Consider the following 57,671-nt stretch of genomic DNA (forward strand, 5'->3'; position numbering starts at 1 on the left):
AAGGGGAAGGTAGATTGCGGATACACCCAAAAAGTGTATCGAAGATGAAAGCCAAACTTAAAGAGCTGACATCCCGCAGCAATGGCTGGGGAAATGACCGCAGGAAGGAAGCACTCCGCCAGTACATCACTGGTTGGGTAAACTACTTCAAACTGGCAGACATGCATAATCTTTTGGTAAAGATAGACGAATGGTACAGGAGACGGATCAGAATGGTAATATGGAAACAATGGAAACGAATAAGAACCAGACTGGCAAATCTTATCAAGCTTGGAGTGAAGAAATCCAAAGCTTGGGAGTGGGCAAACACAAGAAAAGGCTACTGGCACATTGCCAATAGTTTTATACTTAGCACCACACTTACAACGGATAGACTTAGACAAGCAGGTTATGTATTCCTGACGGATTACTATCGAAAGGTTAGAGTTAAAACTTAAAGAACCGCCCTGTACCGAACGGTACGCAGGGTGGTGTGAGAGGACAGATAGGGAAATAATCCCTATCTTCCTACTCGATTGTTAACAGTTTAAGGAATAGGGATGTAAGTGGTTTGAGCCTGAACCTTTTTAATGAGCCTTGGGTTAGTATTGGTTGTTGTTCTTGCTAAATTTGTTTTATCACAAATAATGCGAGCTGATTGAATGAACAAAATTGTTTTGTAATAGATGCTTAAAAAAATGCCAGCATGAGTTTTTTTATTGAAATGCTTTTAAAGCTGTTCTTCATTTTATCTATCATACCATTTTTGGTTTCTGAAAAGCTTCAGAAAAAGTATGATATGAAAATCAATTCCCAGATAGAATACACCCTATTTACGGGACCAAAAAAAGTGGCACTAATTGGCGAAAAATTCATCGAAGAAACAAGTGGAATGGCTGTTTCCAGAAAAAATCCATCATGGATTTATGTTCACAACGACAGTGGGGGAGAACCTGAGGTTTATATTTTGGATACCTTAGGAACCTATCTGGGGTCGATCAAAATAGAGGGAGTTAAAAATCGAGATTGGGAAGATCTGGCCATGGGCCCCGGACCTAAAGCAGATCAAACCTATTTGTACATTGGAGATATCGGTGACAATTTCAGTAATGCTGAGGAGTTGGTTATTTATAGAATTCCTGAGCCAGACAGTCTTGGAAATGCAATGACAGCCACTCCAGAGATTATTAAGCTTAACTATCCGGATGGTCCTAAAGACGCAGAAACTTTATTGGTCGACCCAATTAGTGGCGATCTTTTTGTGATAACTAAAAGAGAAGCTAAAAACACGCTTTACAAAGCCTCAAGAGATTTATTGACAGATGGAAACAGCGTTTCCTTGGAGAAAGTTATGCAGCTGCCTATAACCCTATCTGTAGGTGGTGATATATCTGCCGATGGCGCGCAGGTTGTGATAAAAAATTATTGGGTGATATATTATTGGGCAAGAATTGAAGGTGAATCACTGGAGGAGACACTGTCTCGAAAAGCTGTTTTACTTCCCTATGAGCCAGAGCCACAAGGGGAAGCAATTGCCTTTGAACCGAAAGGTAATGCCTATTTCACCTTAAGTGAGAAAAAATTACGCGTTAATCCTGTATTGTACCGCTATGAAAAAGCTTCAAGCGATCTCTAATTAGTTTTTTTGGATTCCTTTAAATGTGCTTTTTGTTGAAAAATAGAGAAGGTGGCAGGGTTCTGATTTTCTCAATATTAAGCATTAAGTTTACGGCCTTTTTAAAACCTTTACCAATTTCGAGAAGGTTTTCTCCATGATTTTGTATAATTTTCACTTATAAAGCTAGCTAGTCATGAAATATACAAGAAGAGATTTTGTAAAAACCAATGCCATCATAGGTACAGGAGCAATGATGGGATTTAATTTCGTAGCATCCGATGTAAAACCAGCACTTATGGGAGGCAAGCCTGTTAGGACTTCCTCTTGGCCTTCATGGCCCAGGTGGAACCCGGATACAGATGAACCCAGGGTATTGGAAGTCTTGAGAAGCGGAGTTTGGTCCAGGTCAGGAGTAGTAAAAGAGTTTGAAAATAAATGGGCAGACACCATCGGATCTAAACGATGTTTAACTGTCGTTAACGGTACCAATGCATTAATTGCCGCATTAGTACAAGCAGATATAGGTGGAGGGGATGAGGTTTTGGTGTCTTCTTATACTTTTATTGCAAGTGTGGCAGCCATTTTACAGACTGGAGCAATGCCTGTATTTGTAGATTCTGATCCGGAAACTTTTCAGGTTGATCCAGAAGAAATAAAAAAGAAAATAACCAGTAGAACCAGAGCCATCCTTCCGGTTCATATTTTGGGTTTGCCCGCAGATATGGAAAGCATAATGGCCATTGCCAAAGCAAATAACCTTGTGGTAATCGAAGATGCTTGTCAGGGTTGGTTGGCTGAGATAAATCATAAGAAAGTAGGGACATTTGGACTTGCGGGATGCTTTAGTTTTCAAAACTCCAAAAACCTACCCATGGGTGAAGGCGGAGCCATAGTCAGTGACGATGATGATTTCATGGACAAATGCTATTCTTACCATAATTATGGCTATGCATATGGTTCGTTGGTTGGAGCTGTCAATCAGGGAGCTGTAATGGCAGGAACGAAGATTCGACTTACCGAATATCAGGCAGCCATAGGCTTAAGTCAATTGGAACGGCTGGACGCTGAGACACATTTGCGGGAAACCAATGCGACTTATCTTAAGGCGAAATTAGAAGGAATTCCAGGGCTTAGTACTTATGTTTTAACCCCAAACGTAACCCGGGCAGTCTTTCATCTATTCCCATTTAGATTCCATAGTGAGGGATTTAAAGGCTTGTCCAGGGAGGTTTTCCTAAAAGCCTTGAAGGCTGAAGGTATCCCTTGCTCAAGTGGATACATTCCATTAAATGATAAACTGTACCTTAAAGATGCTTTTACCTCTAAAAATTACCGGAGAATGTATCAGCCTGATGAATTGGATTTTGATAAATTTGTAGCCAGTAATCAATGTCCTATTACGGATAAGTTATGCAATGAAGAGGCCGTTTGGCTCTCACAGAGCATGCTATTGGGGAGTCAGTCGGACATGGACGATATAGCAAATGCCATCTATAAAATCCATGAAAATGCAGAAGAATTACTTAATTATAAAGGATAAATTAAACCAACAAAGAATTGAAATTGGATACTAAAAACAAAGGGTTTTTGGCCCAGCCATATTATTCTGGCTTTGAAATAGCTCATGATACGTATCAGGCTTTAAGCTGTGCATCTGACGGGAATATATATTATGTTTTGTCTTCTGAGTCGCTTACAAAAGCTGGTCAGCTATACTCTCTGGATCCGAAGACTGATAAAATTGAATGGTTAGCGGATCTTTCTGAGGCTTGCGGTGAAATTGATAGCAATACAATACCCCAAGGAAAAAGCCATGTACCCTTTTTTGAAAAGGATGGCAAATTGTATTTTGGGACACATATAGGTGTGTATGAAATGATAGATGACATGGAGAGACTTCCTGTCAATCCAATGGAGGGTGTGGAAAATTACCTAGGAGGTCACTTTTTGAGCTGGGATATGAAAAATAAGGTAATGGAAGATCTTGCCGTCGTGCCCGACGGAGAGGGAGTGTTGACCATGACCATGGATACCCACCGGAATCAAATTTATGCCCTCACTTGGCCTAGTGGTAACTTTTTGCACCTGGATTTGAATACCAGTGAATTGAAGGACTTTGGTCCTATCTCGGAAAAAGGCGAAGCAGGAGTAGTAGGGGAAGATTACAGGGTTTTGTGCAGGTCTATATTGGTTGATCCTGAAAATGGGAATGTTTATTATACAACTTCAGATGGGAATATCTTTTGTTACAATTCAAATGACGGGGAAGGGCCTGCTAAATTAGAAGATGTTCATATGAGAAGGGATTTCTTCGGAGATTATGACCCCAAAGTGCCTGGAAATATGGGGTATAACTGGCGAAGAATATTCTGGCATGCTGAAGAGAATGTAGCTTATGGCATCCATGGAAATTCCAATTACCTTTTTAAATTTGATCCCAAGAATGCAAAAATTGAGCTAATTGAAAGGCTATCATCCCTTCCTTCTAAACGAAGTGGTATGTATGACCAATTTAGCTATGGTTATCTAGGTTTTGATTTAGGGCCAGATAAAGAGACTTTATTTTACCTTACAGGGGGACCTTTGTCTGATAGGCCTTCAAATGATGAGACCAAGAAGATAGCCAAAGGAGCGGCCAAAGAACTGGAGAATCTGCATTTGGTAACTTATCACCTGCCAACTGGAACATATACAGACCATGGGGCGGCATTTTATGAAGATGGAAGTATTCCTACCTATGTGAATGCCATTGCCATAGACAAAGATGCAAATGTCTTTACCATGGCAAGGATGCAAAAACCTTGGGGAGAAATTCAGGATTTGGTGAAAATTAACTATCCAAAAAAATAAAAAAAAGGAGCCTTATTAAGGCTCCTTTTTTTTATTTAGCTTTTGAACTCATCTGGAGTTTTAATAAACCTCCTTTGGTCAAATCCCCATGGCGAATGCCAATGCCTTTTATAGGTGTGCCATTAAAAGTTTTTCGGGAGATATAATAATTTTCCGGGCCATTGTTTTGGGTCTTGATAGTAATGGATTTACCTGAATAGTAATCCGGGTTTAGGTGGATTGTGGCTTTATCGAAAATTGGGCTACCCAATTCGTAGATGGGATTTTCTTCAGTCCCTGCATTCATTTGAAAAAGCCCAAGTTTCATTAATACTGCCAATGATCCCATAAGCCCTTGGTCTTCATCACCATTGAACCCACTTTCCGGAGAAAGTCCGGAAAATGCAGCGGCCAAAACTTTTCTAGACCAATATTGGGTGAGATCAGGACGGTCCAGATAATTGAAGATATAAGCCGTTTGCATGGAAGGTTGATTGCCATAATTTATAGGAATCCTCCTGTACTCAGGATGTGTTTCAAGAGAATGAGAGGTGCCGGAAGTAAATCCCAGTTTCTCCGCTTGTTCAAATTGTTCGTTCAAGCGTGCTGCTGCTTTCTCTTTGCCACCCATAAGTGTGGCCAAGCCTGCAATATCATGTGGTACAAACCAGGTGAATTGAGCACCATTTGCTTCGACATAGCCTTTGGCATAGTCATAAGGGTCAAAAGGACTGAACCAATTTCCATTCACATCCTTAGGTCTTATCCAGCCAGTTTGCTCGTCATAGAGATTTTTGTAATTACTTGAACGGGCTAAAAAATTGGTGGCATCCTCTTTTTTACCCAAAGCGAGCGCAAGTTGTGCAAGTGTCCAGTCTTGATAGCTATACTCCAAAGTTTGTCCAGCACCTTGCTCATGTCCGCCGAAGCGACCTCTTGGGTTAGGGTAGGGGACATATCCCATGCTAATGTAATCTTCTACATTGCCACCTTTGGTAGACTTGTGCTCATAACCTGACCTGCTCATCATCCCGCCGGAAAGGTGGTTTTTTAGAAGCCCCTCATAGGCAAGCCCTATGTCAAATCCATGAATACCTTTTTGATATAATCCGACAAAAAAAGGCGTACTGGATGCTCCGGTCATTACATAGGTGTAATTTCCGCCGGAAGGACCCCGGGGGATCAAACCTCCATCTTTGTAATACTGAAGCATACTATTGGCAAATTCTTCGGCGATCTCAGGATAAACCAAAGCCCACAATACACTTATGGTCCATTGTGCTCCCCAGAAGGAATCTGAATTGTATTGTTTGAAAAGGGGTTTCCCCTTACTGTCAAGAGGTAACTGACCAATTTTGAAGGTGTTGCCGGTATTGTCAGGGTAGGCACCATTTACATCACTAATGGTCCTTCTACCTTGTAGTGATTTCCATAAATCGGTATAAAAACGCCTTTGCTGGCTTTCAGTATTGCCTTCTATCTCTATTCGACCCAAAAGTTCATTCCAGACATCTTCCGTTTCCTTCACTACGCTATCAAAGTCCCAGTGAGGGAGCTCCTCTGCCATATTTAAAGTAGCATTTTCAGGCTTTGTATAAGAAAGCGCCACCTTCATGTGCAAGGGTTTTCCACTGCTTTCAGCAAATGCCACTATTTTATGAGGTGATTGATTGCTCTCAATCCATTTTTCAATAGGTTGATCAAACTCGACCCGGAAATGGACTGTCAAAGTGTTGGGTCTTCTTGAGGTAGGGGAGTTGGTGACTTCTCCCTCCAAAATATAGGGAGAGACTTGTTTCAGACTACCGTCTTGCATTTTGCTGGGGCCCAAAACTCCACCAAGGTGGAAAAGGACTGCCTGCTTCTTTCCAGCCGGGAAGCTATACTTGTGCAATCCTACACGGTGAGTGGCGGTTAATTCGGCTGTTATGCTGTATCGATCCAGAAAAACCTTATGGTAGCCAGGTTTAATCGATTCTTTATCCCTGGCATAAGTGGAGTAATAGTCACTTAATAAAGCTTCAGGATCTTTGGTATAACTTACCGGCATTACCGAAACGCCCGACATTTGCCAGGCGTGGATATGACTAAAACCTTTTACAGTGTCCTCATTGTACCGATAACCACTATTCCAAGCACCATCAATGACATGGTCAGGACTTAGGTTGACCATGCCGAAGGGGCGTGTTGCGGCACTAAAATAAAACCACCTTGAGTTTGCTGCATCCAGAAGGGGATACACCTTGTCTACAGGTTTAGGATCTGGCTTTGTTTGAAATCCCAAGACTGGGAGTACCAACAGAAATGCGAATAGACTGAAAATATTCTTTAACATATAATTAGCTTTTGTTTTCGGAAAGGGCCAATTGCCAGTTCCAACTGTCCCTTAAGGCTTCCTCTAAGTTGAATCGTGCCTTCCAATTCAATTCTTGATTTATTTTAGAGGTGTCTGCCCACACTTTAACAACATCACCAGGTCTTCTCGGGCCAACTTTATAATTGAGGGGTTTTCCACTCACTTTTTCAAAACCCTTAATTACATCCATTACAGTATTGCCATTACCTGTTCCGACATTGAAGATGTCATAAAATGGCGCTTCTTTACCCTTAAGGTGAGAGATTGCCTTAACATGCGCTTCAGCCAAGTCCATTACATGAATGTAATCCCGAACACATGTACCATCAGGGGTGTCGTAATCGTCACCAAAAACAGTCAATTCTTTTCTAATGCCTACACCAGTCTGGGTGACAAAAGGAACGAGATTTGAAGGTACACCCAAGGGCAACTCACCGATTTCAGAGGAAGTATGTGCACCAATAGGATTGAAATAACGGAGGGCAATGGCGGACAAAGCCACTTTGCTATTAACCTGATCTACTAAGATGTCTTCGCAAATCTTTTTGGTGTTCCCATATGGGCTTTCAGCTTTTTTCCTGGGAGTAGATTCCTTTACCGGTAATTTATCTGGTTGACCATACACTGTACAAGAAGAAGAGAAAACCAAGTTCTCCACATTGTGTTTGTTCATGGTGGTCAAAAGTACCAACAGAGAGCTGATATTGTTGCTGTAATATTTTAATGGAAGCATTGAGCTTTCACCAACCGCCTTAAATGCTGCAAAATGAATAACTCCTGAAAGGTTGTTTTCCGTGAAAATACGGTCCATTAAGTCAGCATCATTACAATCACCTTCATAACAAGGAATGTCTTGACCAGTAATTTTCTTAAGACCTAACAATGCACTTTTTTCGGAATTTGAAAAATCATCGATGATGATGGGCTGGTAGCCGGCTTCCAAAAGAGCCACCGCCGTATGGGAACCGATATATCCGGCCCCACCAGTTATTAAAATTTTTTCCATTGTCAAATATAAAATTTTATCCTATCGTTAGAAAGAAATAAAACGTAATATATACTTGATTTTTTGAAACGCTGAATAGGAGCTATTTCAATGAGTTTTTTTAGCTAGAAATAGAAAATAGGTCAAAATCAGGGCTTAATGGTTTGGTTTAAGTCTCTTGATGTTTTTTGAACTCGGATCAGGTAGTAGTTATTCTTTATGTTTTTTTACAGAAAGTTCAGTGCCAAATAAATTGTTTATCCAGGTTAATCAAGCATTTGAGCTTGGTTATCCGGTTTCGATTCTAGATCAGTTCAATTGGAATAGCGTTTATTTTGGGGTTACCAATAAGATTCTTTACCTTTGCGCACTGAAAGGAGGTGTATATTATGATCGTAGTTAACGTAAAAGAGAACGAATCTATCGAGAAAGCGCTAAAGCGTTTCAAGAAGAAGTTTGATAAAACAGGAGTCATTCGTGAATTGAGAAGCAGACAGGCTTTCGAAAAACCTTCTATTTCTAGAAGAACCGAAGTGATTAAAGCAGCTTACAAGCAACGCATGCAAGAAGCGGAAGGTAAATAAGAAAACCTTTCATTTTTGGAAAATATTAAGCATATTGATGTTCTAAAACATCGATATGCTTTTTTCATTTATTAGCTACCTAGAACATGAGAAGAGGGTAAGTCCACATACGGTCTTGGCTTATAGGAAAGACCTTGACCAGTTTATCCTTTTCATAAATACTGCCTTTGGGATGAGCAACCCTGAAGAGGCGGGCCATGCCGAAATAAGGGCATGGATGGTAGCCCTTATTGAAGAGGGACTAGAAGTGACCACCGTCAATAGAAAAATGGCCACATTGCGGTCTTTCTATAAATTTTTGTTACGCTCCCAAATCATCACCAAAGACCCAACTTTTAAAATCAAGTCACTAAAAAAAGGGCGAAACCTTCCTGGGTTTATACAGGAAAAAGAAATTTACAATTTATTAACATCTACAAATTTTGATGCAGATTTTGAAGGACAGCGAGACCGAATGGTCATGCAAACGCTGTATCTTACAGGAATTAGATTGTCAGAATTGCTTGGGTTGAAATGGTCTGCGGTGGACCTTATTCAGTTACAAATAAAAGTGCTGGGAAAGGGTAAAAAATACAGGGTAATCCCCATTTCAAGTGAACTAAGATTAGGCATAGTTCATTACAAAAAAGTTTTCGAAGAATGTTTTTCTATTCAAAACGAAAATGATTTTTTCATCGTTAGACTAAATAGAGAGGCAGCTTATCCTATGATGATTTATCGAATTGTTAAGAAATATTTAAATCTTTTTGTCCGAAATACCAAAAGTAGTCCTCACCTTATGAGACACACCTTTGCCACCCATTTACTAAATAAAGGAGCAGATCTAAACGCTGTCAAAGACCTTCTGGGCCACGCAAGCCTTGCCGCAACCCAGGTATATACTCATAATTCTATTGAGAAACTCAAGGCTGTGTATGAACAGGCACATCCCAAGGCTTAAATTAAAGTTTAACTTTTAAACGTTTATTATTATGAAATTACAAATGCATTCAATTCATTTCGTAGCCGATCAAAAGTTGATCAATTTTATTCAAAAGAAATCGGATAAACTTGATACTTATTTTGATCAAATCATTGATGGGGAAGTTTTTATGCGGTTGGATAAAAATGATAAAAGTGAAAATAAAATCGTGGAAATCAAACTGAATGTACCTGGTAAACAATTTTTTGCTAAAAGTCAAAACGATTCTTTCGAAGCAGCAGCTGATGATGCTATAGAGGCTCTTCGTAGACAAATTAAAAAGCACAAAGAAAAATTAGTGCTGGCCAAACAATAGTTCTGGCCATTTTTTCAAAAAAAAAGGGTTGCTGATCATCGGCACCCCTTTTTTTTGCTCAGTTAGAAGACCGGTCAATCCAATAGTACTTTTTCCCCCATTTCATTTTTTCCTCAGAAGTATTTCCGTTGATGATAGCCATTATCATTTCATTGATAAACTTGGGGTCCCAATTTAAACTGACAACTTCCGTAATTGGAAGGATTCCTTCAAGTGCTTTTTTATTTGGCTCATCACAAATGATGTATGAATAACTTTGAGGTATTTCATCTATTGAGGGAAATGTTTTCATGAAATAATCTGGACCGAGCCCTATCCTTATTTTGCTGGCATAATGAAGGTTACCAAGAAAAGCGATTTTACTATTTTCAGGTATATTATGAGTGGAAACATAGGCTTGCACTTGCCTTCCCTGATTGGGGATGGACAAAGGGTGGGTGACCAGAGAAATAGAGAAAAACAATAAGAGTATAGAAAGTCCCATCACCTGCACTTGATAGTTGTTCGTGCTATTTTTTCTCCACAGCATTACACTTAAACCAAAACCAATAATCCATTGGACAAATATCCAAAATGAACTTCCTAAGCCTACATGGGCAAATAGAGCGACAGACAATACAACCCAATTGATACCAATAAATATTTTAGTCCATACCTTCATAGTCATGGATGGAGCAACATTCGTTTTTAAAAGTATTCCCGCTAGGAAAATGGCAGCAACAGGAGTAACAGGAAGAAGGTAGCGCTCATAAAAGGTAGATACCATTGCAGTCATCCCTATGATGGAAAGCACCCAAACAATTGCAAAGCCCATGAAAGCTCTATTTTGATTAAACGCCGCTTTTGTTCCTGAAACGAGAGATTTAACCTTTAGGCTAACCCAAGGGATAAATAGACCTCCCATTAATAGCACAGCAAAGATGAAATGTTTAGCAATCATCCATAACCTGCTCCCTACACGCATTCCTACTTGGTCTTCTATAAAAGAGTCCAGGTATACAGGTCCAAATTTCAGGTACATGGCCGCAAACCAGAACAAAGAAATAAACAAGGCGATAATAACCGCAGGCAAATACAAAAGTTTGATGAGGGGAATGCGTTTCCAAGGATTAAAGAGCATATAGGCGATGGCTACAAGTCCCAAGGCGGCAGCAGGAAGTCCTTTCGATTCGAAGGCAAGGGCCAATCCCAAATAAAAAAACCAGAGGTATTTTTTTGGACTATTTTTACCATGCTTTAATAAACCTGTAACGCCTACAGCTGCCAATGTCATAAAAAATGCGAGTAAAATATCAGGAATGGCACGTGTGCTACTAAAAATGATAATGGGATGTGTGGCGATAATCCATGCGGACCATAGCGGAAGTCTTTTACTTTTCCCAATCAGTTTTGCGATATGATAGACCATTGGAATTATTCCTGCGCCAAAGAGAAGAAATAAAATTCGAGAAGAATAGGCGGCTACTCCCAGGGTTTTGAAACCTGCTAGAACGAACCAATAGGTCAGAATGGGTTTTTTAAAACGCAATTCATCATTTCCGAGATAGGTGGTTAAGTAATCACCGTTCTGCATCATACGGATAGCAGCATCTGTATAGTACATCTCATCCGGGTAATGGAGGTGAAAATCTAGCGCAAATGGACCTACCAAAACCAAAAAGGCCATCATAGGAAAGCAGTAAGAATTAATCCACCCTGGAGTTTTGTTCATCGTTGAAAAGAATTAAGGGTAAAATTAAAAAAATAAAACGCTTGAGTGGTATTTTCTTTTTAAAAGTACGTTTTTAATATTTTATTATATGGCCTCCAAAGGTCAATTCTTTAATAGTATTGCCCCTTGGAGGCTAAGGGTCTAAAGTGGTTTATATCGTTTGTAGAGCTTGTTAAATTTTTACTCTTGTGCCTTTATCTGCAGATTCGAGAATGGCTTCTACTATTCTTATGTCGCGAAGCCCTTCTTCGCCAGGGACCATAGGGGCTTTGTTTCCTATAATGGCTAGTGCATCGTCATCCATTTGCTTGGCTTGCTGCCAAGGGACCTCATAGGAGTGGTTAATTTTGCCCAAAGGGCTTTCTCCTTTGGCTCCCCCATAGCTAGAGAAAGGCTTCAAGTTGATGTCTCCTTTCTCACATTCAATAGTCATAAAATTAGTGCTTTCAGCAAATGAAGTTCTGATGTCCGCAAATACGCCCCCAGGGAACTCCAGTTTTGCTGTCACATCATCGGCTAGCCCATTCTTATATATTTCTGGTCGGGTGGAAATGGCTTTGGCTGAATGGACAGCTAAAGGCTCCATGTTAGTTCCTAATCTCGCCCCTTGAATGGCATAAACACCCATGTCATAAATTACACCGCCACCCATTTCCTTTTTCTGCTTCCAATGATCGGTTCTATTTTCTCTGTAGCCTGCTGCGCAGTTTACATAGTTCACCTTACCCAATTTATTGCTTTGGACAATGGATCGATATTCTTGTGTGTTGGGTTCATGGTGTAACCTGTAGCCAATGGTAAGTTGGACTTTGTTCTTTTTACAGGCATTGATCATGTTCTTACATTCTTGGCTGGTAACAGCCATAGGTTTTTCACACCATACATGTTTGCCGGCATTGCTGGCCCTTATTACATATTCTTCATGCATTGATGGAGGCAATACTACATATACCACATCAATGTCAGGGTTGTCAGCTATGGAATCGAAATTGTCGTAATTGTAGATGTTCTTTTCAGGGATTTGATACTTTTCTTTCCAAGCTACTGCTTTGTCAGGAGTACCGGTAACTATGCCTGCCAAATAGCAATGTTCTGTCTGCTGCAAAGCTGGGGCCAATAAATCTGTGCTGTAATAGCCTAGACCAACAAGGGCCACGCCGATTTTTCGTTTCTTTGTTACAGCCAATATGTCATAAGGGCTGACCAAGGCCAAGCTACTGCCTAAGGCCAGTGATTTGAGCACATTTCTTCTGGATTGGGTATTCATTGTATTAGGTTTATGGTTAGATAAATTGCTTAAAAAAGGCATATTAATTAAGACTTGGTAGTAGACAAGAAGTAATAACGTTTTGTTTACTCATTCCCACGACCTTTACAGGTTTGGTCCAAGTAAAACTGAACACTTGGATTAAACGTTGGAAAATAATTTCAACAGGAAAGGTATATATTTGCCCCAGTTCTTAAATGCTCACTTATTGCCTGTTTTGGATTCAATATAAGTAAAATTGCTATCTGGTCAAAAAGACTAGGACGTAGTATTTTTCAAAATGCTGTTCTTTTAACAGCAGGTTTTATCCCATCAATTTGCCACAGCTTTTAAAAAGCATTAATTTTGTCCAAATTTTGAATCATGACCCAACCAGAAATTTCCGTTGTCATCACCATTTTTAATGAAGAAGGTAATATTGCACCTTTGCTTGAAGCAGTGTACAATGCCTTATCGGCAATAGATTATGAGCTAATATTGGTGGACGATGGTTCGACTGATCGCTCGGTGGAAAAAATGAAGCTTTTATCGAATGATAGAACCAGGGTGCTGGTGTTCAATAAAAATTATGGTCAAACTACAGCCTTGGCCGGAGGGATCGACCACTCCAATGGAAAGTATATCGTAACCATGGATGGTGACCTTCAAAATGACCCTAGTGATATACCAATGCTTCTGGATATGGTAAGAAACGAGGATTGGGATGTAGTGGCAGGACGAAGGGCCAATAGGCAAGATGGCTTTGTTCTTAGGAAACTTCCGAGTAAAATGGCCAATTGGCTGATAAGGCACACTACTAAGGTGTATTTATCAGATTATGGCTGTAGCCTGAGAATCTATAAGGCACATATCGCTCAGAATATGGGGCTATATGGTGAGTTACATAGGTTTATTCCAGTTTTAGCAAAACAGGAGGGTGCCCGGATGACAGAGGTAGATGTAAAGCATCATCCAAGGATTCATGGCGAATCCAAATACGGTCTTAGCAGAACATTTAAAGTTATTGCTGACCTGATTTTAATGCTTTTCTTTCAAAAATATTTTCAGCGACCTATTCATATTTTTGGCACTTTAGGACTTTTTTCCTTTACAGTAGGTGTTTTAATTAACTTTTACCTGCTTGTTCTGAAAATTATGGGCGAGGATATTTGGGGCCGACCAATACTTTTGGTGGGCTTTATTTTACTCCTTGGTGGAGTGCAATTGATCACGACGGGTATTGTGGCCGAAATAATCGTTAGAACTTACTACGAATCTCAAGATAAAAAAACTTATACAGTGAAAGCAATTTTCCAAGGTGATAAAAAAGAGGCTTAAACTTTTTCTGAAAATCCTCCTTACTGGTTTGGCACTGTATCTGGTTTTTAATAAGATAGATACCAAGACGACCTGGAAAGTAATTCAAGCCTCCAATCCCGGTTGGCTATTTCTGGCATGGATGCTTTTTGTTATTTCTAAATTCTTTAGCGCTATAAGGTTAAATATTTATTTCAAGGACATAGGCCTACAACTTCCTGAAATGAAAAATGTAAAATTGTATGCCATAGGCATGTTTTATAATTTATTTCTTCCCGGTGGGATAGGAGGAGATGGCTACAAGGTTTACTTGCTCAATAAAATTCATAAAATTCCTGTAAAACAATTGCTCAGTGCCGTATTGCTTGACAGAGGTAACGGCCTAGCAGTTTTACTATGGTTGATGTTTTGTCTGATGCTAATTCTGAACCTGCCATGGGATTTCCCAGTGTCCATGTTTTGGTTAGGTATTTTAGGATTAGTAGCTATTCCTCCAGGGTTTTACTTGGTGATGTTGCTGTTTTTCAAACAATTCATGGGAACCATTCCCTCGAGCACAGGATTCTCTTTTCTCAACCAAGGCCTTCAATTGTTCAGCGCCTATTTAATTTTAATGAGCTTAGGCGTGCAAGAACAGGTAATTCCCTATCTTTTTATATTTCTCGTTTCAAGTACCGTATCTGTTTTACCATTAACAATTGGTGGAGTAGGGGCAAGAGAACTGGTTTTTGTCCTTGCCCATGAGTATGTTGGCATCGACCAGAACGTGGCTGTGGCTTTTAGTCTTTTGTTTTTCCTTATATCTATGCTTACCTCTCTTTCGGGTGTATTTGTCAAATACAAAGGGTAAATTGTGAATTTAAACTTAAATAATTTATAATTCTAAGACCTATCAGTTTCCATCACGAATTGTTCCACAGTTTAGAAAGTGCCATTTAATCCTACGATCGCAATTGCAATCTGGAACATCTGCAAACTTGCTTTTTGAATGTTATAGTTAAATACAGCATCTTCTCCAGGATTTTTAGTGGTATTGACAGCACCTTTTGGAAGAAATCGGGTTGGGTTACTGTTATTGTAAATAGCTTTTAATTCCAAGTGGGTACCTTCGTTTTTGAAAGTGATAGGCAATTTATAACCTAAACCGAAACCAAATACCATGGTATAAGTTCCATGATCAAGTCCCTCTTCTATGGTTTCTGAGAACAGGTTCTCCCTGATCAAAAACCTGGTATACATATGACCTAAGCCTAACTGTGCATCAAAAAACAGTTTTTCATATTTCACCCATGGTAGGTAATGGCGATAATGCACTTTAATGTTTAGAATATTATTATTTCTGCGAATTCTATACACTTCAGTATCTCCATCGTATAAGTCGTTCCTTTTCTCAAGAACACTTCCATAGAGGCCGTACCCAACACTTAAGCCTGCAGCTATTGGCATGCCGGGGAATTCATAGTATCCAAATGCAGCTAATTCTGGAAAACTGTTGGCATGCAACTGTTGTTTAAAATCCTTAAGTGGGATGTTTGTTCTGGCTTCTAAGCCAAAAGACACATCCTGTCCCATGCTCATCAATGGGGCAAAAAACAATATCAATAAAAATGAACGAAGCAGAAAAGTGATCATATTGAATCTACGAAAATCCAAGATGAATGGTTTACTATGGGCTGAATAAAAGGATTTTTATATATCGGAAAGTAATTAGAGTCGAAAGCCTAATTCAAGCCCCGACCTTGAAGTTAGGTTTAGAATTGTGGAAATCTATTTCAGAAGGATTCCACCAAAATTCTAAAAAGGTAATGGTCAATTGTATGGATTTGGAAAAATGCTACAACTGATTGATCAGATAGTTATTTGTTCGTACCTGAATATGGAATGTAGGATTTTAACCTGGGGGTGACTTTTACCTATGGAGAAATAGTTGCCCAGGGCATTTATGGTAGATAGTGACCATGATAATGGTGTAGGAATTGACGCATGGTTGGCTTTTGAATATGCTAAGGTTAATCCGTTTGTACAACAAATTAGGGATTTTTGAAAATATGGCAATTGAATATTTTAATGATGTGCATGAAATCAATTCAAATGGCGTACTTTAATTCATTCAGCATCACTTTTATTTGGAAAACAACAGTTAATTTTTATACCTTGAACCATGAAAATATTAGTATTGATTTTGGAATACACAGAAGGGAAGCGACACATTTTTAGAAATTTATTTTTTTCATTCATATTTATATCGACAATTTGCTTACCTGTCATGGGTCAAATGAGAGCAGGAGTGGCCAAAATGGACATCACCGATCGGGAAGCAGGAGCCGTCAATGACCCTCTTTTTGCAAAAGCTATGGTTTTGGATGATGGAAACACCAAGCTTGTTATTATTACCCTGGATGTGGTAGCAGTAGAGGGAATTGGACCCATCCCTGAAGGGTTCATGCAGACCGTCCGCACTCAAATCCAAAAGAAACTAGGCATTCCTCCCTCTAATGTGTTAATTAATGCCAGCCATTGCCATGGGATCGTTCGGAAAGATGTGGATCAACTTACCCTTGAAGCCGTCTTTGCTGCAAATGGGAATATGGTAAAGGTGAAAGCAGGGACAGGGACTGGCTTTGAAAACAGGATCATGGAAAATAGGAGGGTGTATCTGAAAAATGGGAATCAGGCGGATATGCGAAGGGCTTATCCATTTCCTCCAGATGAGGAGATTGATAAAATCGGACCTATAGATCCGGAGATTGGAATTTTAAGGCTGGATAAACTAAATGGGGACAATTTGGCTGTGATCTATAACTTCGCTGTTCACCCCATTCAAGGCGTGCCTAACGGTGGTAATACAGCGGACATAATTGGTTTTGCTTCGAAGGTGATAGAGGATAACATGGAAGGAACGATGGCCTTTTTCTTACAAGGATGTGGTGGGGACATCAACCCAGTTTCCTATAAAGGGGTAGAAACACCCCCGGATGCAGAACCCTTGGGTAACCTGCTTGGTCTCAGCGTACTCAATGCCCTAAAAAATATTCCTAGTACAAAGGGTAATAAAATTCATCTCATCAATGAAAAAATGGAGCTTCCCATGGCTGATTTCCAAAGTCGTATAAAGGAATTGGAGGAAAGACAATCGAAATTGGTTAATGCCCTTCGAGGGACCAATGTTAACCTAAAAACGTATCTAGGCTTACTAAATGAACACAATTATTCTGTTGCTAATCCATCAGCTTATGCCTACAGGTACCTGCATGAAGAGAGGATTGGAGCAGATGGATTGCATACTTGGGATGAGGTCAATAAAAATGACATAGTAAACTATCAAAACAACATATATACCATGGAAGAACTCGTTCGGGTAAATACCAACTTGGCATTGGTGAAAATGCACAAGGAATTGGCTCAAGGCGAACTCATGCTTTCGGTTGAAATTTCAGCCTTAAATATTGGGGATTTTTACCTGGTAACTTTCCCTGGAGAATTGACCGTTGAGATAGGATTAAGCATTAAAGAAAGATCCAAATACGCTTCCACCTTTGTGGCTGGCTATACCAATGGGTACATTTATTATGCCCCCACAGCTGAACAATTAAAAAATAAGGGGGCTGCTCAGGAAGACAGCGATACGTTTTTAGCACCTGAGTGGCAAGCCATGTTCGAAAATAAAGTGATGGAAATGTTACAGCAGTTTAATTAGTAGGTGACCAAAAGAAAGTTCTTAGGCTATATAAAAGATTTCTTCCTTGTTCCGTTTACATACTCCACCATAAAAAAAGCCCGACCCAAGATAGGGGCAGGCTTTTCAATGTTTTGATTTCTGTTTGGCTTAGCCTATAGAAACTCTTTTGAAACTTGTTACGGTCAATCCTTTGCTTACGCTGTCAAGGTATTGAGCGATGGTTTTACTTGGATCTTTTACGAAAGCTTGGCTAAGCAAAGTGTTCTCTTTGTAGAACTTGTTTAGTTTACCCAATGCGATTTTTTCTAACATAGCTTCAGGCTTTCCATCTTGTCTTGCCTGATCTTTTCCAACTTCTATTTCTCTTTCTACTATAGATGAATCAACGCCATCTTTGTCCAGTGCTACAGGATTCATCGCAGCAATTTGCATGGCCACATCTTTCCCAGCTTCAGAAGCATCGGCACCAGCAGTGTTAAGTGCTACCAATACGCCTAATTTACCGTTAGAATGAATATAAGGCTCTACATTTTCGCCAGTTACTTTTTCGAAGTGAGACACCTCGATTTTTTCACCGATTTTACCTGTCATTTCAGTGATTTTTTCACCGATTGTGATGCCTTCAAATGGCAATGCCATAACAGCGTCGATGCTGTCAGCATTTGCTTTAACGGCTTCAGTAAGTATTGCATTTGCAAATGTGGAAAATTCCTCATTTTTAGCAACAAAGTCAGTTTCGCATGTAAGCGACATCAAGATACCCGTTTTTCCGTCTTCACTTAGGCTAGTAACAACTACTCCTTCTTTGGTTTCACGGTCGGCTCTTGAAGCGGAAACTTTTTGTCCTTTTTTCCTAAGGATATCAATAGCTTTTTCAAAATCTCCTTCAGCTTCGGTAAGGGCTTTTTTACAATCCATCATACCGGCCCCGGTTTTTTGTCTCAATTTGTTTACCTCTTGTGCAGTAATAGCCATTGGTTTATATTTTTTTGTTTAATTAAATATAGGTGATGACAATAAAACAAAAATTGAACAGCAGGCTAGTGCCAGTGTCCAATTTTTGTAAATAAAATGTCAAAGTGGATTATTCTTTAGTTTCAGCGTCTGCTGCTTTTTTTGCTTCTTCCTCTTCAGAAAGTTTAGCATCGTCCTTGTCTTTCTTTCGTTCAGACAAACCTTCTTCAATAGCAGCACCGAAAGCTTTTACTAATAGTGAAATGGATTTAAAAGCATCATCATTTGCAGGTATTGGGAAATCCACCAAATTAGGGTTGGAGTTCGTATCTACCAATGCAAAAACAGGAATACCAAGCTTTTTAGCTTCTGCAAGGGCAATGTGCTCCCGCTTAATATCTACAATAAAGAGTGCTGCAGGAAGTCGTGTAAGGTCAGAAATACCACCCAATACGTTTTCCAGTTTTTCTCTTTGACGGCTGATCATCAGCCTTTCTTTTTTCGCCAGGTTGGTATAAGCGTCATCTTTAGACATTTTGTCTATAGTGGACATCTTCTTCAAAGATTTACGTATGGTGGCAAAATTTGTCATCATACCACCAAGCCATCTTTCAGTGATGAATGGCATCTTAAGCCTTCTGGCTTCTTCTGCTACTAAATCTTTGGCTTGTTTCTTTGTCGCTACAAACATAATTTTTTTGCCTGAGCGTACGATCTGCTTGATTGCGTTGGATGCTTCTTCAAGGCAAACGAGCGTTTTGTTTAGATCTATAATATGGATCCCATTCTTCTCCATGAAGATATAGGGTGCCATTTTAGGATCCCACTTTCTTGTTAAGTGTCCGAAGTGAACACCAGCATCCAGTAAGTCTTTATATTCGATATTGGCCATTTATAAATATGTTGTTTTATAGTATTTAGGAAATAATATTCCCAATTATCTTTTAGAGAACTGGAATCTTCTCCTTGCTTTTCTACGTCCAGGTTTTTTACGTTCTACCATTCTAGAATCACGCGTCAAGAATCCTTCCTTCTTCAACGGACTTCTATGGTCTTCGTTGATTTCACAAAGTGCTCTTGATATCGCCATTCTAATGGCTTCAGCTTGACCACTTATTCCACCACCATCAACATTAATATTAATGTCAAAGGCACCGTCTTCGTTGACCAATACCAAAGGTTGCTTCACCACAATCTGGTGCAGCTCAAAAGGGAAATACTTATCAAGTGCCCTTTTGTTTACCACGATAGTCCCGTTTCCAGGTTTAACGTAAATCCTGGCTACGGATTCTTTTCTTCTTCCAATTTTGTTAATTACTTCCATTGACGGGTAGCATTAAAGTTTTACTTCTTTAGGTTTCTGTGCGCTGTGTGGATGCTCTGATCCAGCATATACGTACAGGTTTGTGTACATTTTTCTGCCAAGTCTGTTTTTTGGAAGCATACCTTTTACCGCTTTCTCTACCAGAGTTCGAGGAGATTTTTCCAAAAGGATCTTAGGAGTAGCTATACGTTGACCTCCGGGAAATCCCGTGTGACGAACATATACCTTCTCAGTCCACTTCCTTCCGGTAAGTCTAACTTTCTCGGCATTGATAACAATAACATTGTCTCCGCAATCTACGTGAGGGGTAAAGTTTGGCTTGTGCTTCCCTCTCAACATTTTTGCCACTTCACTTGAAAATCTACCAAGTATCTGGGATTGGGCATCCACTACTACCCACTCCTTGTCCACCGTGGCGTCATTCGCTGATATGGTCTTATAGCTTAAAGTATTCACTGTGTAAATGTTTAATAATTAGCTTGTTAAATACATTTCACCCTCAAAAAGGGACACAAAGATAGAAGTTAATTCCTTCAATTCCAATAGAAACCAAAGTTTACTGCCTTATTTTCACAAGAATAGCTTCTGCCTAATGACAATTGCTGCCTATAATTCCCTCTTCAGAGATTATAACCATCAAAAGCCCTTCTGAAAAATTTAGAATAACTAAACGAATGTAGTCAATCCTATGGTTTTTAATAGCTTTCAAGAATTAAATAACAGAAGGTGTATAAGATTCAAGGATCTTCTCTTTGTGATTTATTGAATAGTCATTGAGGAATTATTTGACTGCAACTTCCTTTTTGACTTGATTTTCTACTTTCAAAATCTTTAATTTTCTTAAGCCTCCGGGTAAAACCCAATCTACCGAAGCACCTTCTTTGAAGCCAATCAAGGCAACAGATAGCGGAGAGAAAAGAGACATCTTATTTTGGGCCAGGTCTGCATTTTTAGGAATGACCATGGTCATTTTAATGATTTGGGCAGGTTGCCCCACTTCTACTTCAAAATAGGAGTTTAATTGAATGATACCTTTTGGCATTTTATTGTCAGGTACTTTTTTTGCCAACTCGAGTTCATTCATCAATTGCCCCACTTCTTTCGTTTTTTGAGCAGGAGTAAGGTTATTGATAATATTCTTTATAGTACTATAATCGGATTCTTTAACTATAGGTTTCATAGTTTTTTATATTTTAAAATAGCTAGAGCCCCATATAGGAATTACCCATAGCGGACTCTTGGTGTTCATAATAAATAGAAATAATAAGTGCCTAAACGAATAAGGTAAGTCCCCCTACCTTAAAAATCTATAGGGTAGAGGGTGATTTGATAAAGGCTTTATTGTGAGTGAGTACAATCAAAATCACCTTCAATTTCACTTGAAGTGTATTGCTTAAAAAGGCGATATGGTTGTAAGGTTGAATCATGAGATTATTCTTAATCAAGATATAAAAAAATATTCGAATTGTATAATTATAAGCTTTTAGTAAATAAAATGAAATTTTCTCTGACGATTACACTCAATTGCTAATACGGATGTGAATGAAATAAGGTTATTCATTATTGAATATTAGGCTAAATATTAGCTATTTAAAATTTCACGCTCTTGATATGGCCATTTTCTTCTGGCGTTTGCCCTTCCATTAAAGGTTTCCCAAGTAATGAATTTATACTGTATTGCTACCCCTCACTTTTCTTAAGTGGTGGTTAGCTGCTTGAAATGCCATTTATAATTTGCAAATTCGAGAACGTTTCCGTAATTATTTTCTCAGAGTTGCTTTTATTTAAAATTTAGATTGGATAAATAGTCTTTAGATTGATTTTAAGACATCGCCTTCTTGCAGTTTAACTTGATTAATTAACCCAGTTAATGACATTCATCAGGTAAAGGTAACATGCAAGGAGTTTGCCTTATAGTCATCTTGGTGTTCTGAAAAGTTCTCTATAGCCAATCCCATTTTTTTATGGATACATGGTGCAATTGGAGCAGAAACATAATTGGAATATTAAAACCTATTCTCTTAATAACTAGGCAAAAAATGAAAAATACCAGAAGGTTATTTTTAAAATTAACAGGGATACTCAGTTTGGGATGGGTGAATCGATTCCAGGCAATTGGACATACGAGGAGTAGTAATGGTCTGGAAGCATTGGGTGCCAAGTGCGCTGCGCAGGCTACGGGCTCTGAGGAAAATGGAAAGAGCATTATTGGTATATATGGGAAATGGGCCCAAGGTTTATTGGAAGGTAAATTACCAAGTCATTCCTACAGAAGAGACCATTGGAAAGGCATTGAAGATTGGAAGAATAAAGCATTAAAGCTCACTAATGAGAAGTTAGCTGCGCCTGATCTAGGGGGCCCTCCAAAGGTTACAATAAACAAGCAATATGTTTATGACGGGTTATTAATTGAGGAAATAAGCTGGAAGCTTCCAACAGGAGGTAGTTCCGAAGGAATTGTATTAAAGCCTGCCGATGCTAAGGGTAAGTTGCCTGGTATCATTGCTTTTCATGACCATGGAGGATGGAAGTATTTTGGGAAGAGAAAAATTACCAGAACAAGTGATGAGAGACATCCTATGATGGTAGATCACCAAAAGATGTACTATGAAGGCTTGGCTTGGGCCAATGAGGTTGCTAAAAGAGGTTATGTAGTACTTGTTCCCGACGCATTTTCTTTTGCCAGTAGGAGGGTGTTGCTCAAAGACGTTCCTGAAAACCTAAGGCAGGGACTGAACGATGAAAATCCCGAATTACCAGAAAATGCTAAAGCATATAACAAATGGGCGGCCTATAATGAGGACACAATGGCCAAGTCCCTTTTTAGTGCCGGCACAAGTTGGCCGGGGGTTTTTCTTGCTGAGGACCAAAAGGCATTGGATATTTTATGTGACAGGGATGACGTACAGGCTGATAAAATTGGCTGCGGAGGGCTTTCAGGTGGAGGGATGCGAACGGTATTTGCAGGAGGTCTTGACCCCCGGATAAAATGTGCCGTATGTGTTGGCTTTATGACCACATGGAAAGATTTAGTCCTGCATAAATCTTATACCCATACCTGGATGACTTTTGCCCCAGGCTTGCCTGCAGCGCTTGATTTCCCTGAAATTCTGGGCCTGAGGGTTCCTCTACCTACCATGGTCCTCAACGCTATTGAAGATGGATTGTACTCTCTGGATGAGATGCATGAAGCAGATAAAATACTTTCGGCCGTTTTCGACAAAGCTGGAGCTAGTGACAAATACAGCTGTAGCTTCTACCCTGGAGGGCATCAATTCAATAATAAAATGCAAGGAGATGCTTTCGATTGGTTTGATAAGTGGCTAAAGTAGCAATGCTTTTTTTATTATCTTAAGGTTTTTAAAATATAATTAACAATACACCCTACTATTAATTCATTTATGAAAGACAACATTTTCTATAAGAAGATTATTTTTGCCATCAGCCTGATAGGTCCTGGGTTGTTCCTGATTGGATATAATATTGGAACAGGTAGTATTACAACGATGGCTAAAGTAGGTGCCGAATACGGTATGATGCTCACTTGGGCATTGGTGCTGTCATGCGTATTTACCTACGTATTGATGGTGGCTTATGGTAAGACTACCCTTGTTACCGGCAACACCGCATTGTTTAATATTAAAAACAAGTTGAAATACGGTAGCGCGTTGGCCATCTATATTATTATTGCCCTTGTAATTGGGGAGATCATGGCTTTGATGGGGATTTTTGGAATCATCGCTGACCTTATCCAAGAAGGATCCAGATTACTATTTGGAGGGGAAGGCTTTAGTACTTTATGGATCACTTCAGTGTTGGTTGTCGCTTTGTATTTGCTTTTTTGGTTTGGTAATTACTTGATATTTGAGAAAGTTTTAGTCTTTTTTGTGGCCTTAATGGTGATCTCATTTGTGGTGGTCTTTATCATGTTAAAACCTGATTTTTCGACTATTGTTTCCGGGATGGCTCCTTCCATTCCAAATGAACCTGGCGTATTGCGATTGATTGCTGCCATAGCGGGTACTACTTGTTCGGCAGCAGTGTTTATTATTAGGAGTACGGTAGTAGCCGAAAAGGGATGGGGGATAAATGACCTTAAACATGAAAAAAAGGATTCCATGGTGTCCGCTACAATGATGTTTGTGCTAAGCGTTATCATTATGGCTGTGGCTGCTGGAACTTTGCATGTGATGGGGTTAAAGCTAGAAAACACTGTTGAAATGATAAAATTATTTGAGCCAATTGGTGGTGAGTTAGCGGCCTTTATTCTAATTCTGGGAATTGTTGGTGCAGGTATATCTACTGTTTTTCCTATTATATTGATTGCGCCATGGTTAATAAGTGATTTTACAGGGAAGCCTAGAAACATCAAGTCTCCTATGTACAGGTGGTTGGCATTTGTTGGTATTTTGTTTGGGTTTGGGATGCAGTTTCTGGACGCCAGACCGCCCATGATCATGGTTTTTTCCCAGGCATTTCAGGCCTTCATTCTCCCAGCAGTAGCTATCCCTGTTTTTCTATTAATCAATAATAAAACAGTAATGAAAACGCATGTAGCTGGTTTGAAAGAAAATATTGGATTAATCGCAGTTATTCTATTTAGTTTGCTGACCGCCTATTTTGCAGTTGCCGAATTCCTTTAAATTGAACATTGTCAAGTCCCTTGAAAGACTTGTCACAGATAAAGTTTTTAATTGGATTTAAAGTTTATAGTTTCCTTTTTACCCGTATTTTAATTAAAATAAAAGGGTAAGTCGCAGGTATTAAAGATGTATTCTAAAAGATTAATGAAATGAAAAATAACAGAAGAGGGTTTTTAAAAAAGGCAAGTTTATTAGGTCTTGGCGCATCTGGGATGACTTATGTTCAAGGTTGTGGGCCAAAGAAACAAGAAATTATAGAAACACCTCTGTCTAAAGAATGGACCTCTGATCCTGAATGGCTAAAAGTGAAATATGGCGCTTGGAGTGGGCCAGGAGTACCCGTAGGTCCAGGTCCTATGGATGGGGTTTTGGTAAAGGATTATGCGCCTAAATCAACAATAATCGCAGAAGAAACCTTTATACCTAAAGCTAAATTTTTGGCGATTGACGCACATGTTCACCATTATACGGAGATCGAAGCAGGAGGAAACCCTAAGCAGGTAATAAAGGATTGGGTGAAGACAATGGATGAAGTAGGAATAGAAAAGTCAGTTGTACTTACTGTGGCTACCGGAAAAGAATTTGACAAGATGGTTGAATACTATTTGACTGATTATTCTGATCGGTTTCAGCTTTTTTGTGGCATAGAGATGGAAGACATAGACAAGCCAGACTACCCTGAAAGGGCCGTAAAAGAGTTGGAACGTTGCTATAAATTAGGCGCTAGAGGTGTTGGGGAAGTGACAGACAAAGGTTTTGGCGTTTCTCGTGACCAAACCTTGGCACCCAGCGAAAGAATGCACATCGATGATGATAGATTGGATCCTTTCTGGGCGAAATGTGGAGAGTTGAATATACCTGTAAACGTACACCAGTCAGATCATCCTTCCGCCTGGACGCCACCTGATGTCTACCAGGAAAGGACACCGATATTTCAACAGTTCAATAAATTTGATACGGATGGCCTGACTTATGACGAATTGGTGACTTATTTGCCAAAGTTATTGGTGAAGCATCCGGAAACTACTTTTATCGCTTGTCACCTGGCCAATTTGGGCAATGACTTGAAGCGCTTAGGAGCCATGTTAGATGATTTTGACAATTTTTACCTGGATATTTCGGCTAGAGATTATGAAGTAGGCAGACAACCAAGAGCATCCGCTAAGTTTTTAACCAAATACAGCGACAGGGTATTGTTCGGAACGGACATGGGCTTAGACAAGGAGATGTACCAGGCTTGGTGGCGCTTGTTGGAAAGTGGAGACGAACACATGCCAGGCAGGGTTTGGTGGAGATACTATGGTCTAGAGCTTCCAGACGATGTTTTGGAAAAACTGTACCGCACCAATGCCGAGAAGGTCCTTAACTGGGATTGAAAACGATAATGGTTGGCTTGTAGTAAATGAGACTTACCTGAAATAGCCAGTAGATAAGACCAAAAAGGAGCGACAACCAGGTTATTTATAATCTGGTTATCGCTCCTTTTTTTATGAATGGGTTGGTGTTGTTTAATCGAGATTCAATGTGATTTGATCCGTTGTTTGAAAGTCTATTTGAAACTTAAAAGAAAATTCATTAAACCGAATCAAAAGGAGCTGAAATGATAGCTGGTCTGACCGTCTTTTAATCATGTGTTCTCTACTTAAAAATCAACTTTTTCAGACATTCCCATTTCAAGTATTGGCCTATTTTAATTTACACATTAGTGGTATTTATTTTTTGATAAGAGGAGGATTTGGTTTTTCGATAACGTTATCGCTATTAAATTTCACTATTTCAATTTGAGTAGTTTGTTTATTGGTTAAATTGATCTTAAAGTTTATGTAAAATAAGGTTTAACTCAATGCTACCGCTCTATGAAAAAATCTACTCGTTATTTAATTCTCCTCCTTGTTCTAATTGGAGGGATGAATTTTGGAAATACTTTTGCCCAAGGGGCAAAGGTCTTAAACGGCACAGTTTCCGGTCAGAACGGCCAGTCTATCCCAGGAGCTACCATTTTGGTGAAGGGGACTACAAATGGTACTGTCACGGATATGGATGGGAAATATAGCCTCAGTGTAGGTACAGATGCACAGGTGTTAATTGTTTCCTTCGTAGGAATGCTAACTAGCGAAGTAACCATTGGAAACAGAAGCCAGATAAATATCACTTTGGAAGAAGAAACGGCAGACCTAGATGAATTTGTTGTCATTGGATATGGAACTCAAAAGAAAGCCACACTCACAGGCTCTGTAACTAGTGTAGAAAGTGAACAAGTAATCAGTAACCCTTCGGTAAATTTAACCAATTCCTTGTCAGGACTTTTGCCTGGACTGGTTGCTTTAAACCGTTCTGGTGAACCTGGTGCTGATAACTCGACCATATTGATTCGGGGCAGCAATACCACGGGAGACAACAGTCCCTTTGTAGTGGTTGATGGGGTTCAAAATCCTCCAGGTTGGCAAAGAATCAATCCCAATGACATAGCGTCTATTTCTGTTTTAAAGGATGCTTCGGCAGCCATATATGGTGCCAGAGCAGCCAACGGTGTCATCCTTATTACCACCAAAAGAGGCCAAGCGGGTAAACCAACTTTGAGCTATACCTTTAATCAGGGCATTAGCCAACCCACCCGACTTCCTGAATTGGCAGGTTCACCATTATTTGCAGGATATGTCAATGAGATGATGGTCAAAGACGGTCAGGATCCACGGTACTCAGATGCTGAGATTGAATTGTTCCGAAATGGTACCGATCCCAATTATCCGAATACCAATTGGTATGATGAAGTTTTAAAGGATTACTCACTTCAGAGCATGCACAATTTAAGTTTAAGAGGGGGTTCAGAATCGGTGCGTTATTCAATGTCAGGGTCTTATTCTCACCAAAACAGTATATTTAAAAAAGGCATACATGATTTTAAAGGCTATACGATCAGGTCAAACATTGATGCCGACGTAAATGAGTACATCACTGTAAACCTTGATTTAAACCTAGGATTAGATGACCGCTCCCAGCCAGGGACAGAAAATCCTTGGGGTTGGCTAAATGCCATTCCTGTCATGCCCGTTTACTATGAAAACGGATACCCGTCGGCAGGTATAGAGCAAGGCCTAAACCCTGCTGTAATGACAACATCAGCATCTGGAGACCATAATACAAAAACCAAAAGAGCCATTTCTAAAGTTGGTTTTAATATCAAGGCTCCTTGGGTAGAAGGCTTGGGTATGGATGGTTTTTTCGTCTATAGCAATGAAGACATATTGGACAAAAATTGGAGAACACCATGGACCGTTTATAACTATGATAAGGTCAATGATACTTACATACCTCTTCGAGGTGGAAGAATCACTGCGCCAGAATTAACGCAATCCACGAATAGTGCTAGTAGTACTTTTATAAATTTAAGAATAAAATACGAAAGGCAATTTGGAGATCATTATATCAATTCATTTGTCGGTGCCGAGCAAACAAAAGGTGGCAATGGTTATTATGAAGCCTTTAGGAGAAATTACCTTTCTCCAACCTTATCAGAGCTATTTGCAGGTGACCCTGCTACCCAACAAAACGATGGTGTTTCTTCAGAATCCTCCCGTCAAAGTATTTTAGGTAGAGTAAGTTATAACTACCAGGAAAAATACATCATTGATTTTAATGCCAGGTACGATGGCTCTTATGTCTTCCCTGAAGGAAAGCGATTTGGTTTTTTTCCAGGTGTATCCGCAGCTTGGGTATTGTCTGAAGAATTCTTGAAAGATGTGTCTGGCATCAATGATTTGAAATTACGTACCTCAGTAGGTAAAATGGGGAATGACAGAATTAGCCCTTTTCAATTTATGCCCGCTTATAGTCTAGGATTGAATGGGTACCACTTTGGATTGCCAACCAACTCTCAACTCGGAGTGGTTCCAGGTGTCACACCAAATCCAAATGTAACCTGGGAAGTAGCGACTACTTATAATATTGGATTGGATGGTATGTTTTGGAATGGTGGACTTAGCTTTACTTTGGAGGCATTTAAACAAAGGCGTACCAATATTTTGACTAAAAGAGACCTGGAGGTACCTTTTTACACAGGTTTACAATTGCCTGATGAGAACATAGGAATCGTAGAAAACAAAGGTCTTGAGTTGGCTTTGAGTCATCGTGGCAAGGCTACTTCTCCTGCAGGATTTTCTTATACTGTGGGTGGAAACATCGCTTTTAACAAAAACAAAATAATTGACATCTCGGAAGCGCAGGATGTACCTGACTACCAAAAGGCGGAAGGTAGTATTTTAGGAGCAGGGCTTTATTACGAAGCATTAGGTATTTTTAGAACGCAGGAAGCCGTAGATTCTAATCCCGTTTACCCAGGTACCCTGGTAGGACATCTTCAGTACAGAGATGTTAATGAAGATGGGATTATCAGTTCTCAGGACATGGTAAGAATGGGTAAATCCAACATTCCACAAATCACTTTCGGTATTAACGGAACTTTAAATTATGGCAGGTTTTCTTTGTTTGCCAATTTTGCTGGTCAAGGAGGGGCGTGGCAATACTATCATCAAAATGCGAGAATAGCGGTAAACGGTTTGGCTGAGCTAATTGAAAACAGGTATACTGCTGGAAGCATGGACTCCAAATACCCTATTTTACCAGATTTGGGAACAAGAACACAGCCAAGTGGCCTACAGAGTACATTCTGGTTGCAAAATGCAAGTTTCCTGAGGTTCAAAACACTTCAGGTAGGCTATAATCTTCCGGAGGCAATCCTTAAGAAGCTTGGGGTGTCCACAGCAAGGGTATACCTCAATGGCAATAACCTTTTGACCATTTCTGAAATCAAGTGGTTTGACCCTGAAGGCGATAATGAAAGGGGTTCATTCTATCCTCAAAGTAGAATCTTTAATTTGGGCGTTGACTTGTCCTTTTAATTAATTGGTGAAAATTTAATATTCCATGTTATGAAAACGATCTATAAATACTTGTACATAAATAAAATAGTTGGCATTTTTTCCCTGCTATTGGTTGTGGTTTCACTGAATACAGGATGTGATGATGAGGTTTTGAATGTGACGCCAGCAGATAGATTTACTGATGAAGCAGTGTGGGCAGATCAATCCCTTATTGAGGCTTTTATAGGAAATGCCTACCGTACCATTCCAAGTGGTTTGCGCTATAGTTTATATGGACTCTCTGTAGTGACGGATGAAATCAACGCAAGAAGTAATTCCTGGGCCTGGAGTGTATGGGAAGGGAACCTTAATCCCGATGACCTGCGAGAAGTGGATTATTGGACTGGGGCAAATGACAGAAATGTGAATTATTGGCAGCCCATCAATCGTACCAATATATTCTTTGAGAACATTGATAGGGAGCGAGCAGTGCCGATAGATGAGGCAACCAAAAATAGGATGATAGGTGAAATGAAAGCCATCAGGGCCTACAGTTATTTTAAATTGGCCAGTTTATTTGGTGGGGTTCCTTTGTTTACCAAAACCTTTACTTTAGATGATGATTTTAAAGTAACTCGAAATACGTATGAAGAAGTAATGGAGTTTGTTTTTGCAGAATTAGACGAAGCCATTGCTCTACTTCCTGAAACATACAACAATGCCAATCAGGGAAGAGTTACCAAGGGAGCGGCCATGGCCATCAAATCACGTGCAGCATTGTACTATGCCAGCGAGTTGAATAATCCATCAATGGATCCTACCAAATGGCAAGAAGCTTCCGATGCAGCCAAAGCCATCATTGACATGGGACAATATTCCCTGTTTGATGATTACAGAACCATGTTTTTGGAAGAAAATATTTATAATCCTGAAATGATCTGGCAACGTCCTTACAACCAGTTTGTCAGTAGCGAAAGGGTGTTTGTTGAGCTAAGTCTTTACCCAAATGGTTACAATGGTTTTGGACAAGTGCACCCACTTCATAATCTGGTAGATGATTTCGAAACCGTTAATGGACTTCAGCCAGAAGATGATCCTGATTACAATCCCGCTGACCCATATGCCAACAGGGATCCAAGATTTTATGCTACTATTTTACATGATGGAGCGCCTTTTCAAGGCAGAGAAGTTGAAACCTTTTTTCCAGGTGGATTGGATTCAAATGAAGGTCCCGTATCGGCATGGAATGCCACACAAACAGGCTATTATCAATTGAAATTCGCCAATGAAAGGATTGTTAACCCAAGTGGTAACAATATGTCTCAAACACCATGGGCATTTGCCAGGTATGGAGAAATCTTGCTGAATTATGCGGAGGCCAATTATTTTCTTGGCAATGAAGACATCGCTAGAGAGTACCTGAATAGGGTTAGGAAAAGGCCTAGTGTAGACATGCCAGATGTAACGGATAGCGGTGAAGCGCTTTTTGAAAGAATTGTAAATGAAAGGCGCATTGAGTTGGTATTTGAAGAACATCGCTGGTTTGATATTCGTCGTTGGAAAATACTTCCAGAGGTGGCCGACAAAGACCGCACAAGAATGATCATTAGAAAGCAAGCCGATGGGACAAAAGAATATGAAGTCGCATTTTGGAAAACAGGTAATTTCAACCCTGCGAATTATTTGCTTCCTATTCCACAGTCAGAAATCAATAAGAACAGCCTGCTTGAACAAAACCCTGGCTACAATGTAGCCCCATAATCATGTTAATTAGAAAAATAAATGATGTACGTGTTTATTTCTAGGGTACGTACATCATTTTTTTATATATTGAGTGCTAAATATTTCGTCGTATGAAAAATAATCGTAGAGATTTTCTAAAATTATCCGGGATTTCAGGTTTAGGAATGGCTGGCTCAGCCTTATTTCCAGGGGCATCTTACGGTGCTGAGGAGACATTGGGCTACGAAAAAATAAAATTGCTGGCGGATAAAAAGCACAAGCAGGTCTTTAATATGTCTGGATATGCTGCGCCTAAAATCGATACGGTTAGAATAGGTGTTGTAGGATTAGGAAGCAGAGGATCGGCTGCAGTCCGCAGGTTAAGCAAAATTGAGGGGGTAGACATAAAGGCCCTTTGTGATTTAAGGCCAGAGAAAGCTGTGCAAGCCAGGGAAAAACTTGCCAAAACCTCCCACACTCCAGAATTGTATTCTGGAGATGCCCAAATATGGAAAAAATTGGTAGAGCGTAAGGATCTTGATTTAATTTATGTCACCACCCCTTGGGAGCTTCATACGCCTATAGCACTTCATGCGATGGAAAGTGATAAACATGCAGCAGTAGAAGTTCCAGCAGCCATTTCTATGGAAGAATGTTGGGCGCTGGTAGAGACGTCAGAGAGAACAAAGAAGCATTGTATGATGCTTGAAAATACCTGTTATGATTTCTTTGAATTGATGACTTTAAACATGGTCCGCCAAGGATTTTTTGGGGACATTATTCATTGTGAAGGGGCTTATATTCATGATTTTATCCCCAGTATATTTAGCAAAGAAAAATGGAACATGTGGCGTTTCCGTCACAATGCCAGCAGAAATGGAAACCTGTACCCCACACATGGATTGGGACCTATTTGCCAAGCCATGAATGTCAATAGGGGAGATCAAATTGATTTTCTCGTTTCAGTTTCTAGTAAGGACTTTGTGCTAGGGGACATGACGGAGAAACTGGCCAAAGAGGATGATGTATACAAAGAATTTGTGGGAAAGCCATTCAGAGGTAACATGAATGTGACCACCATGAAAACTAAGAATGGAAGTACCATTATGCTTCAGCATGATGTCTCTTCTCCCAGGGTTTATTCAAGGATACACCTTGTAAGTGGCACTAAAGGGGTGGCAATGAAATACCCATTGCCGGGTCGAATAGCCACAAGTCATGAGGGTTGGCTTCCTGAAGAGGAGATGCAAGCCTTGGAGCAAAAATACCAACCAGAAATTGTAAAGAGAATTGGCGAATTGGCCAAGCAGGTAGGAGGACATGGAGGGATGGATTTCTTGATGGATTGGCGATTAATCGATTGCTTAAGAAATGGCTTGCCACTGGAGCAGGACGTGTATGATGCCGCCCTTTGGAGTTCGGTATTCCCACTAAGTGAATGGTCAGTTGCAAATAGATCTAGTGCCATTGATGTACCTGATTTTACAGGAGGTTCATGGAAAAACAATGCCCCAGTCGATATTAACTTGACACACGGTGGAAACACAGGGATTAATTTATAATTCGTAAACACAGCAGATGACATGTAATTTAACCCGTCTATGAAAAATTTTCTATTACTAAGTCTTTTTATTGTAGTTCAGTTTTTAAGCCCTCATTCTGCCGTGGCTAATGAAGGAAGGTTTTTAAATTCCAGCCTTCAGGATAGTTTACCTTCTGTTTTATCTGATCAGGGAGCTGATATTTTAGGGGTAAGCATGAAGCAACGAGCCCAAATTAAATATTCAACACACCTCTTGCCCGAAAATTTGAAGGATTGGGAAAAGAGAAAAACTGAAATAACACGAGAAGTAATTCTCAATAGCGGCATCAAAGTGGATCATGAACTGGCCTTGGACATGAAAGTAACGGGCACTGTCCAAATGGATGGTTATTCAATAAAAAATATCTACTTCCAAACACAACCGGGTGTTTATGCAACTGCCAACCTATTTGTCCCTGAGGGCAAAGGCCCGTTCCCAGCAGTGATTAACATGCATGGGCATTGGAGTGAAGGCAAAGCAGCGGAAAACATACAATCAGTAGGGCATAGCTTGGCAAAAAGTGGGTATGTATGCCTGAGTATGGATGCTTTTGGTGCTGGTGAAAGAGCGACTGAACACATGGATTTTGAATACCATGGGTCCAATTTAGGCGCTTCCTTGATGAACATAGGTGAAACGCTTTTGGGAGTTCAGGTAATTGATAATATGCGGGCAGTGGACCTTTTATTAACATTACCTTATGTGGATGGAGAGAATATTGGCGCTACAGGAGCAAGTGGAGGAGGAAATCAGACCATGTGGTTTGCGGCCATAGATGAAAGGGTAAAAGCAGCGATGCCAGTAGTGAGTGTAGGTACTTTTGAATCAGCAGTAATGGGATCCAATTGCGTTTGTGAATTGATGCCAAATGGTCTTTCTTTTACTGAGTCTTCAGGTATTCTGGCACTGTATGCTCCTAGGGCCTTGAAAATGTGTAACCACAACAAGGACAGCAACGCTACTTTTTTTCCAGCAGAAATGTTGAGAAGCTTTCACAATGCGAAACCCATTTTTGAGCAATATGGAGCAGAAGAAAACATAGATTATGAATTGTTTGACCTAGTTCATGGCTATTGGCCAGAAGATAGGGAGGCGATGTTGGGATGGTTTGACCTGCACTTGAGAGGGATAGGAGATGGCAGTTCTCGAAAGGAAATTCCTTTTGAAGTGCTTCCTGTCGAAAAGCTGATGGTCTTCCCTAAAGGCCAACGGGACACGAAAGTAATTGGCGTAGCAGAATATTGCCGGAGGAAAGGGCAGGAGTTGAGAAAAGACTATTTGAGCCAAACTTCTTTTAGCAAACAACAAGCGACTGAGGACCTACAGGAGCTGCTGAAAATCAAAAGTTTTCCGGAAATTAATCAGGTGAATAACTTTTCTCCAGTTGGCGGTTGGGAAAGGTTGGCCTTAGAAACATCAGATAATTTGCTGACTCCATTGCTAATTAGAAAACCTTCTAATGAAGCTTTAGGGTATGTTATTCTGGCCACCGCAAATGGGAAAAAGGAGATTCCTCTAGCAAGAATAGCTGAATTAATTAAGAAGGGGCATGGTGTAGTAATTGTAGAACTGAGTGGTACAGGCGAAGCTGCCTCTAAGGAGGATCAATTGGTAGCCTACCTGACGCCATTTCATACTTTGGCAAGAGCAAGGATATGGCTGGGTGAAACCATGCTTGGTCAGTGGGTAGGGGAATTAAACATGGTTTCTGATTTCATTAAAGAAAATTATGCTCCGAAAATGCTGGCTTTTGATGGGGACAAAGAAGCTGGTTTGGCAGGATTGTATTTAGCAGCTCTCGAGGAGGACACATTTAGCTCGCTTACCCTAAGGAATGCCCCTGTAAGTTATCTTTTCGATAACCGAGAAGGGGTGGATTATTTTAGTCTGGCCATTCACCTCCCGAAATTTCTACAGTGGGGAGATGTTTCATTGGCAGCGGGATTGTCAGGCGGGCAAATCACATTTGATCATCCGGTAACCATGTCTGGAGAATCAATTTTGCCTGGACAGGCAAAAGAATTGCAAAGAGAATTTGCTGCCATTAGCACCTCAGTCAAAGGGAAAGGAAGCGTAAAATTTCAATTTTAATACCCACTAAAAAATATAGAAGCTTAATACAATGTAATTATGGGAACGATAAACAGAAGAAAATTTATCCAAAATACAGGTTTGCTTGCTGCAACTGGCCTTTTGGCACCTTCAATTGGTTATGGCTTTAAGCGGCAAAAAAGCCGTGTGGTGTTAGTAGGAACCGGAGGAAGAGGTATAGGAATGTGGGGAGCCCCAGTACAGGAAGAATACAATGATATTTTAGAATTTGTAGGACTTTGTGATATCAATCCTGGGAGGGTGGCTTATGCCAAAGAAAAAATGAAAGTAAACTGTCCAGTTTACACGGATTTTGACAAGATGATGAAAGAAACCAAACCTGATACGTTGATTGTGACTACCACTGATGCAACCCATCATGAGTACATCATCAAAGGCTTGGAAGCTGGTTTGAGAGTGATATCAGAAAAACCAATGACTACTGATGAGTTTAAATGTCAGGAAATCTTTGATGCTGAAAAAAGAACAGGAAATAAGGTCATTGTTACCTTTAACATGCGCTACTCGGCTTATGTACAACAAATTTGGGAATTGCTAAGGAACAATGAAATAGGCGATATTAAATCAGTAGACCTGAACTGGTACCTGGATACCAGTCATGGAGCAAGTTATTTCAGACGTTGGCATGGTGAGAAAGAACATGGAGGAACCTTGCTTGTTCATAAAGCTACCCATCATTTTGATGCCTTGAATTATTGGATGGATTCTGAACCTGAGGAAGTATTTGCATATGGTTCATTGGATTATTACGGACAGAAAAACAGTAAAATCCATAGCACTAATTGCAGGCCCTGTCCGCACAAGTCCAATTGTAATTTCTATTGGGACATTACTGAAAGTCAAAGTGCAATGGACCTTTACGTTGCCAATGAAAAGCATGATGGCTACCTACGGGATGGGTGTATCTACCGGAAGGAAGTGGATATATATGATACCATGGCAGTGCAGTATAAATATGCAAACGGCGTGAAAGTTAGTTATTCTTTGACTGCTAGTTCTCCTTACGAGGGTTATAGATTGGCAATTAATGGTTCTAAAGGTAGATTGGATGCATGGATAAAATCTTCTATGCCTACAGGTGTGCCTCCCTATCAGGAAATCACCATTAGGAACCTATTCGGTAATGTGAAGAACATTAAGGTGATGCCAGAGTCTGGTGGCCACGGAGGATCAGATCCTAGGTTAAAAGACAAGATATTTAGGTATCCTGATACGCCGGATTTATACAAACAATCAGCAGGCTCAAGAGATGGAGCCATGTCAGCCTTGATTGGGATAGCTGCGCGTAACAGTATTGAAACCGGTAAAATAGTAAAGATTTCAGACCTTACTTCTCTTGTTCCTGTAGCAAAAAAGGCTTGATCTAAAACAATAAATTTTCGGTGAACTAAGCCTTCACCTTTTAATTATCGATTTAAGCCTAACTGTAATCAAATGAATCATCAAAGAAGGAAATTCCTGAAGGTTTCCGGAATGGCAGCAACCAGTTTAGGGATTTTAGAAGGGTTTGCTGTTGGACAAGCGGGAAACTTTCCTAATAGCGCCAAGCAAGATCCTACCCATTTTCAAATTACTCCGGCAATGAAAGAGGCCTATCAGGTAGCTCTGAAGGTTTTAAATCCCACCAAAAGTCAATTGGAACGTGGACTTGAACTGCATCGCAACGCTGTAGTTATAGACTGTTATGGTTTCATGCCAAGGGCAGCTGTAGATGGGGAAAGAATGAAAGCAGCTGTGGAGGACAGTGCTTCTCCTCTGGAACTTCAGGACATGCAGGAAGACATGACCATGACTGGATTTGTAGAAGTTCAACGCGAAACGGAAGAATTTATCAATGCTTGGAAGGCTTCAGGAGTTACTTGTGTCATACAGAATTCAGGAGAAGAAGGGAGTGCTATAGAGAGATTACTCAAACGATTGTCTAGGTTTACCTATGCTACCGACTGGATGAAGGATACTTTGATAAAAGCCGTGACTCCTGAGGATATTTTGCTTGCCAAGAAGCAAAATAAACATTCCCTTTATTTTACAGGAAATGGAGTTCCCCTTCCTCAGGATTGGATTTCGACTGCAGATGAGCTTCGTTATATCAGGGTGTTTTACCAACTAGGGATTCGCATGATGCACCTCACTTATAATCGACGAAATATGATTGGTGATGGCTGTGGAGAGCCAATAGATGCAGGTTTGAGTGATTTTGGAAGGTCAGTAGTAGAGGAGATGAATCGAGTAGGGGTGATCGTAGACATTTCCCATTCTGGATGGCAAACAAGTCTGGACGCTGCCAAGCATTCAGCAAAACCAATGGTGGCAAGTCACAGTACCGTGAATTCACTTTATGAACATTTTCGGGCGAAGCCAGACAATGTGATTAAAGCGATAGCCGATACAGATGGATATATGGGTATTTGCTGTATACCCTGGTACTTAGGTGGTTCAGGCGATATAAGTTCCATGATGAAGCATATAGATTATATGGTCAAAAAATTTGGCAGTGATCGGGTGGCTATTGGCACAGATGTGGCACATAATTCGCAGTATGCTTCCGAAGAAAATAAAAAGGTGCCTTCCTATAGAAAACGAAGGAACAGATGGGAAGCATTGTGGCCAGAGCCTAAAGAGGTTTTTACCACTACCAAGGAGATGACCCAGAGCATGGCCTGGACCAATTGGCCTTTATTTACTGTGGGCATGGTTCAAATGGGCTACAGCGATGAAGATATCCAGAAAATATTGAGTGGAAATGTACTGCGCGTAGCAAGAGCCGCTTTTTAGCTATGAATGGGTCTTTTGCCATTGAGATTGTGTGGTTCTCTTAGCGTTTTATTGAATATTTTAACGAAAACATTATAGGTCTATTTGCGAGAAAGGTTCAAAAGTTTTTCATTATTAACAGGCGTTTAGTGTAGACCACACCTAAAGCGTTTAGGTCCAAGTGAATATTTAGATGTGGTAATAATCTCTTTAACAATTGCCAATTTGATTTCGAGAAACTTATAGGAGTGGCGAAAAGTGAAAGCATAAATCAGCTCTTGTGAATAGGCTACTAATTATAAACCTAACTTAATGATTGGTAGGATCCCAGGTTATCAGGGTACGATACCGTATTGACACACACTTTATAAACCATTGCTAAGGCAGTAATTTTTTAGCAATTATTTAGATGTCTTTTATTTAACCTTAATATAATTATTATGAAAATATTTCAATCAGCCACTCCAAAGGGGCTTGGTAAATTAGCAGGAGAGGCCGCAGCACCACTTATTCGTGAGGCAATTAAGAGCAAAGGGAAAGCCAATTTAATTTTAGCAACTGGCACCAGTCAATTTGAAACTATTTCCCAGCTTTTAAACGAAGCAATCGATTGGAGTAAAGTGACTGTTTTTCATTTGGATGAATACATTGGAATTCCAATAACGCATCCTGCCAGCTTTCGAAAATACCTTAAAGAAAGGTTTGTAGATAAAGTAGAAAAATTGGGAGCAATACATTACATCAACGGAGAAAATGATCCGGAAAAAGAATGCGAGAGGCTAAAGACTTTGATTTCTGATCAGGACATTGATGTGGCCTTCGTAGGGATTGGAGAAAATGGTCACCTTGCCTTCAATGACCCTCCTGCTGATTTTGATACCAAAGAACCCTATTTGGTGGTGGATTTGGATGTGCCATGTAGAGAACAGCAAATGAACGAAGGTTGGTTTGCTAGCCTTGAAGATGTTCCCCGTCAGGCCATCAGCATGTCAATTCAACAAATCATGAAGTCTGAACATATCATATGTTCTGTTCCGGATGATCGAAAAGCCCATGCGGTAAAAAATTGCTTAGAAGGGGAAGTAAGTAATAGAAATCCTTCAAGCATATTGCAAGAACATGCTTCATGTAGTATTTACTTGGATGATGCATCTGCTTCTTTGCTAACCAAGGCATTAGAGAAATAAACCACTAAGCCCAAAGCCTGTGTCCCAAGATGGTATAGCTGTTCTGGGATACGGCTTTATTTATTTCCTTGCCCCTTTCCAAGTTGTTTCTCTAGAAACCCTTACACTTTGCTTATTTTTTTTTCTCTTAATAATGGACTATTGCTAATCACTAGTGGAGCGCATGCTGGATTCTCTTATGATTAATTCGCCGGGAAGGATCTCTTCCGTAGAGGCAAGGTTTTCTTTTTGAATGTGTTTCAGTAATAACTCACAAGCGATTCTTCCAATATCAAAAGCCGATTCGGATACGGTGGTAAGTGTGGGGGTAATTAGGGTACAAATAGGATCATTTGTAAATCCTACCACTCCAAAATCCCTACCTATCTGAATGTTTTGTCTTTTGAGTTGAACCATAGCGCCAATGGCTTTTCTGTCATTTACCGCGAAAATAGCGTCGGGTTTGCTTGTTTCCGCCATTAATTTTTTGAGGTCATCAGCTCCACACTCCTGTGAAAATCCGTTGTGAATTATCCATTTTTCCCTTATAGGAATTCCGTGATGTTCCAATGCATCAAGGTATCCATTTAGGCGATTTTGGGTAAACCTCTGGTCTTTTGGTCCAGTAATGTGGGCAATATCTATAAAGCCTTGTGAGATTAAGTGGGCAGTAGCTTCAAAAGCACCATTGTAATCGTCCTGTACTACTTTAGAAGCGTCTAAATTATTGGTTCTATCAAAGAAGACTACAGGGATTCCCTTGTCAATCACCTCATGAATATGGTCATAATTACTGGCACAGGTAGAAATAAGAATTCCATCAAGTCCAGATAGGGTGAGATTCCTCATGATAAGACTTTCTCTTTCCTCTGAATCGTTGGTCAGGTAAAGAATGATATTGTAATTGAATTCATAGGCTATTTTTTGAATTCCGGTAATGACGGTTGAAAAATAGTAATTGGTAATAAAAGGTAAAATTATGCCAATATTATTTGTCCTTCCTTGAGAAAGTCCCCGCGCATTAAAATTTGGTTTATATTTTAATTCTTTGGCTTTTTCCAGTACCAGGTGTTTTGTCTCCGGACTCACATCAAATGTGTCCCGCAAAGCTCTTGAAACAGTAGAAACTGATATATTCAATTCTCTGGCAATATCTTTTATGGTTATCGTCTGACGTAACATTTAAATGTTTATAAAACTGTCCCATAAGATGCTTTTTTTTTGATAAATATGAAATACGAAATGTACAGAACGGTAGAAGAAATTTAAGGTGATGGTTAGATTTGGAAAGATTTTGGATGAGAATTTGATAAAACTAATGGGAATGGCATATGGAGAATAAATTAAACAAAGCATATGATATTTTCCTGTTGCTAGAGATATTGGATGAACCTGCATGTTGAAGAAGCAAATTAAAATTGTATTAAATCAACCAAGTAGTGCTAAGGTTTATTTGAGAAAACCACTAGATTTGCCATGTCTTTAGTGTTGTACTTTAGGAATAATTGAAAAACTTGATTAAAAAAAAAAGTTTGTCTGTATGCGTTCTGGTTATTATTTAAAGTGGAAGAATTTGTATAAGAAGTTTCAAATAAGCAAGTCTCCACAAATGAATTTGGTTTGGGGCTTCTTTTTATACACCATTCTCGGTTGGTGGTTATTATCCATACCGCTTTTCCATAAACAAGATATTTCTTTCATTGACAATTTGTTTATTTCTACCTCCGCTATTTCTACCACTGGCTTGGTGACCATTAGCGTTTATGATTCCTACACATTTTTTGGACAATTCATTGTGCTTGTTCTTATTCAGCTCGGAGGTATTGGTTATATGACATTAACCACCTACTATATTTTGTTTACCACCAAAAAGCTCACTCATTGGCACAGTAAAATTATGGTTGCAGAGTTCACTTTGCCATCTAGCATAAGAATCAATGATTTTATTAAAAGTGTAGTAGTTTTCACCATTGTCATGGAATTATTGGGAGCTGTAGGATTTTATTTTGCTTATGTTCAAGAGGGTATGGGAAATACACAGGCCATTTGGTTCGCTGTTTTTCATAGTGTGTCTTCTTTTTGTACTGCGGGATTTGCTTTATTTAATACCGGGTTTGAAGGGTTCCAGGGAAATATTTGGATCAATGTAATCGTTAGTATTTTAGCAATTTCTGGTTCCTTAGGTTTTATCGTTATTACAGATTTATGGTACCGATTTGCAGGTAAGTCTAAGGAAATTTCTTTCACTACCAGAATAATTGTTTTGGGTTTTATTATTTTACTTTCCTTTGGAACTTTGATCGTGTATTCGACAGAAACGTTGGTTCACAATAATCCTGATGTGGCTTTAATGACATCATTCTTTCAGGCAATGACAGCAATGACAACAGTTGGATTTAATACGATTTCCACAGGAGAGTTGTCCCTACCCATCTTGCTATTCGTTATTTTTCTCATGTATATAGGTGCTTCACCTTCTGGAACGGCAGGAGGAATGAAAATCACTACCCTGACAGCCATGTTTGCCGTATTGAAAAGTCGGCTATTTGGGCAAAAGAAAATTACTTTTATGAACCGACTTATACCTTTTGAAAGGATTTATGTATCCACATCTACTTTCATGCTTTACACAAGTTTGATTTTTTTAACTACCTTTTTGCTTACCTATAGTGAACATTTTCCCTTTGAGCATATATTGTTTGAAGTCGCATCTGCGCTAGGAACTGTAGGCTTGAGTACAGGGATTACTGGCGAATTAACCCTGGTAGGCAAATTACTAATTATTATGCTTATGTTTATTGGACGTGTAGGCGTATTGACTTTTGGCTTTGCTTTGTTGAAAAGGAGGTTTAATAGCGAAATGCCATTAATGCAAGATGACCTGGCCGTTTAAATGAAATTAGCAGGCATTTATAGCCAATTGGTATTGCCTACATTTTGATTCCAAAAATTTCGTTAGGAGACAGGATCGCAAGATCAAACACTTAATATTTTCAATTGACCACCCAGCCCCTAAATCAGTCCTATTATCCCTAGAATACGAAAATATCAGTCACAAAATTTTTATTTAACAGAATAAGATACTAAATTTTAATATGCTTGTAGGTAGGGTTTAATTATGCTGAATTAGAAAGCCCTTTCTGATGCGCATGGGCTGGATAATGCTTTAGGTTGCCTAATGTTTTCTTGCTAAAAAAGTAGATGGAAAGTGGAAGGTGAAATAATGGAGCTTCGGTATGTTAAACAAGTCTATTTGAATTTTCCTATTAGAAATTGATTAGCGATCACCACGTTCTAGTTTAATTTCCAAAGCCCAAATTCAATCAGCCTAAAAATTATTTAACCCGGAAATAGCAATAATATTTTCATCAGGTTAAGAAATTACGCAATAAATATAGAGTCATTTTTAATCAAAGTGGTGCTGCTATTGAAATGTTCGAAATTAATAAAGGTTAACAGATATTGGAGTGGGTTTAGAATAAATTGGAATGAACCGTTCAAATTCGATTTAAAACTATAAATACTATTCTATTGCTGAAGGGTGATTGAGTTATAATTATTATGGGGCTATCCAGTGAAAAAAAAAGAGACCTTCGATTTACACTTAGCCGTGGAGGAAAAACCGTGGAAGCAGAAAAGAATTCTTTTAATAATGTTCAAAATGGCTATGACGATACAGGGCTCTGGAAGCAATTCAAGACTGGGAATGAAGTGGCTTTTTCAGCTATTTATAAACGCTACATTGTAGCCTTATATAATTATGGAGAAATAATTACTCCTGATAAGGAGTTGATCGAAGACAGTATTCATGATCTATTTGTTGAACTATGGAAAAAAAGACAATCAATAGCACAAGTAGAATCTGTTAAATATTATTTGTTCAAAGGTCTTAAAAGGAAAATTGTCAAAAATCTTGAAAAAAAGAGAAAACTACCCCTTAAAGAGGCATTCGAGGACCATGATTTTGAAATAGTATTGTCTCATGAATTTGGTTTAATAGCAGGAGAAATAACTGCAATGCAAAAAGAAAGTATTCTTAAGGCAATTAACCAACTTTCCCGAAGACAAAAAGAAGTAATTGTGCTCCGTTTTTATGAGGGAATGGCCTTTAGCGAGATAGCAAAATTGCTCGAAATAAGCCAAAAATCCACTTATACCCTGGTTTATAGGGCTCTTGCATCCATGAAAGGTAGCCTAGAAAACATACTATTGGTATTGATTGTAATAGAAGCGTTTTGTGTTAGTGATTGAGCTTTATTTATAGTTTAATAGGCTGAAAAAATATTTTTTTTAAAATTTTGTGAATTTTTTGAGGTAATTCTCCTCTTACCTGCCCCTTTATAAATGTACACCGGAAAAATGAAGGTATTTCCCCATCCTTTGTTCCATAAATTAATGTAAATGAAATCGGATATTCATTCTGTTTATAAGTTATTATCAAGCGTTGCTTTCCAAGATTGGATAAAAAACCCTACCGAAGATACGGATAGGTTTTGGGAAGAATGGCAAGATGAGGATCCAAAAAGAAAGCAACAGGTAAAGCAAGCAAAAGCTTTAGCCTCTTCAATAGATTTTAAAAAAACCAGTTCCGAAGATATACGAAAAGAATTGATTTTTAAGCGTATTCAGCATTCAATCAATGAAGATAAGGAAGAACCTGCCCCGGATGGTTTCAAGGTACATAATACTCAAGTAAAGTCTGATTCCTCAAGAATCTTGATGAAATGGGCAGCTGTGTTCATTGGGCTTTTGATAATGAGTGGTATTTACTATTTCGCATTTAATAACAATAACATTACCCATACCACTGCCTTTGGAGAAACCAGAAATATCACCCTTCCTGATGGTTCTGAGGTCAAGCTTAATGGCAATTCTTCGCTAAGTCATTCGGAGGCTTGGGATAGCGGCGAAGAACGGAGCGTATGGTTAGAAGGGGAAGCTTACTTTACAGTTAAACATTTGGGCGCTCAGCAGAAATTCATAGTTCACGCGACTTCGGATTTTAATGTAGAAGTATTAGGAACCGAATTCAATGTCCTTAACCGTGAAGGTAAAACCAAAGTGGTGCTTTCCTCAGGGAAAGTGATGCTTAACCTTCAGAATGAAACCAAAGCAGAACGCTTGCAGATGGCTCCGGGTGAAATGGCAGAGTACATTCATAATGATCAGGTTTTGACTAAGAAGGAAGTAGATCCGATGGTCTATACTTCCTGGAGAAATAACCGCCTAATCTTTGACGATACATCGCTACTTGAAATTAAGTCCATTTTGGAATCGACCTATGGTCTTACAGTAAGGATTGAAGATAAAAGCTTACTGGAAAAGCAAGTGTACGGGTCTGCCCCTAGTAATGATATCTCATTATTACTTAAAGGGCTGGAAAGAAGTCTCGGAAATCAAATTTTAATTGAAGGAAAAATAGTTACCATAAAATAGGGAGTGTATTCAGTGAATGGCTGATACACTAGAGTAGGATTGTGAAGGACAGTAATTGGTCGATATATTATTGAAATTATCTAACCACTAAATAGGCGTAAAATCACGTGACCTCTTCCACCACCACTAAAGGTACTAATCAGAAAAGTGCTGATGGAATTGTAAAATAGCTTTAACCAAAAAGGATCATACTCAGGAAATTATAAAAACTAATTTCTTGAGTATGGTCCAAATCTATAACTAACAACCTAACAATTCCTAGTATGAAAAAACTTAACAAAATTAAATTTTCATTACTCCTCTTTATGATTGGAATAATGAATATTCAAGCCCAGGAACTTGCGCTGGGCGATGACCGACAGACCGGGTATGTGAAGAAAAAAGTCGAGATGAACAATTTAAAGGCTTTGATAAAAAAGCTGGAACCTATGTATGAGGTTTCTATAGTTTGCAACAGTGATTTGGTCCATACAAAAATCCCCTATGAGGTTTCTGATAGGACTAAATCCGTAGAAGAACACCTTACCATGTTGACTTCAAAAAGTAACTTGAGTTATCACAAACTGGACAAAGGATTTTACGTGATTACCAATAAGGAGGAGAAAAGGGCAGCCAATAGTGATGCTGTTCCTATAACGATTCCCTACTCCAAATCAAATCAAGTGAATAAGAGTGAAGCCTCTAAAGTAACGAAAGTCGAAGAGGAAAGAATCACTGGAACTGTGTCATCGAAAAATGGAGAAACACTGCCAGGCGTAAACGTGCTGCTCAAAGGGACCAATATCGGGACAGTTACAGACATGGATGGAAAATTTGTGATTACTGCTCCAAATACAAACGGAACATTGATTTTCTCATTCATAGGGTTTACCTCTCAGGAAATACCAGTAGGAGGCAGGAACATCATAAATGTGACAATGGTAGATGAGTCACAAGCACTTGGTGAAGTAGTGGTTACAGCATTTGGATTGGAAAGGAAAAAAGAATCCCTGGTTTATTCAGTAACGGAGGTAAAAGGGGAAGAGTTTACAAAATCAAGAGAAACGAATTTAGCGAACTCTTTAACAGGAAAGATTGCTGGAGTGAATGCTACAAGTATGGCTAGTGGGCCGGGTAGTTCCAGTCGTGTTGTCATAAGGGGTAATGGTTCTTTGAATGGTAATAACCAGCCGTTATACGTAATCAATGGTATGCCTATTTCAAACAGGCCTTCTACTGTACTTGATCAGGCCAATGGTGCTACTACGGATTTGGGTGATGGGATTTCAAGTATCAATCCTGATGATATCGAGTCTATAAGTGTACTAAAGGGTGGTGCTGCCGCTGCATTGTACGGAAGTCAGGCTGCAAACGGAGTAATCCTGATAACAACCAAAAAAGGGTCTAGACAACAAAAGGGGATTGGTATAGAGCTTAATTCTAATTTTACTTTAGGAACCATCAATATTTTTCCAGAATACCAATACGAATATGGTCAGGGTAGTCAGGGAGTTCGCCCTCAAAGTCAAGGGGAAGCGATCAGTACAGGACGTCTTTCTTATGGTGAACCTATGGATGGCCAACCTTCTATCCAATTTGATGGCGTGGAACGTCCTTATTCAGGCGTTTCAATCAAAGACAATATCAAAGCCTTTTACAGAAATAGTACCAATATAGTCAATACTGTATCTTTTTCAGGTGGAAATGAGTCTATACTTTATAGGGTTTCCGCTTCAGATTTACAGTCTGGTGCCATCGTAGAAGGATCTACTTATGACAGGCAAACAGCAAATGTAAACTTGAAAGCTTTCATGAGTGATAAATTGAGTTTTGACACGCAAATTCAATACAACTATGAAGTAGGTACCAACCGTCCTGGCGTAGGATATGTAGGAACAAATTCTGCATGGGGTGTGTATTTGTTGGCCAATACGGTAGACGTTACGGATTTAGCTCCAGGGTATAATCCTGAAACTGGTCAGGAAGTAGAATGGCAACATGTTAATCAGGCCACCAATCCTTATTTTGCCAGAGACAGAATGGGTAATCAGGATGTGAAAGACAGGGTAATTGCACAAGGTAGTTTAACCTACGACCTATTGCCTAATTTATTTATCAAGGCGGATTTTATGCGAGATTTCAGTAGCTGGAGAGAGGAAGATTACTACCCTGTAGGGACAGCATTTAGACCGCTAGGTACTTATCGTTCTCAAGAAGAACTCCGCACAAGATCCAACGGACGTCTTATTGCCAATTACAATACTACCTTTGGTAACGGTATTAACCTAACAGCCATGGTCGGAGGGAATCTGGAAAGAGATATTCTAGATGTTTCTAACCTTATAGGATCTGAATACATAATTCCAGAGTGGATTAGCCCTGTGAACTTAAATATTTTGGCTCCTTCAAAAGGTTTTTATAGAACAGGTACCAATTCAGTTTTTAGTTCCCTGGATTTTAACTTTAAGGAAACCTACTACTTGAGCATTACTGCTCGACAAGATCAGTTTTCTACCTTGAATCCTGGAAATAATAAAATATTTTATCCATCAATCGGTGGTAGTGTGATTTTATCCAATGCCTTTGACCTTCCAGATGCAATTAGCTTTGCGAAGTTAAGGGGGTCTTGGGCTCAGGTAGGATCTGCCACTGTGGATGCTTACGCTATTAATCAATTGTATGGTTTCCGTCTTGGAGGACATCTGGGCGTGCCGGTACAGACGTCCAGTTCTGCTATTTCTAATCCTGAGTTGAGACCTTTGACGTCTACAACTTCAGAAATAGGTTTTGATGCGCAATTCTTTGACAATAGGTTTGGAATTGATTTTACCCTTTACAGTAAAATCAACCAAGATGACATCGTTTCTACTTCAATAGCCCCTTCTTCAGGTGCTACCTCTACCTTGTTAAATGTAGGAGAAATTAGTAATAAAGGGATAGAGTTGCTTTTAACAGCTAACCCTATAAGAACAGCTGATTTCTCTTGGAATGTAAGTTATAATTTTGCCTACAATAAAAACAGGGTGCTTACGCTAGCACCAGGCCAAGCTACAGGAAACAGTAGTTTGTTGGGCAAAGACTCCAGTACACGTTTTGGAAGAAGCTACGAATACACTGAGGATGGAATAAGAGTGTACAACAGTTTAAGTGGTTATGCAATGCTAGGACCAACCATGCCACTTGGAATAGGTGTTCCCCCTTACACAATGGGATTTGAAAACACCTTTAATTATAAGAACTTTTCTTTAAATGCACTTATTGATGCCAAATTTGGTAACCAATTCTTCTCTCAAGCCAAGCAATACATGTGGAGATTTGGTTTACTAAAGGAAACTTTGCCAGGAAGAGACAATGGTTTGACTGTTGAAGGTGTAGATCAAAATGGGGATGCATTTAGCAAAGATTGGCCTTCAAGCTTTATGTCTACTTATTATAACAATGATGGACAATATGCTGAAAACTTCATGATCGATGGTAGTTTTGTGAAATTAAGAAGTGTGGTGCTGAATTATAATATTCCTGTAGAGAAGTTGAATTTTGTAAATTTAACTACAGCACAAATATCGTTGGTTGCTAGAAACCTTGCCATACTTTACAGAAACTCTGATCATTTCGATCCAGAGCAAGCATCTGATCCTAATAGCAATTCCCAGAATTTTTCAGGAGTTATGCTTCCTAGGACTAGAGAGATAGGTTTTAATTTAAGGATAGGGTTTTAATGAGAAAAATCCTGAATCTTACCAATTTATTTCTTAACCAATATGATATTATGAAAAAGTATTCAAATATATATAAAATAGGTCTAGCCATGGCAGTGGTGGTCATGACCTCCTGTAATGACTTTACGGATAGTCTCAGTGACTTGAATAAAAACCCAAACGCCTATGAAGAAGTGATTCCAGAATTCCTCTTCTCCAATTCAATGCTGGATGGTGTGGCCTTTAACTTCACCAATGGGGCTGATGGGCAGCATTTTATCTTTGCTCAGGCAATGCAACAATTTTCTACCCACTCAGAAGTTAGAGGGACAGGGGATAAATATTTCAATGAAAGTGCAGCGCGTAGTCATTGGGCAGTTTACAATACTGCTCTTGCTGACAATGAGCGGGTGATCAATGTAGTAAAGGAAGATCCCAATTCCATCAACATGCTTTCCGCTGCAAGAATTTGGAAAGTCTATATGTTTCATATTGTTACAGATGTCCATGGAGATGTGCCTTACTTTGAGGCCTTGAAAAGTTCAGAAGGTAATTTACAGCCTAAATATGATACCCAGGAAGTAATTTATGAAGACATGCTAAATGAATTGGAGCAAGCAGCTGCAGCCTTTAATCCTTCTTTGCCAACCTTTGGACCTTCAGACCTGTTTTATGGAGGGGATATAGATAAATGGAAAAAATTTGCCAACTCTCTGATGCTTAGATTGAGCATGCGTTTAACAGAAGTACGACCTGACCTTGCAGAAACTTGGGCCAAAAAAGCCATTGCAGGTGGTGTAATAATAGAGGATGACGAAATTGCTAAGGTTTCTTACCTAGATGGCCAAATCGAACACAGTAGAAACCCTAAAGCGGCTAACCTCCTTGTTCAAGATTACCAAAATCCTCAGGCAGGAGTAAGTAATACGCAAGGAGGTAAATATGCTGAGACCTTTATTGAACACCTTAAAGCTACTGAAGACCCTAGGTTGAATGTGATATCAGTGGTTTGGGTAGATAATCCTGACGGCGATGGTTATGTTTATGATACGGCCACAAATATCCAAAGAGGAATGAAAAACGGTGCCTTATTTGGCGAACCGGATGACTTTCACACCTATTCTGAGCCACATCCAAATACAGTGCTGAATTATGCCAGCCCTGTTTTAACAATGACAAATGCAGAAACCAATCTACTGCTTGCAGAAGCCAGCATTAGAGGATGGTATGGTGGAAGCGCCAAAGCCGCCTATGAAGATGCGGTAAGGGCCGGTATGAGACATTGGGCATTGTTTGGAGATGAAGGGGTAATTGCTCCTGAAAAAATCGAGGCTTATATTGTTAAAAATCCATTTATGGAAAGTGGCTCCTTTGAGGAAAAACTCGAGCAAATTAGTACCCAAAAGTGGGTTTCTCTGTTTCTTGACAATTATGAAATCTTTGCCAACTGGAGAAGAACAGATTATCCAACTTTGACACCAACCAACTATCCTGGTAATATTACAGGTGGTACCATCCCTAGAAGGCTTATTATTCCAGATACCGAATTGAACCTTAATGAGGATAATTTTATGGAAGCCTATGATCGTCAAGGTGTTGGGAACTTATTGACAAGTACTGTATGGTGGGATCCTAAATTCCCGAGGTAGGTTATCTTATTTCTAATTGCATTCAATATATAACCTGGGTTTGATCTAATTAAAAATCGAACCCAGGCCTATGCTTTAACTCAAAACTTGCAATCGCTATTCAACCCGAAATATGCAACGGAATATCTATTACGTGCTGATCCGCCCTGGCGGATAATAACAGCCACTTTGTTGCTGTTATCAACTTTACCTCAGCGACAGGATTTACGAATCCGTGTTCAAGTTTCTGACTGAATTCTATTGTATAATCTGGGTTTTATGGTATTGATAAATAGTCCGATCAAATTAAATATGAAGAGAAAAAAACAAACGATTAGTCAAAATTCCTTTATTTTAAAGCTACTTTTTGGTAAATCCCAATGGCTATTGGCTTTATTATGGATCGTCCCTATAGGGATGGTGAATGCGGATGACTATCCTGGATCTAATTCAACAATACTGAACGAGATCAAAATTGAAAGACATCAGCCAGTAAAAATGCGGGATGGAGTGATCCTTTATGCCGATATTTATCGGCCGGCAAAGGAGGGTAAATATCCTGTTATTTTGACACGTACACCTTATGGTGTACAGCGAGAGGGAGTGCACCATGAACGCATGACCAAGTTTGCCCAAAGAGGGTATGTAGCCATTGTTCAGGATGTCAGAGGTAGATATGAAAGTGAGGGTGTTTGGGACCCATTTAGAGATGAGGCCAATGATGGCTTTGACACCATTGAGTGGGCTGCAAAACTGGAGTGCTCCAATGGAAAAGTGGCCACCCAGGGCGGTAGCTATTTGGGTCATAATCAATGGGCAGCAGCCAGTCAAACGCCTCCAAGTTTAAAAGCAATCTTTCCTTCTGTAGCTTCTACCAATGTATATGCCAACTGGATAACCATGGGAGGCGCTTTTAGACTAAGCTTTAATTATGGTTGGGGAGTGGTAAGAATGCCAAACAAAATCATGTTACCACAAAATTGGCACACGGCTGCTTACACTCCAGAGGAACTAAAATATGAGAACATACTGTATCATTTGCCACTTATGGATGGAGATTTGGTCAGTGCGGGCAAGGCAGTTCCCTTTTACAGGGATTGGGTGACCCATGAGTCTTATGACGAGTACTGGAAATCCGTAAGTGATGAAGAGCGATTTAGTAAGATCACCGTTCCTGCATACAACACCGGAGGATGGTTTGATATCTTCGTGATGGGTACCATCAACGGATACGTGGGCATGAAAAACAATGGTGGAACTCCTGAGGCCAGAAAAGGTACTAAATTACTTATCGGGCCCTGGGGGCATGGTCCATCTACAGCATTTGGGGACATGGAATTTACCGAGGATGCTTATGTAGATCTATTTGAGAATGAATTGAGGTATTATGACTTTTACCTGAAAGGTATTCAAAACGGTTTGGACAAAGAAAAGCCAGTTCAAATATACTACATGGGTGAAAACAAATGGCGCCATGAAGACGACTGGCCTATTCCTGGTACAGTATACAAAGAATTGTACCTTGGTGGAGATGCGCCGGCTAATTCAGTAAGAGGAGGGGGTAGTTTAAGTTTTGAAAAACCAAGCAAAGCAGCCCAAGACCATTATGCCTATGATCCAGAAGTCCCTGTTCCTACTTATGGAGGAAACAATTGTTGTGGTACACCCACTCCATCAGGGCCTAAAGACCAGCGGACCCTTGAGAGGAGAAACGATATTTTGGTTTATACTTCTGAGTTTTTGACAGATCCTGTAAGCATTGCAGGACCAGTTTCCATGAAACTATTTGCAGCTACAGACGGGCTCGATACAGATTGGATGATCAAGCTGGTAGATGTTTACCCTGATGGAAGTGCTTACCCAATATCTGAAGGGATATTACGAGCTAAATTCAGAAATGGAACAGATAAATTAGAGCTATTGAAACCCAATAAGGTGTATGAATACGAAATTACCCTTACTGGAACGGCCAACGTGTTTCTTCCTGGTCACCGAATTAGGGTAGACATTACTTCAAGTAATTTTCCACAGTTTGATAGGAACCCGAATACGGGAGCTCCATTGGGTACCAGCACTGAGACGAGGATAGCCCAACAAACGATACATCATGGAGGGCCAAAGCCTAGTCACATAGTTTTGCCTGTTGTTTCAGGTTTTTAAAAATATAGAATAAGATTACCACCATTTACGAATAACCACTAATTTGCTAATCCATTCTCTGAAGTTAATTCGGGGAATGGATTATTTACTAAAATACCAATGCAGGTGCTTAGGGTGCTAGAGTACCCTGATTTACGGTAGAATTGTACCATTCATCAAAAATGGCCAGCCAAAATCATCAATAAATGCCTGATTTAAATTAAGATTCGCATATTTGAAGGTCTTTTATCACCATAAATTTTAAATTTACTACCACTATGACAATTAAAATTTACCAAATACTATCGCTGACAATAGTTTTATTGTTAGGCCATATGCAACTCATTTTTGCACAAAATTCAGGTAACGATCCCGAAGCCAAATTAAAGGAAATGGGAATTGTCCTTGAAACCCCTGGCGATCCTACGGCTAACTTCGTATTGGCAGTTCAGGTCGGAAACCTTATTTTCCTTTCCGGACATGGTCCAATGCAGGAAAATGGCGAATACATGAAAGGGAAAGTTGGTTCTGAGCTGACTGTAGAAGAAGGCGCAGTGGCCGCCAGGTTAACTGGTATATCACTTTTAACATCCCTCAAACACACCATTGGTTCCCTTAATCGAGTAAAAAGAATTGTAAAGGTGCTTGGAATGGTGAATTGTGAACCTACTTTTGAGCAACAACCAATAGTTATGCATGGATTCTCCGATTTTATGGTTGAAGTATTCGGGGAGAGTGGCAAACATGCGCGTTCTGCTGTAGGTATGGGTTCTTTACCTTTTGGTATTCCTGTAGAAATTGAAATGATAGTAGAGTTGAAAGAAGAATAGATCCATAACATTAAATCAATCACCTAACATTTATAATACCATTTGCTTTGAAAATACATGGGATTTATAAAATTATAATAGCCTGCGCCATCTTGCTTTTCATAGCAGTATTGGTGTTGCTATTCACTCAGCATACAAGCTACTTAGGCCCGATTCTGATGGCATTTTTTTTATTGACAGCCATTGGAGTTAGGGCATTTCCAGCAACAAAAGGACTTTCGTTTACCTTAATAATACTTGCAGTCGTTTCCACGGCATTGTATTTCCCCGATTATTTTCTTGAATTCAAGGGGTATGAATTGGCAGGTTTAATTACTCCTCTGATTCAAGTGATCATGTTTGGAATGGGGACCTCCATGGGGATCAAAGATTTTATCGCCTTAGGGAAATCCCCCAAATCAGTGATTGTTGGAGTAGTGGCCCAGTTTTTATTGATGCCATTGATAGCCTTTGGACTGGCTACTGTAAGCGGTTTTTCTCCGGAAATTTCTGCTGGCCTTATACTATTGGGGTGTGCACCAGTCTCAGTTGCTTCTCCCGTTATGGCCTATCTGGCAAAAGCCAATGTAGCCCTTTGCATAACCATCGTGTCGGTGACGACCCTTTTGGCACCACTATTTATTCCTGTTTTGATGAAATTTTATGCAGGAGGGTTCATTCCAATAGATGTATTAGGCATGATGTGGGGAATTGTGAAAATGGTGCTGATTCCTATCGGGGCAGGTCTTATTTTCAATAAATTCCTGCACGGAAAGGCCAAGTGGTTGGATGCTTCTATGCCTATAGTTTCTATGGTAGGCATCGCTTTAATAGTGGCTATAATTATGGCAGCAGGAAGGGAAAGCCTACTGAATATGGGCATGATGCTGGTATTTATGGTGTTGGTGCTAAACTTGGCAGGGTATTTTTCTGCCTATTGGATGGCAAGGTTTTTCAAACTGGAAGAGCAACATTGTAGAACCATCTCCCTTACTACAGGCATGCAAAATGCTGGGCTTGTTTCAGGAATTGCCAAAGAAATGGGTAAAATTGCAACTGTAGGCTTGGCTTCCGCAGTTTGTGGCCCGCTGATGGGATTCACTTCTTCGGTTTTGGCTTCCTATTGGAATGGAAAAAAGACCCCAGAATCCACTTCAGCAATTCAATCAGAGTCTATTCTAGACAATTCAAATGTCAGTAAAAATGTGTCCAATTAATTTCAATAGGGCATATTATTTTAAATAAAGCTTTGGTTGCAAAGGTCTTGTTCCAGACTTATACATTCAGAGTCATTAAAACAATAAATGATTTAAATATGAAAACCAACTATAAAAAACACTTCGCTTTTACCTGCGCATTGGTAGGAGTGATCATGATCACCACTATCGCAAATACTTTCGCTCAGGTAGCCAAAGACAACCTTCGTCCTGCGGCAATTGGGAAACAAGGGATGGTTGCTTCAGCAAACCCTTTGGCAAGTCTCGCAGGTCAAAAAATGTTGGCCAACGGAGGGAATGCCATTGATGCCATAGTGGCAGCGGCGGCTTCTTTAAATGCCGTAGAACCTTATATGTCTGGTACAGCTGGTGTTGGGTACATGCTTTATTATTCTGCCAAAGATGACAAGGTCAGGTCACTCGTTTTTGGTGGCTGGGTGCCAAAATCTTTTAAGACACAATCTTTAAAAGGTGAAGCCAAAGCTGCAGATGGTGCAGGCCATGGCGCCATTGAAACAGTAGGGCCAAAAATCGTTGCCATTCCTGGTAACCTTGCAGGTTGGAACAGGGCATTGGAAGATTATGGAACCATGTCTCTCAAAGAAGTATTTGCGCCCACAATTGAATATTTAGAGAATGGAATACCCATCACAGAGTTTGATGAAGCCATGTGGAAAGGAACAGTGGAAAGGGTAAAGCCCCACAAAGAATCTGTAGCCATCCTTTTTAAGGACGGCGAAAATCCATATGAAATTGGAGATATATTTACCAATAAGCCATTGGCTAGAACCATGAACCGAATTGCTGACGAAGGAATTGAGGTGTTTTACCAAGGAGATATTGCTCAGCAAATAGCCGCTGCTTTTAAAAAAGACGGTGGTTTTATAACGGTAGAGGATTTGGCAATGGTTCCAGGACGTGTCCAATGGACAGAACCTATCTCTATAGACTACAGAGGATATAAAGTCTACAATAACCCTCCTCCAGGTATGGGGATTCAGCAGTTGCAGACACTGAAAATCATGGAAGGCTTTGACTTAAAAGCCATGGGCCACAACAGCACCGAATACCTTGCCCATTTGATGGAAGCCATTTATTTTAGTAGAATAGATACTGACAAGTATGTTGGTGACCCTGACTATGTAGATGTTCCGGTAGATAGGTTGCTTTCAGATAGTTATATTGATGGTCAGCGCAAGAAAGTAATAGAAAGAGTGAAAAACCGTAAAATTGCACACAAAAGTGATTTCACTGAGGCTGAGCTTGAGTTGTTGGGGAATTTGAAAGACAATATGGATCCAAAGTACACCTATGCAACTACCAGTCTTTCAGCGATGGATCAATGGGGCAATGCTGTGGTGATCATTCAGACACATGGTGGAGGTTTCGGTTCCGGTTATGTAGCTGGCAAAACCGGTTTGATTTTCAATAGCGCCATTGATTGGATGGAAAAAACACCTGGATTGGCCAATAGTGTTGAGCCATGGAAAGCCGTAGGCTGGTGTGTAGGAGGAATGATGCAATTTCACATAGATGGCAAACCTGAAATGGTCGTAGGCTCTCCAGGAAGTTTTGGGATTTTGCAGTCTGTACCTCAGGTGGCCATGAATTATGTTGATTTCGGCATGAACATTCAGGATGCCATCAGCGCGCCAAGATTCCGTTGGAAAGATGAATTGGGATCTGTTCCAGCCAAGGAAATAATTATAGAAACAAGGGTGGACAATGAGGTACTCAAAAGTTTAAGGCAAATGGGCTACCTTTTGGATACAAGCCTTGGAGATTGGTCCATGACAGTAGGCGGAGCGCAAGGTGTTTCCGTTGATAGAAAAACTGGCTGGATCATGGGGGGGGCTGACCCAAGACGGAATGGTTATGCAGTAGGCTGGTAAAATAAAGGCTGCAAATGGCTTAATTTTCCATTGCTCATTAAGCTTAATGCATAAATGACAAGAAATCTTAACTAAAGAACCGGAACGCTGTAATAGAATAGCTATTGCTCTTTCGGGTTTTAACCACTATTGGCAATAATCATGAATAAGGAGAAAGAAAATCCACGGAGAAATTTTATAAAAAAGTCAGCTTTGGCCGCTACGGCAATTAATTTATCGGGCATGTTCTGGGAGTCTGAAGCAAAAGCCATGGCAAAGGTCATTGAGCTGAACAGTGATAAACCTGCATCTGCTCAAAAGACCGTCGCACTGATTGCTAACATTTACAGAAACAGTGCGCATGCCGATGTTATCGCCACCAAGCTTTTTGCAGGTATCCCTACAGATGATGGAATGGTGGCCCCTCAGGTAAAGATTGTGTCAGTATGGATTGATCAAATTGGCGACAATGATACTGGGGTACAAATTGCAGGTATGAACGATGCAAAAATGTACGATACCATTGCCGGAGCCCTGACCCTTGGAGGGGACAAACTGGCTGTAGATGCCGTGATTTATGTGGGAGAGCATGGCGATTATGACAAGAGTCGCTATGGGATAAAAATGTACCCTCGGATGAATTACCTTGAGCAGATTTTCAGGGTCTTTGATGCCTCCAACAAATCTGTCCCTTTGTTTTCTGACAAGCATTTGGCTTATAGTTGGTTGGATAGCAAGTGGGTTTACGACAGGTCTAAGGAACTAAATGTACCCATGATGGCAGGGTCTTCTTTGCCATTTTGCTGGAGGGATAAACCTTTGGAGCATCCTCTAGGTGTAAAAATTTCTGAAGCAGTAGGTGTTGGTTATGCCTCTTTGGATGCTTATGGCTTTCATGTGGCAGAGATTCTGCAATGCATGGTGGAAAGAAGAGAAGGAGGGGAAACTGGTGTGTCCAGTGTACTAGGACTTAGTGGAGCCGATGTCTGGAAAGCCATGGATGATGGTCGTATCAACCTTGAGTTGGTGAATGCTGCTTGTAATAAAATACAAGGTAGAAAAGAAGGGAATATGAGGGATTTGGTGGAAGAGCCAAATGCCATTATTGTTGAATACACAGATGGTACCAAGGGAGCGATTGTGATGCTCACCGGTTATGTCAATCAAGGTTGGGCTTATGCTGCCAATACTGCTCAAGGACAGGTGGCTACTGAGTTTGTGCTAGACCATAGCATGAGCTATTCTCACTTCAGTTACTTGACACTTAATATCCAGAAGTTCATTGTTACAGGCAAGCCTACCGCTCCAGTGGAAAGAACACTGCTTACCAGTGGTATTTCAGATATGGGTATCCGCTCTCTTGTAGATGGTAAAAAGATGGAAACCCCATTCTTGAATATCAAATATTCCGCAGCAGGATTTGAGCCTATAAGACCTACGGCCCCTCGTCCAGAAGGACAAAGTGTAGGACCATGGCCTCCTAAAGGCTATGAATTTATTATTCCTGAAAGGTTTAAAAAATAAAAATCGGGACAGCTTAAAGGCATTTTCAAAAAATTGCAAGCGTCATCTACGAGGTTTTTCCCCTCATAGATGACGCTTTTTTTATTTATTGGTCCGGTTTTCAAAAGCTAGCGTTATTCAGATACGCATCAGCCTATCCTGATAATTTTAAATCCCTCATTAAAGGAGGAATTGCTGATTTGGGAATTTAATACTGTTACGGAAAGAATGTAATAGGCCAACCAAATGCAAAATCAGGTACGAACAAGTCAGTCCTGAAAACACGAACCCCCCCTTTCTCTAAAGGGGGGCATGAATTTGGATTTTGAACAGCTTCTAGCCCGTTTTTTTTTTGGTTAATTAAACATTTGACCAGTTGATTCTTTAGGTTTGCCTTCCTTCTATATTATTGTTGGGCATCGGTTTTGGTATTCCTAATTCAAAACGTAGAAGCCTGAAGGGCTGAAACTATAATAGCCACGGGTGAAGCCCGTGGTAATGGAAATCTAAACGATCTTGATTTTGGCGGTATTGTTGCGCCTTTTCTGCAACAATGCTGACAAAATCATATTTACTTATATCCATAGCATTTTTTTGCCTGCCAGATGGGAATTAGTAAATTAGTCTACTCAAAGGCACCTAATCCGGCTTAATTTGAAAAAAACTTTTTATTATTATCCCAAAGCCCTAATT

Annotated in this window: 41 protein-coding genes (1 of these 41 only partly in view); 30 read left to right on the forward strand and 11 right to left on the reverse strand. The window is 39.8% G+C overall.

Annotated elements, in window-relative coordinates; genetic code table 11:
* The 4 genes from ltrA to AAC073_RS02655 form a co-directional block, all read left to right on the forward strand.
* Positions 1-437: the 3' portion of a group II intron reverse transcriptase/maturase gene (gene ltrA / locus AAC073_RS02640; RefSeq protein WP_339922285.1), read on the forward strand. 970 nt of this gene lie to the left of the window's left edge; the window shows 437 of its 1,407 coding nt (coding positions 971-1,407); the start codon falls outside the window, past its left edge; the stop codon is at positions 435-437.
* A 248-nt stretch (positions 438-685) separates the two neighbouring features.
* On the forward strand, positions 686-1,615 hold the full coding sequence (locus AAC073_RS02645; protein WP_339922286.1) for a hypothetical protein: 930 nt from the start codon (positions 686-688) through the stop codon (positions 1,613-1,615).
* Between the two features lie 175 nt (positions 1,616-1,790).
* Positions 1,791-3,137: a DegT/DnrJ/EryC1/StrS family aminotransferase gene (locus AAC073_RS02650; protein ID WP_339922287.1), complete on the forward strand. Its 1,347-nt coding sequence runs from the start codon at positions 1,791-1,793 to the stop codon at positions 3,135-3,137.
* Positions 3,138-3,154: 17 nt separating this feature from the next.
* Complete coding sequence (locus tag AAC073_RS02655; RefSeq protein ID WP_339922288.1) at positions 3,155-4,447, forward strand: hypothetical protein; 1,293 nt, start codon at positions 3,155-3,157, stop codon at positions 4,445-4,447.
* 31 nt (positions 4,448-4,478) lie between these two features.
* On the opposite strand, the gene AAC073_RS02660 is transcribed toward AAC073_RS02655, so the two are convergent.
* Complete coding sequence (locus AAC073_RS02660; protein WP_339922289.1) at positions 4,479-6,761, reverse strand: GH92 family glycosyl hydrolase; 2,283 nt, start codon at positions 6,759-6,761, stop codon at positions 4,479-4,481.
* A gap of 4 nt (positions 6,762-6,765) precedes the next feature.
* Positions 6,766-7,788: a UDP-glucose 4-epimerase GalE gene (gene galE, locus AAC073_RS02665; RefSeq protein ID WP_339922290.1), complete on the reverse strand. Its 1,023-nt coding sequence runs from the start codon at positions 7,786-7,788 to the stop codon at positions 6,766-6,768.
* A gap of 368 nt (positions 7,789-8,156) precedes the next feature.
* On the opposite strand from galE, the gene rpsU reads away from it, so the two are divergent.
* The 3 genes from rpsU to raiA are packed head-to-tail and all read left to right on the forward strand — an operon-like array spanning position 8,157 to position 9,628.
* Positions 8,157-8,351 (forward strand): 30S ribosomal protein S21, encoded by a 195-nt coding sequence (rpsU, locus tag AAC073_RS02670; protein ID WP_040416628.1) that lies wholly within the window; start codon positions 8,157-8,159, stop codon positions 8,349-8,351.
* Positions 8,352-8,406: 55 nt separating this feature from the next.
* Positions 8,407-9,291 carry a tyrosine-type recombinase/integrase gene (locus AAC073_RS02675; RefSeq protein WP_339922291.1) on the forward strand — a complete coding sequence of 295 codons (885 nt, stop codon included), beginning with the start codon at positions 8,407-8,409 and terminating at the stop codon, positions 9,289-9,291.
* 31 nt (positions 9,292-9,322) lie between these two features.
* Positions 9,323-9,628 carry a ribosome-associated translation inhibitor RaiA gene (gene raiA / locus AAC073_RS02680; protein ID WP_339922292.1) on the forward strand — a complete coding sequence of 102 codons (306 nt, stop codon included), beginning with the start codon at positions 9,323-9,325 and terminating at the stop codon, positions 9,626-9,628.
* Between the two features lie 58 nt (positions 9,629-9,686).
* Here raiA and AAC073_RS02685 read toward each other — a convergent pair whose 3' ends face one another.
* Together AAC073_RS02685 and AAC073_RS02690 are read right to left on the reverse strand one after the other, a co-directional pair.
* Entirely contained in the window at positions 9,687-11,339 is a 1,653-nt protein-coding gene (locus tag AAC073_RS02685; RefSeq protein WP_339922293.1) for a phospholipid carrier-dependent glycosyltransferase, read from the reverse strand.
* A gap of 172 nt (positions 11,340-11,511) precedes the next feature.
* On the reverse strand, positions 11,512-12,606 hold the full coding sequence (locus AAC073_RS02690; RefSeq protein WP_339922294.1) for a Gfo/Idh/MocA family oxidoreductase: 1,095 nt from the start codon (positions 12,604-12,606) through the stop codon (positions 11,512-11,514).
* A 363-nt stretch (positions 12,607-12,969) separates the two neighbouring features.
* On the opposite strand from AAC073_RS02690, the gene AAC073_RS02695 reads away from it, so the two are divergent.
* Both AAC073_RS02695 and AAC073_RS02700 read left to right on the forward strand, forming a co-directional pair.
* Positions 12,970-13,923, forward strand: a complete 954-nt coding sequence (locus AAC073_RS02695) for a glycosyltransferase family 2 protein (RefSeq protein WP_339922295.1) — start codon at positions 12,970-12,972, stop codon at positions 13,921-13,923.
* The gene (locus tag AAC073_RS02700) at positions 13,904-14,752 is read left to right on the forward strand and encodes a lysylphosphatidylglycerol synthase transmembrane domain-containing protein (RefSeq protein WP_339922296.1); all 849 of its coding nucleotides are present in this window, start codon (positions 13,904-13,906) and stop codon (positions 14,750-14,752) included. The genes AAC073_RS02695 and AAC073_RS02700 overlap by 20 nt, the downstream gene beginning before the upstream one ends.
* A 71-nt stretch (positions 14,753-14,823) precedes the next feature.
* Here the strand turns inward: AAC073_RS02700 and AAC073_RS02705 are convergent, their stop codons facing one another.
* Positions 14,824-15,555, reverse strand: a complete 732-nt coding sequence (locus AAC073_RS02705; protein WP_339922297.1) for a hypothetical protein — start codon at positions 15,553-15,555, stop codon at positions 14,824-14,826.
* A gap of 508 nt (positions 15,556-16,063) precedes the next feature.
* Between AAC073_RS02705 and AAC073_RS02710 the strand changes: the two genes are divergently transcribed.
* A complete protein-coding gene (locus AAC073_RS02710; protein ID WP_339922298.1) occupies positions 16,064-17,599 on the forward strand; it encodes a hypothetical protein in 1,536 nt (511 codons plus the stop codon).
* A gap of 129 nt (positions 17,600-17,728) precedes the next feature.
* Here the strand turns inward: AAC073_RS02710 and tsf are convergent, their stop codons facing one another.
* From tsf to AAC073_RS02735, 5 genes are all read right to left on the reverse strand, one after another.
* On the reverse strand, positions 17,729-18,556 hold the full coding sequence (gene tsf / locus AAC073_RS02715; RefSeq protein WP_339922299.1) for a translation elongation factor Ts: 828 nt from the start codon (positions 18,554-18,556) through the stop codon (positions 17,729-17,731).
* A gap of 109 nt (positions 18,557-18,665) precedes the next feature.
* Positions 18,666-19,427: a 30S ribosomal protein S2 gene (gene rpsB / locus AAC073_RS02720; protein ID WP_339922300.1), complete on the reverse strand. Its 762-nt coding sequence runs from the start codon at positions 19,425-19,427 to the stop codon at positions 18,666-18,668.
* A gap of 45 nt (positions 19,428-19,472) precedes the next feature.
* A complete protein-coding gene (gene rpsI / locus AAC073_RS02725) occupies positions 19,473-19,859 on the reverse strand; it encodes a 30S ribosomal protein S9 (RefSeq protein ID WP_020892973.1) in 387 nt (128 codons plus the stop codon).
* Between the two features lie 12 nt (positions 19,860-19,871).
* A complete protein-coding gene (gene rplM / locus AAC073_RS02730) occupies positions 19,872-20,315 on the reverse strand; it encodes a 50S ribosomal protein L13 (RefSeq protein ID WP_339922301.1) in 444 nt (147 codons plus the stop codon).
* 325 nt (positions 20,316-20,640) lie between these two features.
* The gene (locus AAC073_RS02735; protein WP_339922302.1) at positions 20,641-21,039 is read right to left on the reverse strand and encodes a GreA/GreB family elongation factor; all 399 of its coding nucleotides are present in this window, start codon (positions 21,037-21,039) and stop codon (positions 20,641-20,643) included.
* Positions 21,040-21,898: 859 nt separating this feature from the next.
* Here AAC073_RS02735 and AAC073_RS02740 point away from each other — a divergent pair.
* The 10 genes from AAC073_RS02740 (at position 21,899) to AAC073_RS02785 (ending at position 38,719) form a co-directional block, all read left to right on the forward strand.
* Positions 21,899-23,191, forward strand: a complete 1,293-nt coding sequence (locus tag AAC073_RS02740) for a hypothetical protein (protein ID WP_339922303.1) — start codon at positions 21,899-21,901, stop codon at positions 23,189-23,191.
* Between the two features lie 69 nt (positions 23,192-23,260).
* A complete protein-coding gene (locus tag AAC073_RS02745; RefSeq protein ID WP_339922304.1) occupies positions 23,261-24,502 on the forward strand; it encodes an Nramp family divalent metal transporter in 1,242 nt (413 codons plus the stop codon).
* Between the two features lie 149 nt (positions 24,503-24,651).
* Positions 24,652-25,878, forward strand: coding sequence for an amidohydrolase family protein (locus tag AAC073_RS02750; protein ID WP_339922305.1), 1,227 nt, complete (start codon positions 24,652-24,654; stop codon positions 25,876-25,878).
* 480 nt (positions 25,879-26,358) lie between these two features.
* On the forward strand, positions 26,359-29,400 hold the full coding sequence (locus AAC073_RS02755) for a TonB-dependent receptor (protein ID WP_339922306.1): 3,042 nt from the start codon (positions 26,359-26,361) through the stop codon (positions 29,398-29,400).
* Between the two features lie 30 nt (positions 29,401-29,430).
* On the forward strand, positions 29,431-31,122 hold the full coding sequence (locus AAC073_RS02760; protein ID WP_339922307.1) for a RagB/SusD family nutrient uptake outer membrane protein: 1,692 nt from the start codon (positions 29,431-29,433) through the stop codon (positions 31,120-31,122).
* Positions 31,123-31,214: 92 nt separating this feature from the next.
* Positions 31,215-32,645: a Gfo/Idh/MocA family oxidoreductase gene (locus AAC073_RS02765; protein ID WP_339922308.1), complete on the forward strand. Its 1,431-nt coding sequence runs from the start codon at positions 31,215-31,217 to the stop codon at positions 32,643-32,645.
* Between the two features lie 39 nt (positions 32,646-32,684).
* Positions 32,685-34,757, forward strand: a complete 2,073-nt coding sequence (locus tag AAC073_RS02770) for an acetylxylan esterase (protein ID WP_339922309.1) — start codon at positions 32,685-32,687, stop codon at positions 34,755-34,757.
* A gap of 39 nt (positions 34,758-34,796) precedes the next feature.
* Entirely contained in the window at positions 34,797-36,140 is a 1,344-nt protein-coding gene (locus AAC073_RS02775) for a Gfo/Idh/MocA family oxidoreductase (RefSeq protein WP_339922310.1), read from the forward strand.
* A 72-nt stretch (positions 36,141-36,212) separates the two neighbouring features.
* Positions 36,213-37,553 (forward strand): membrane dipeptidase, encoded by a 1,341-nt coding sequence (locus tag AAC073_RS02780; protein WP_339922311.1) that lies wholly within the window; start codon positions 36,213-36,215, stop codon positions 37,551-37,553.
* Positions 37,554-37,972: 419 nt separating this feature from the next.
* Positions 37,973-38,719, forward strand: a complete 747-nt coding sequence (locus tag AAC073_RS02785; protein ID WP_339922312.1) for a glucosamine-6-phosphate deaminase — start codon at positions 37,973-37,975, stop codon at positions 38,717-38,719.
* Between the two features lie 144 nt (positions 38,720-38,863).
* On the opposite strand, the gene AAC073_RS02790 is transcribed toward AAC073_RS02785, so the two are convergent.
* Entirely contained in the window at positions 38,864-39,880 is a 1,017-nt protein-coding gene (locus AAC073_RS02790; protein WP_339922313.1) for a LacI family DNA-binding transcriptional regulator, read from the reverse strand.
* Positions 39,881-40,271: 391 nt separating this feature from the next.
* Between AAC073_RS02790 and AAC073_RS02795 the strand changes: the two genes are divergently transcribed.
* The 10 genes from AAC073_RS02795 to AAC073_RS02840 all read left to right on the forward strand — a co-directional run bounded on the left by AAC073_RS02795 (position 40,272) and on the right by AAC073_RS02840 (position 56,999).
* On the forward strand, positions 40,272-41,591 hold the full coding sequence (locus tag AAC073_RS02795; protein WP_339922314.1) for a potassium transporter TrkG: 1,320 nt from the start codon (positions 40,272-40,274) through the stop codon (positions 41,589-41,591).
* 668 nt (positions 41,592-42,259) lie between these two features.
* Positions 42,260-42,949, forward strand: a complete 690-nt coding sequence (locus AAC073_RS02800) for a sigma-70 family RNA polymerase sigma factor (RefSeq protein WP_339922315.1) — start codon at positions 42,260-42,262, stop codon at positions 42,947-42,949.
* Between the two features lie 150 nt (positions 42,950-43,099).
* Complete coding sequence (locus AAC073_RS02805; protein ID WP_339922316.1) at positions 43,100-44,134, forward strand: FecR domain-containing protein; 1,035 nt, start codon at positions 43,100-43,102, stop codon at positions 44,132-44,134.
* A 263-nt stretch (positions 44,135-44,397) separates the two neighbouring features.
* Positions 44,398-47,832 carry a SusC/RagA family TonB-linked outer membrane protein gene (locus AAC073_RS02810; protein ID WP_339922317.1) on the forward strand — a complete coding sequence of 1,145 codons (3,435 nt, stop codon included), beginning with the start codon at positions 44,398-44,400 and terminating at the stop codon, positions 47,830-47,832.
* Positions 47,833-47,882: 50 nt separating this feature from the next.
* Entirely contained in the window at positions 47,883-49,460 is a 1,578-nt protein-coding gene (locus tag AAC073_RS02815; RefSeq protein WP_339922318.1) for a SusD/RagB family nutrient-binding outer membrane lipoprotein, read from the forward strand.
* A gap of 291 nt (positions 49,461-49,751) precedes the next feature.
* The gene (locus tag AAC073_RS02820; protein ID WP_339922319.1) at positions 49,752-51,599 is read left to right on the forward strand and encodes a CocE/NonD family hydrolase; all 1,848 of its coding nucleotides are present in this window, start codon (positions 49,752-49,754) and stop codon (positions 51,597-51,599) included.
* Between the two features lie 257 nt (positions 51,600-51,856).
* On the forward strand, positions 51,857-52,408 hold the full coding sequence (locus tag AAC073_RS02825) for a RidA family protein (RefSeq protein WP_339922320.1): 552 nt from the start codon (positions 51,857-51,859) through the stop codon (positions 52,406-52,408).
* A gap of 158 nt (positions 52,409-52,566) precedes the next feature.
* On the forward strand, positions 52,567-53,604 hold the full coding sequence (locus AAC073_RS02830) for a bile acid:sodium symporter family protein (RefSeq protein WP_339922321.1): 1,038 nt from the start codon (positions 52,567-52,569) through the stop codon (positions 53,602-53,604).
* 98 nt (positions 53,605-53,702) lie between these two features.
* Positions 53,703-55,496 carry a gamma-glutamyltransferase gene (gene ggt, locus AAC073_RS02835; RefSeq protein ID WP_339922322.1) on the forward strand — a complete coding sequence of 598 codons (1,794 nt, stop codon included), beginning with the start codon at positions 53,703-53,705 and terminating at the stop codon, positions 55,494-55,496.
* Between the two features lie 141 nt (positions 55,497-55,637).
* Positions 55,638-56,999, forward strand: a complete 1,362-nt coding sequence (locus AAC073_RS02840) for a hypothetical protein (RefSeq protein WP_339922323.1) — start codon at positions 55,638-55,640, stop codon at positions 56,997-56,999.
* Positions 57,000-57,671: the final 672 nt, after the last annotated feature.

The organism is uncultured Cyclobacterium sp. (genome assembly GCF_963977555.1).
In the GTDB taxonomy this organism is placed as follows: Bacteria; Bacteroidota; Bacteroidia; order Cytophagales; family Cyclobacteriaceae; genus Cyclobacterium.

Excerpts from the sequence above, each read along its gene's own strand:
- AAC073_RS02825 (WP_339922320.1), top strand. The coding sequence starts at position 51,857 with ATGACAATTAAAATTTACCAAATACTATCGCTGACAATAGTTTTATTG.
- AAC073_RS02675 (WP_339922291.1), top strand. The coding sequence starts at position 8,407 with ATGCTTTTTTCATTTATTAGCTACCTAGAACATGAGAAGAGGGTAAGT.
- AAC073_RS02650 (WP_339922287.1), top strand. The coding sequence starts at position 1,791 with ATGAAATATACAAGAAGAGATTTTGTAAAAACCAATGCCATCATAGGT.
- AAC073_RS02790 (WP_339922313.1), bottom strand. The coding sequence starts at position 39,880 with ATGTTACGTCAGACGATAACCATAAAAGATATTGCCAGAGAATTGAAT.
- AAC073_RS02740 (WP_339922303.1), top strand. The coding sequence starts at position 21,899 with ATGAAAAATACCAGAAGGTTATTTTTAAAATTAACAGGGATACTCAGT.
- galE (WP_339922290.1), bottom strand. The coding sequence starts at position 7,788 with ATGGAAAAAATTTTAATAACTGGTGGGGCCGGATATATCGGTTCCCAT.
- AAC073_RS02780 (WP_339922311.1), top strand. The coding sequence starts at position 36,213 with ATGAATCATCAAAGAAGGAAATTCCTGAAGGTTTCCGGAATGGCAGCA.
- rpsB (WP_339922300.1), bottom strand. The coding sequence starts at position 19,427 with ATGGCCAATATCGAATATAAAGACTTACTGGATGCTGGTGTTCACTTC.
- AAC073_RS02660 (WP_339922289.1), bottom strand. The coding sequence starts at position 6,761 with ATGTTAAAGAATATTTTCAGTCTATTCGCATTTCTGTTGGTACTCCCA.
- rpsU (WP_040416628.1), top strand. The coding sequence starts at position 8,157 with ATGATCGTAGTTAACGTAAAAGAGAACGAATCTATCGAGAAAGCGCTA.
- AAC073_RS02775 (WP_339922310.1), top strand. The coding sequence starts at position 34,797 with ATGGGAACGATAAACAGAAGAAAATTTATCCAAAATACAGGTTTGCTT.
- AAC073_RS02645 (WP_339922286.1), top strand. The coding sequence starts at position 686 with ATGAGTTTTTTTATTGAAATGCTTTTAAAGCTGTTCTTCATTTTATCT.
- AAC073_RS02840 (WP_339922323.1), top strand. The coding sequence starts at position 55,638 with ATGAATAAGGAGAAAGAAAATCCACGGAGAAATTTTATAAAAAAGTCA.
- AAC073_RS02810 (WP_339922317.1), top strand. The coding sequence starts at position 44,398 with ATGAAAAAACTTAACAAAATTAAATTTTCATTACTCCTCTTTATGATT.
- AAC073_RS02750 (WP_339922305.1), top strand. The coding sequence starts at position 24,652 with ATGAAAAATAACAGAAGAGGGTTTTTAAAAAAGGCAAGTTTATTAGGT.
- tsf (WP_339922299.1), bottom strand. The coding sequence starts at position 18,556 with ATGGCTATTACTGCACAAGAGGTAAACAAATTGAGACAAAAAACCGGG.
- AAC073_RS02685 (WP_339922293.1), bottom strand. The coding sequence starts at position 11,339 with ATGAACAAAACTCCAGGGTGGATTAATTCTTACTGCTTTCCTATGATG.
- AAC073_RS02745 (WP_339922304.1), top strand. The coding sequence starts at position 23,261 with ATGAAAGACAACATTTTCTATAAGAAGATTATTTTTGCCATCAGCCTG.
- AAC073_RS02830 (WP_339922321.1), top strand. The coding sequence starts at position 52,567 with ATGGCATTTTTTTTATTGACAGCCATTGGAGTTAGGGCATTTCCAGCA.
- AAC073_RS02735 (WP_339922302.1), bottom strand. The coding sequence starts at position 21,039 with ATGAAACCTATAGTTAAAGAATCCGATTATAGTACTATAAAGAATATT.
- AAC073_RS02800 (WP_339922315.1), top strand. The coding sequence starts at position 42,260 with ATGGGGCTATCCAGTGAAAAAAAAAGAGACCTTCGATTTACACTTAGC.
- AAC073_RS02805 (WP_339922316.1), top strand. The coding sequence starts at position 43,100 with ATGAAATCGGATATTCATTCTGTTTATAAGTTATTATCAAGCGTTGCT.
- ggt (WP_339922322.1), top strand. The coding sequence starts at position 53,703 with ATGAAAACCAACTATAAAAAACACTTCGCTTTTACCTGCGCATTGGTA.
- AAC073_RS02770 (WP_339922309.1), top strand. The coding sequence starts at position 32,685 with ATGAAAAATTTTCTATTACTAAGTCTTTTTATTGTAGTTCAGTTTTTA.
- raiA (WP_339922292.1), top strand. The coding sequence starts at position 9,323 with ATGAAATTACAAATGCATTCAATTCATTTCGTAGCCGATCAAAAGTTG.
- AAC073_RS02785 (WP_339922312.1), top strand. The coding sequence starts at position 37,973 with ATGAAAATATTTCAATCAGCCACTCCAAAGGGGCTTGGTAAATTAGCA.
- AAC073_RS02710 (WP_339922298.1), top strand. The coding sequence starts at position 16,064 with ATGAAAATATTAGTATTGATTTTGGAATACACAGAAGGGAAGCGACAC.
- AAC073_RS02820 (WP_339922319.1), top strand. The coding sequence starts at position 49,752 with ATGAAGAGAAAAAAACAAACGATTAGTCAAAATTCCTTTATTTTAAAG.
- AAC073_RS02760 (WP_339922307.1), top strand. The coding sequence starts at position 29,431 with ATGAAAACGATCTATAAATACTTGTACATAAATAAAATAGTTGGCATT.
- AAC073_RS02765 (WP_339922308.1), top strand. The coding sequence starts at position 31,215 with ATGAAAAATAATCGTAGAGATTTTCTAAAATTATCCGGGATTTCAGGT.
- AAC073_RS02755 (WP_339922306.1), top strand. The coding sequence starts at position 26,359 with ATGAAAAAATCTACTCGTTATTTAATTCTCCTCCTTGTTCTAATTGGA.
- AAC073_RS02815 (WP_339922318.1), top strand. The coding sequence starts at position 47,883 with ATGAAAAAGTATTCAAATATATATAAAATAGGTCTAGCCATGGCAGTG.
- rpsI (WP_020892973.1), bottom strand. The coding sequence starts at position 19,859 with ATGGAAGTAATTAACAAAATTGGAAGAAGAAAAGAATCCGTAGCCAGG.
- AAC073_RS02690 (WP_339922294.1), bottom strand. The coding sequence starts at position 12,606 with ATGAATACCCAATCCAGAAGAAATGTGCTCAAATCACTGGCCTTAGGC.
- AAC073_RS02695 (WP_339922295.1), top strand. The coding sequence starts at position 12,970 with ATGACCCAACCAGAAATTTCCGTTGTCATCACCATTTTTAATGAAGAA.